Here is a 55,586-nt window from a genome sequence, read left to right on the forward strand (position 1 = left end):
GTGACCGAGGCGCCCGAGCCCGAGCAGCAGCCGCAGACCGAGACGCCGGACTAGCCGGTTTCGGCGGCGGCCTTGATGCGCGCCAGCGAGGCGTTCATGCCCTCGACCAATTCGCGCTCGAAATTGGTGGTCCCGCCGAACAGCGCGTTCACCGACAGGTTCGAAAACGCGGTGACGCCGTTTTCGGCGTGACGGCTCTCGGTCAGCCGGGTGCCCTCGCCGCTGGGCTCGAGCTCGTAGCACCAGATGGTGTTGTTGGTGTCGACGCGGAAGGCCAGCTTGCGGTCGGGGACGATCTCGACCACCGTGCAGGTGGTCGGCCAGAACATGCGCTTGCGGCGGTTGAGGTTGAGCGTCCGGGTGCCCTGACGCACCGGGCCGAAGGGCTTCATCCAACGACACTGCGGACTCCACTGCGGCATTCGGCGCAGATCGGAGATCAATCCCCACACGGTGGCCACCGGTGCGTCGATGTCAATGTGCGCTTGCAACAGCGGGGCTACCATCGCTCCTCCAGGGTGGCGAATCAGTTGTGGTCGAGATAGTTTTCGAGTCCGGCCTGCGCGCCGCGGGCACCGCGACGGGCGGCGGCGAGCTGCAGCAGGAAGATGCTCGTGCCGAGCACCCCCACGCCCAGGCCGGCCAGGGCCACCGGACGCCAGCCCTGCAGGGCGGGCACCAGGAAGGCGACGGCCACCGCGGTGAGCCAGCCCAACGCGCCGAGCGCGATGAACGGCCACACGTGCAGCAGCGCGGCCGGCAACGGCGGTGCGGTGCGGTTGGGTTCGGCAGCCATCGGGATCAACATAGCCCGCCGTCGACGGCGGGCGACGGCGCACCCACTCGCCGAGACGGATGATCTTCGCACCGACGAGCAAAGCGGGATACGCGGGCGGATAAGCGTTTCGATGAAAAGCCCCGCAGCTTAGCGAAGACGCTCAGCAGCCGTCGTTCACCGGTTCGTGTCCCGGTTTCTCGGGCTTCCGTGTAACCTCGCGCCATGCCTGACAGCGATGCGCGGCTGGCCAGCGACCTGTCACTGGCAGTGATGCGGCTGGCCCGCCAACTGCGGTTTCGCAACCCGTCGTCGCCGGTGTCGCTGTCCCAGCTGTCGGCGCTGGCCATGCTGACCAACGAAGGCCCGATGACCCCCGGTGCCCTGGCAATCCGCGAACGGGTCCGCCCGCCCTCGATGACCCGGGTGATTGCCTCGCTGGCCGAGATGGGGCTGGTGGACCGCGCGCCGCACCCGGTCGACGGCCGGCAGGTGCTCGTCTCGGTTTCGGAGTCAGGCGCCGAGTTGGTCAAAGCCAACCGCCGCGCCCGCCAGGAGTGGCTGGCCAAGCGGCTGGCGACGCTGGACAGCGAACAACGAGACACCCTGCGCAACGCGGCCGATCTGATGTTGGCCCTCGTCGACGAAGGCCCGTGAGTCACGGGACCGCAGCCGGCGAATGTTCATCGACGTTGACGATCCCGACGATCCGAGGCTCGACGATTTCCGCGACCTGAACAGCGTCGATCGTCGTCCCGATCTGCCGTCGGGCAAGGGGCTGGTAATCGCCGAGGGCGTGCTGGTGGTGCAGCGCATGCTCGCGTCACGGTTTCACCCGCACGCCCTGCTGGGCACCGACCGGCGGTTCGCCGAGCTCGAAGACGACCTGGCCGGCACGGTCGTGCCGTGCTACCGAACGTCCGCCGACGTCATGGCCCGGGTGGTCGGCTTTCACCTCAACCGCGGCGTGCTCGCGGCCGCCCGGCGGGTGCCCGAACCCGGCGTCGCCGAGGTGATCTCGAGCGCCCGCACCGTCGCGGTGCTCGAAGGGGTCAACGATCACGAGAACCTGGGCTCGATCTTCCGCAACGCGGCCGGGCTGGGCGTCGACGCGGTGGTGTTCGGCAGCGGCTGTGCCGACCCGCTGTACCGTCGTGCGGTCCGGGTGTCCATGGGTCACGCGCTGCTGGTGCCCTATGCGCGCGCGAACTGTTGGCCGGCCGAGCTTACGACGTTGCGGGAGAACGGGTTTCGGCTTCTGGCCATGACTCCGCAGGGTGGCGCGTGCGCCTTGCCGGAGGCGATGACGGCCGCGCGTGACGAACGCGTCGCGGTGTTGGTCGGCGCTGAGGGGCCGGGCCTGACGCCGGCCACCTTGCGGTTGAGTGATGTGCGGGTGCGCATCCCGATGTCGCGCGGCACCGATTCGCTCAACGTCGCGACGGCCGCGGCGTTGGCCTTCTACGAGCGGGCCCGCTCGGCGACGAGAGGCGGCGATGGACAGTCAGACTAGGCTCCGGCTGATGAGAGACGAGTCCGTGCCCTGGGCAACGGGTTTGACGGTCAGCGCGTTCGTCGCGGCGGTCATCGCCGCGGCGATCGTGGTGCTCAGTCTGGGGCTGCTTCGCGTGCACGCGCTGCTGGCCGTGGGGCTCAACGTCGTGGCGGCCGGGGGACTGGCGCCGACCCTGTGGGGGTGGCGGCGGACGCCCGTCCTGCGCTGGTTCGTGCTCGGCGCCGCGGTGGGCGTGGCGGGGGCGTGGGTCGCGCTGCTGGCCCTGGCGGCCGCTTAGCGCTGCCCGCCCGAGCGCACGCCGAGCAGCACGTCCTCCCACGCCGGGATGACGGGCTTGCCCCGGCGGGTGTGCACTGGCTTCTCGTCCGGTTCCGCGGCGGGCGCCTCGTCGGCCACCGGCGGCTTGGCGGGCTCTTCGAAGTCGACGTGGGCGACCCGGGCCACCGGCCGCAACGGGCGTTCGAAGTTAGGGTCGATCAGCGCGCTGGCCGCGTCGTCGATGGCGGTCACCGTTCCGCCGTGCGCACCGGGCGAGAAACAGAAGTGGGCGAGGTTGTCGGAACGGCCGACCTTCCAGGCCAGCTGCACCGTCCAGCGGTTGTCTTCGTTGCGCCACGCGTCCCAGCTGAGTTTGTCGTGGCTCAGCCCGCGGGTCACCAGTGCGGCGCTGACCGTCTCCAGCAGGGTCAGCACCGCGGGACCGTCGGGCAGCATCGGGTGGGCGGCGGTTGCCAGCTCGGCGGCCCGGAACCGCTCCAGCAAAACCGGGTGAGCAAAGCGGCGGATCCGCGACACCTCCGAGCCTGACGCCGCGGCGACCTGTTCGACGGAGGCACCCGCCCGGATCTTGGCCTGAATTTCTTTGGGACTCAGCATGTTGGTGACTTCAATCTCGAGCTGCGGTTGCTCAGAGGACAGGGCCGCGTCGCGCAGCAGGGCTCGCAGGCGGTCGTCGGCCGCCAGCTTGAACTGCTCCGCGGGATCGTCACCCTCGCAGATGACATGTTTGCTGTCGGCATCCAGGCCAACCACTTTGAGTTCCCGCATGGTTATCTCCTCGCAGGCTCCGTGCAGGTCAGCGACGGACCCGTCACGTGCGCACTTTAGTCCAGCAACCGCCCATCACCTGTGCTGACACGCTGTGCGGTGGCGCGCTGATTGCCGGTTCGACGGTGCTCAATTGTCCGGCTCGCCCCCTCGCCGCGGCGCGGCTGGGGTGCCCCCGCAGCTGCGCGTGCCGCGGCAGCATCGTCGCCGGACTAAAGCCGCTCGACGACCCAGTCGATGCACTGGGTGAGGGCGCTGACGTCGTCGGGGTCCACCGCCGGGAACATGCCCACCCGCAGCTGGTTGCGGCCGAGTTTGCGGTACGGCTCGGTGTCGACGACGCCGTTGGCCCGGAGGACCTTCGCCACGGCCGCGGCATCGACCTCGTCGGCGAAATCGATGGTGCCCACCACCTGCGAGCGCAGCGTCGGGTCGCTGACGAAGGGGGTGGTGTAGGGCCGCTCCTCGGCCCAGGAGTAGAGCCGGCCCGAGGAGTCCGCGGTGCGCTTGACGGCCCAGTCCAGCCCGCCGTTACTCAGCAACCAGTCGACCTGCTCGGCCATCAGCGCCAGGGTGCCGACCGCCGGGGTGTTGTAGGTCTGGTCCTTCACGCTGTTCTCCACCGCGATGGGCAGCGACAGGAAATCGGGGACCCAGCGGCCGGAGGCGGCCACGGACTCGACGCGGGCCAGCGCCGCGGGGCTCATGACGGCCAGCCACAGGCCGCCGTCGCTGGCGAAATTCTTCTGCGGCGAGAAGTAATAGGCGTCGGTCTCGGCGATATCGACCGGCAGCCCCCCGGCGCCCGAGGTCGCGTCGATGACGATCAGCGCGTCGCCCGAATCGGCGGGCCGTCGAATGGGCACCGCGACGCCGGTCGACGTTTCGTTGTGCGCCCAGGCGATCACGTCCACCGACGGGTCGCTCTGCGGCTCGGGGGCGCTGCCCGCGTCCGCCTTGATGACGACGGGATCGCCGACGAAGGGGTTCTTGGCGACCGCCGAGGCGAACTTGGAGCTGAATTCACCGAAGGACAGGTGCAGCGAGCGCTTGTCGATCAAGCCGAAGGCCGCGGCATCCCAGAACGCCGTCGCCCCGCCGTTGCCCAAGATGACCTCATAACCGTCGGGCAGCGAAAACAGATCCGCGAGCCCGGAGCGCAGCCGGCCCACCAGGTTCTTGACCGGCGCCTGCCGGTGCGAGGTGCCGAACAACGGGGCGGCGGTCGTGGTCAGCGCCTGCAGTTGTTCGGGCCGGACCTTCGACGGGCCACACCCGAAGCGGCCGTCACGGGGTTTGATGTCAGCGGGGATCTCGAGCTGGTCAGCCATGCTCATCAGGGTAGTGAGCCGAGCTGACCGGTCGGTGCGGAGGCCGCCGGCTAACCCCCGCCGCCAGGGCAAAAGCCCTGGTCGGCCGGGCCCGGGCGTTTGATCGCCTGTGATCTGGGGCATAAAAATCTCATGACCACCGGTCAGGTCACAGTGCCCGGACGGGGTCTAGGAATTATCCGGTACCTGCGGTACTGTCTGGACACAGCACGTCCAAATGTAAACCTCGTTGGGGAGGCCTGGATATGGCTAGGACGCGATTAGTCCGGCGTTGGCAAAACAACATGGAAGTGCGCGACGACGCCGAATACGTCAACATGCTTGCCACACTGTCCGAGGGGTCGGTGCGGCGCAACTTCAATCCTTACACCGATATCGATTGGGATTCACCGGAATTCGCGGTCACGGAGAACGATCCGCGATGGATCTTGCCGGACACCGACCCGCTGGGTCGCCATCCCTGGTACCTGGCGCAGTCCGACGAGCGCAAGATCAAGATCGGGATGTGGCGCCAGGCGAACGTGGCCAAGGTGGGTCTGCACTTCGAATCCATCTTGATCCGCGGCCTGATGAACTACACGTTCTGGGTGCCCAACGGGTCGCCGGAGTACCGGTACTGCCTGCACGAATCGGTCGAAGAGTGCAACCACACCATGATGTTCCAGGAGATGGTCAACCGCATCGGCGCCGACGTGCCGGGCATGCCACGGGTCCTGAAGTGGCTCTCGCCGCTGGTGCCGCTGGTGGCCGGCCCGCTGCCGGTGGCGTTCTTCATCGGTGTGCTTGCCGGTGAGGAGCCGATCGACCACACGCAGAAAAACGTTCTGCGCGAAGGCAAGTCGCTGCACCCCATCATGGAGCGGGTGATGGCGATCCACGTGGCCGAGGAGGCCCGCCACATCTCGTTCGCCCACGAGTTCCTGCGCAAGCGGGTGCCCGAATTGACCAAGAGGCAGCGATTCTGGACCGCGCTGTACCTGCCGCTCACCATGAAGGTGCTCTGCCGCGCAATTGTGGTGCCGCCCAAGGCGTTCTGGCGCGAGTTCGACATCCCGCGGGACGTCAAGAAGGAACTGTTCTTCCGCTCGCCGGAATCGCGTAAGTGGCTCAGCGACATGTTCGGTGACGTGCGGATGCTGGCCTACGACACCGGCCTGATGGAGACGCGCTCGGCGCGGTTGATGTGGCGGTTGTGCAAGATCAACGGCAAGCCGTCGCGCTATCGCAGCGAGCCGCAGCGCCAGCACCTGACCGCGGTCCCGGCTGCGTAGTCACTGCGAGTTCGTTTATGCCGCACGTTATTACCCAGTCGTGCTGTAACGACGGGTCCTGTGTTTTCGCATGCCCGGTGAATTGCATTCACCCGACACCGGACGAGCCCGGCTTCGCCACCTCGGAGATGCTTTACATCGATCCGGTGGCGTGCGTGGACTGCGGTGCCTGTGTGAGCGCGTGCCCCGTCGGTGCGATCGCGCCCGACACCCGGTTGGACTCCAAGCAGCTGCCGTTCATCGAGATCAACGCGTCCTTCTACCCGGACCGGCCAAAGGACGAGAAGCTGCCGCCGACGTCGAAGCTGGCGCCGGTGATACCGGCCGCCGAGGTGCGCCCCCGCCGCAGGCCCCTGACGGTGGCCATCGTCGGATCGGGCCCCGCGGCGATGTACGCCGCCGACGAACTGCTGACCCAGCAGGGCGTGTGCGTCAACGTCTTCGAAAAGCTGCCCACCCCATACGGTTTGGTGCGGGCCGGGGTGGCGCCCGATCACCAGAACACCAAGAGGGTCACCCGGCTGTTCGACAGGGTCGCCGGTGACCGCCGGTTCCGGTTCTACCTCAACGTCGAGGTCGGCACGCGGCTGAGCCACGCGGACCTACTGGCGCACCACCACGCCGTGCTGTATGCGGTCGGCGCGCCCGATGATCGCAGGCTGGACATCGAGGGCATGGGCCTGCCGGGGACCGGGACGGCAACCGAACTGGTCGCGTGGATCAACGGGCACCCCGACTTCGCCGATCTGCCAGTCGATCTCAGCCACGAGCGGGCGGTGATCGTCGGCAACGGCAACGTCGCCCTCGACGTCGCCCGGTTGCTCACGTCGGATCCCGACGAGCTGGCCCGCACCGACATCGCCGATCACGCGTTGGCGGCGTTCCGCGCCTCGGCGGTGCGCGAGGTGGTGATCGCGGCCCGGCGCGGCCCGGCGCAGTCGGCCTTCACGCTGCCCGAGCTCATCGGGCTCACCGGCGGATCCGAGGTGGTGCTCAGCGCGGCCGACCACGAGCTGGTGGAGGCCGACCTCGCGACCGCGCCGGATGCCCTGACCAAGCGCAAGCTGGAAATCTTGAGCACGCTCGGCGACGATTCGGCGCCGCCGTCGCGCCCGAGGATCAGGCTGGCGTATCGGCTCACCCCGACCCGGGTGCTGGGGGACCAGCGCGTCACCGGTATGGAGTTCTCGGTCACCGGCACCGACGAGACCCGAACGATGGAAACCGGTCTGGTGCTGACGTCGATTGGCTACCGCGGCAAGCCGATTCGCGACCTGCCCTATGACGAGGCGGCGGCTGTGGTGCCCAACGACGCGGGTCGCGTCGTCGACCCGGTTTCGGGTGACCCGGTGCCCGGCGCCTACGTCGCCGGCTGGATCAAGCGGGGGCCCAGCGGATTCATCGGCACCAACAAGTCGTGCTCGTTCGAGACCGTCCAGTCCCTGGTCGCCGATTTCAACGCCGGCAAGCTGACCGATCCGATCGCCAAGCCCGACGCGCTGGCCGAGCTGGTGCACGCCCGCCAGCCCGACGCGATCGACGCGGCGGGATGGCGCGCCATCGACGCCGCCGAAATCGCGCGCGGCAGCGAGGAAGGCCGGCCCCGCAACAAGTTCACCGACGTCTCCGCGATGCTCGCGACCGCGGCGGTCGCGGAGCCGGCGCCGCCACCGCGACGCCGGCTGCTGGACCGGCTGCTCGGTTAGTCCCGACGGAGGCGACCCGTTCCCGCAAGCGGGAGGTGCCCCCGTCGCCCGGCTACGCCGCGCTTGCGCTCGCGATCGCCACTAACCGGCCCCCTGCCCGGACATCGCCGCCGAGATCTCTTCCATGCTGACCTCGCGGACCGGCTGTCCCAGCGACCAGTGGTGGCCGAACGGGTCGGCGACCATGCCATAGCGGTCGCCCCAGAACTGGTCGTCGAGCGGGGTCACCACGGTGGCACCGGCGTCCAGCGCCCGCTGGAAGCTGGCGTCGACGTCGGTGACCGTCAGGTGGATCGTCACCGGGGTGCCGCCCAGCGACGTCGGCGTCATCGACTTGCCGCCGCACACTTCGGGGAAGTCATCGTTGAGCATCACCGTGAAGCCGTTGATGCGCACCGCGGCGTGCACCAGTTTGCCGTCGGGACGCGGCACGCGCCCGATCTCCTGGGCGCCAAAAGCCTTGACGTAGAAGTCGATTGCCGCGGCGGCGTCGTCGACCACCAGGTGCGGGGACAGTGCGGGTTCGACGTTGATCGCCATGCTGATTCTCCTTGCTGTCGGTTTCCTGTCCCGCCCATGACGGGCAGGTTCACGATGTATGACTGCGTCGGCGACGAAAACTCATCGCGACGGCAACCATTAGATCGCCGGGTACCGACAACCCGGGGACGTCAGGCGTTGGTGAGACTGCGGTCCCAGCCCTCGACGGACTCCGGGCTGCGCGGGCCCGGGCCGACGTAGATGGCCGACGGCCGGACCAGCTTGCCGAGCCGCTTCTGCTCGAGGATGTGCGCGCACCAGCCGGCGGTCCGCCCGCAGGTGAACATCGCCGGCATCATGCTGGCCGGTACCCGGGCGAAGTCCAGCATCACCGCGGCCCAGAACTCGACGTTGGTCTCGATGGCCCGGTCCGGGCGGCGTTCGCGCAGCTCGGCCAGGGCCGCCTGCTCCAGCGCGACGGCGACCTCGTGGCGCGGCGCGCCCAGCCGCTCGGCGGTAGCGCGCAGCACCCGCGCCCGGGGGTCCTCCGCGCGGTAGACCCGGTGCCCGAAGCCCATCAGCTTGTCGCCGCTGTCCAGGATCTTCTTCACCAGGCCACGCGCGTCGCCGGTGCGCTCGACCTCCTCGATCATCGGCAGCACCCGCGCCGGCGCCCCGCCGTGCAGCGGGCCGCTCATCGCCCCGATCGCCCCGGACAGCGCCGCCGCCACGTCGGCGCCGGTCGAGGCGATCACCCGGGCGGTGAACGTCGAGGCGTTCATGCCGTGCTCGGCGGCCGAGACCCAGTAGGCGTCAATCGCTTCGACGTGCCGCGGGTCCGGCTCGCCCTGCCATCGCGTCATGAACCGGGCGGTGACCGTGTCGCATTCGTCGATGATCCGTTGGGGGACGGCGGGCTGGTAGATGCCGCGCGCGGACTGCGCGACGTAGGACAGTGCCATCACCGAGGCCCGGGCCAGCTGGTCGCGGGCGGTGTCGTCGTCGGTGTCCAGCAGTGGCTTGTAGCCCCAGATCGGGGCCAGCATCGCCAGGCCCGCCTGCACGTCGACGCGCACGTCGCCGGTGTGAATGGGCAGCGGGAAGGGCTCGGCGGGCGGCAGGCCGCGGCCGAACTTGCCGTCGACCAGCAGCGCCCACACGTCGCCGAACGTGACCTGCTGCGTCACCAGGTCTTCGATGTCGACGCCGCGATAGCGCAGCGCACCGCCGTCTTTATCCGGCTCGGCGATTTCGGTGGTGAAGGCGACCACGCCTTCCAAGCCGGGGACAAAGTCTTCGGGGACCACAGTCATGCCGAAAATTCTCGCACCCCCTGATCGGGCCGACGCTACCGGCCGGTAGCAAGCGCCGGTAGCGTGGACGCGATGGCAGGACCAGACCCCGCGCCAGGAAAAGAGCACCTGCAACTAATGCGTGTGGAATACGGATCAGCGGAAAAAGACGGCAGCCCGGATCTCGACGTGGATTGGCTGCGCGACGGCTGGGTTTCGTTGTTGCGCAAATGGATCGACGACGCCGAGCGGGCGGGTGTGGCCGAACCCAACGCGTTGGTGCTGGCCACCGTGACCGTCGACGGCAGGCCGGCCAGCCGGTCGGTGCTGTGCAAGGGTGTCGACGAGACCGGGATCACTTTTTTCACCAACTATGACTCTGCCAAGGGCGACGATCTGGCCGCGACGCCGTACGCCTCGGCGACGTTTCCCTGGTACCAGCTCGGCCGTCAGGTCCACGTCCGCGGCCCGGTGCGCAAGGTCGCCGCGGAGCTCACCGAGGAGTACTGGTCCAAGCGGCCGCGCGGGTCACAACTGGGGGCGTGGGCGTCGCAGCAATCCCGACCGATCGCCTCGCGGGCGGCGCTGCTCGAGCAACTGGAGGAGGTGACCGCCCGCTTCGCCGATCGCGAGCGGGTCCCGGTCCCGCCCGGCTGGGGTGGCTACCTGATCGCCCCCGAGGTGGTGGAGTTCTGGCAGGGCCGGGAAAACCGATTGCACAACCGCATCCGCATGACCGGGGGCCGGGTGGAACGCCTGCAGCCCTAACCCGCTGATGATGCACGTTGCGCCGCGGCGTGGCGGGGTCGATCGCTGGCGTGACCAGCGGACTCGACCCCGGGCAGGCGCCCCATCGTCATAACGACTACCTTTTGCAGTAAGCACCTAGTCAGCAGCCATATCAGCCAGAGCGCAAAGGGGTTCTCGTGGCAGACACCGACGACACCGCCACTTTGAAGTACCCGGGCGGTGAGACCGACCTGGAGATCGTCAAGGCCACCGACGGCGCTGACGGCATCGCGCTGGGCTCGCTGTTGTCCAAGACCGGCTACACCACGTTCGACAACGGCTTCGTCAACACCGCTTCGTGCAAGAGCTCCATCACCTACATCGACGGCGAAGCGGGCATCCTGCGCTACCGCGGCATCCCGATCGAGCAGCTCGCCGAGAAGTCGACCTTCATCGAGGTGAGCTACCTCCTGATCTACGGCGAACTGCCGAGCAAGGAGCAATTGGCCGACTTCACCAAGCGGATCCAGCTGCACACCATGCTGCACGAGGACCTCAAGCGATTCTTCGACGGCTTCCCGCGCAACGCCCACCCGATGCCGGTGTTGTCCAGTGCCGTCAACGCCCTGTCGGCTTACTACCCCGACTCGCTCGACCCGATGGACACCGAAGACGTCGAGCTCTCGACGATCCGGTTGCTGGCCAAGCTGCCGACCATCGCGGCCTACGCCTACAAGAAGTCCGTCGGCCAGCCGTTCCTCTACCCGGACAACTCACTGTCACTGGTGGAGAACTTCCTGCGCATGACGTTCGGGCTGCCCGCGGAACCCTACGAGGCGGACCCCGAAATCGTTCGGGCGCTGGACATGCTGCTCATCCTGCACGCCGACCACGAACAGAACTGTTCGACGTCGACGGTCCGGTTGGTGGGGTCCTCGCAGGCCAACCTGTTCACCTCGATCTCCGGTGGGATCAACGCGCTGTGGGGACCGCTGCACGGCGGCGCCAACCAGGCGGTGCTCGAGATGCTCGAGAAGATCCGCCAAAGCGACGACGACGTCAGCGAATTCGTGCGCAAGGTCAAGAATCGCGAAGAAGGCGTGAAGCTGATGGGCTTCGGTCACCGCGTCTACAAGAACTACGACCCGCGCGCCCGCATCGTCAAGGAGCAGGCCGACAAGATCCTGGCCAAGCTCGGCGGCGACGACGACCTGCTGGACATCGCCAAGCAGCTCGAAGAGGCCGCGCTCACCGACGACTACTTCATCGAGCGCAAGCTCTACCCCAACGTCGACTTCTACACCGGCCTGATCTACCGGGCGCTGGGCTTCCCGACCCGGATGTTCACCGTCCTGTTCGCGCTGGGGCGGCTGCCCGGGTGGATTGCGCACTGGCGCGAGATGCACGACGAGGGCGACAGCAAGATCGGCCGGCCGCGCCAGATCTACACCGGTTACACCGAGCGCGACTACGTCACCATCGACGCGCGGTAGCTGTGCCGAGCGCCGGCATCGGCGCACGGTTCAGTTCGCCTCCTTCAGCCAGCCGGCATACGCCGGGTAGCACCGCACACCGCGAGCCGAGGCGCACGCGGTGACGGGCGTGCGCATGGCTAGTGCTCCTTTCCGTTGACGGCGCGGGGTTCCCTGCGCCCGTGAGGCGACGGCCCCATGAACCAGACCACTGTTGTCACGCGCGGCAGCAGTCGTTCGTCTTATGGTCGTCCGCTCAACAAGAAAGGAAGACAATGAACGCCGCGCTATGGTCAGCACAGATCATCCTGGCCGCGATATTCGCCCTGTCCGGAACAGCCAAGCTCACATTCAGCCGCGAACGACTACTGGCGACGGGCCAGACCGGCATCGCCATGTTTCCGATGCCCGTCGTCCGCCTCACCGCCGCATCGGAAATACTCGCCGCGGCAGGACTTATCGCGCCCGGACTGACGGGTATTGCGGTGGTCTTGACGCCGCTGGCGGCCGCGGGCCTGTGCGCGGTCATGGTCGGCGCGGCGTGGGCGCACACACGGCTGCACGAACGCCGCGCTGTCGCGGTCAACATGGTGCTACTCGCATTGGCGGCCTTCGTGTTGCTCTGCCGGGCCGCGATGTTGCACTGATCAGTCGCGATCACGACGGGGATCGAGCGCCGCCAGCACCGCCATCGCGGCGTTGTGGCCGCCGATACCCGATACCGCTCCGCCGCGGCGAGTTCCGGAGCCGCACAGCATGATTCGTTCGTTGGCAGTCGAAACGCCCCATCGCCGTGCCGGCGTGTCCAGCGGGTCGTCCTCCTCGGCGAACGGCCAGGACAGGCCGCCGTGGAAGATGTTGCCGCCGCTCATGTGCAGCGTCCGCTCAAGGTCCAGCGTCGTCGTCGTCTCCAGGCACGCCCGGCCCTGCGCATCGGTCAGCAGCACATCCTGAATCGGTTCGGCCAGAACGGAATTCAGTGACGACAACACGTCGTCGGTCAGTCGATCGCGCAGCGCGTCGGGGTCGGCGCCGTCGAACAGCGAATGCGGGGTGTGCAGGCCGAACACCGTCATCGTCTGCGCCCCCGCGTCGCGCAGGTCCGCCGACAGGATGCTGGGGTCGGTCAGCGAGTGGCAATAGGCCTCGCACGGCAGGGGATTCGGCGGTTGGCCCGCGGCGGCCTGCGCATACGCGGCATCGAGCTGCGTCCAGGTCTCGTTGACGTGGAACGTCCCGGCGAATGCCTGCTCGGGTGTGACCGCGTGGTCGCGCAGCCGGGGCAGCCGCGCGAGCACCATGTTGACCTTGACCTGCGCGCCGCCCGGCGCGGGGGTGGGTTCCTCACCGAGTAGCTCGGCCAGGACGGTGGGTGTGACACCGGCCAGGACGAACCGGGCCGTGAGGCGGTGGTCTTCCCCGCCGGCGCGATAGCGCACCTCACCGGCCGGGTCGATGGCGTAAACCTCTGCGCCGGTGGATATGTCGGCGCCGTGCCGGACCGCCGCCGCGGCCAGGGCCGCCGTCACCGCGCCCATGCCGCCGATCGGGACGTCCCAGTCCCCGGTGCCCCCGCCGAGCACGTGATACAGGAAGCAGACATTCTGCGGCAGCGACGGGTCATCGAGGCGGGCGAACGTGCCGATCAGGGCGTCGGTTGCGATCACGCCGCGAACGACGTCGTTGCCCACGGCGCCGGCGATGGTGTGCCCGATCGGCTCCTCGATCACGGCCTGCCAGGCGGCCGCGGCGCGGCGATCGCCGCCCGCCACCACGCGCCGGCGGGCGCCCGCGCGGGTGGGCAGCGGCTCGAGCAGGGTCGGCCACAGGCGTTCGGTCACCAGCCCGCAGCGTCGGTAGAAGTCGGCGAAGCCCTGCGCGTCCGCGGCGGCCCCGATGGCGGCGAAGGTGTCGGCGGGCGACCCGATCAGCAATCCGGTGCGGCCGCCGGTCGCCGGGTCGGGCGTATAGGACGAAAAGGGCCGCCGCGCCAGCCGCACGGCGGCGCCCAGATCCCCGACGATGCGCGGCGGCAGCAGGCTGACCAGGTAGGAATAACGCGATACCCGAACGTCGACCCCGTCGAAAGCTCGGGCCGAGACGGCGGCACCACCGATGTGCTCCAGCCGTTCCAGCAGACGCACCCGCAGACCCGCGCGGGCCAGATACGCGGCCGCGACGAGACCGTTGTGGCCGCCGCCGACGACTACGGCGTCGACGTCGGTCGGCTGGTCGCTCAGCTCAGGTAGCCCTCGACCTCGTCGGGTGGCCGCACCTCCGCCTCGCGGGGGTCCCCGCCGCTCTCGCGCAGCGCCCGGCGCTGCCGCAGCAGGTCCCAGCACTGGTCGAGTTCGACCTCCACCCGCCGGAGGCGGTCATGTTCTTCGGACGTGTCGATGTCCCCGTGCTGCAGCTGGGCCCGCAGCGCCTTCTCCTCGGCGACCAGGTCGCGGATGACTGCGAGGGTGTCGTTGTCGGTCGGTTTACTGCCGTTGGCCATCGCTCCAGTGTGCCCGACCCGAAAGGGGCTGAATCGGTAGGCTGCATATCGCCTGGCGCCTCGGCCGGCGAGGGCGAGGGACACGAGGGAGGGCCGTCGTGAGCGTCAAACGGCTCGGCCTGCCCTGGCTGATCGCCCTGGTGGTCATCCCGCTTCTGCTAGCCACGATCGGCTACGCGCTTCCGACGCGATCCCCGTCCGGTCGCGGGGCGCCGGCGCCCTCGACCAGCGCTGGCGCGCCGACGATTTCGTTGGCCGCGTTCTCCATGGCGCGGGCCGGCAACAGCGTCACCCTCACCGGAGAGTTCCCGGACGAGTCCGCCAAAGCCGCGCTGCTGAAGGTGCTCACCGGCGCGCTGCCGGCCGGCGTCGGCATCGTCGACCAGATCCGCATCAACCCCGCCGTCGATGCCCTCGATTTCGCCAAGGCCAGGCCCGTCTTCGCCGACAGCGCGTCGATCGCCGATTTCACGCTCACGGTCGGCGCGGACACCGTCACGCTGGCCGGCACCGCGGCGTCGCCCGAGCAGAAGGACACCATCGACGCCGACGCCAAGCGCATCTGGTCTCACCTGAATGTCGTTGACAACCTTGCCATTAACTCACCGCCCGCGTCTGGGCCGCCCGGTGCCGCCCCCTCGTGCACCAATCTGCAGTCGGCCATCAACACCCTGACCGACGGCGCGCTGACCTTCGAGTCGAACCTCGGTAGTTTGACCGCGTCCGACGAGCAGGTCCTGACCCGTGTCGCCGACAAACTCCAGGCATGCCCGACCGCTCACGTGGCGATCAACGGCTATGCCGACGCCACAGGCAACACCAGCCTGAACGTCCCGTTGAGCGAAGAGCGCGCCCAAGCCGTCGCGGGGTTTCTGGAAGCCCACGGCGTGCCCGGCGATCGTTTGACCACCACTGGTTTCGGCTCGGCCAACCCGATCGCCCCCAACGGCACGGACGACGGTCGCGCACAGAACCGCCGGGTCGAAATCGTAGTGAGCTGAGGAGCATTCGGCATGGACTTCATCATCGAGTGGTTGTGGTATCTGCTCGCTTTCCTGGCGGGCTCGGCCGCCGCCTGGGTGATCGCCACGATCCTGCACCGTGCGCGCAAGGGGGCGCGGCGATGAGCCAGGTGAACTGGTGGCTTTTCGGCCTGTCCTTCGCGCTGGGGTTGCTGCTGACGCTCACGCTGATCATGATCCCCGCCAAAAGCCCGGCGCCGGTGGACGACTCGCGGGATGAGCGGGCGGCGCGAGAGCCCGATACCACCCACATCCCGGTCACCGAAAAGCGGACCACGACGATCCCGATCACCGAACGGCGCACCACCAAGATCCCGGTCGCCAGGGAATCGCCGACCACCAAGATCGCGGTGTCGCCGGGCGCCCCGTACGGTCCGGGATCGGCCGACGCCGGCCCCGGCGGCGGCGGGCCGGCCGGATTTCTGATCAAGGCACAGATGGCGGGCAAGCTGTACCTGACGCCCGACGATCCGTCCTACGACTCGACCACGGCCCAGGTCTGGTTCCGGGACGAAAAGTCCGCGCAGCAAGCCGGTTTCACGCCGCGCCGCGATGGCTCGGACAAACCGGTAGAGCGCTAGCTGGGGGCCGGAATCCGCACCACCAGGCGCGCGCCGCCCAGCGGGCTGTTCTCCAGTGCGGCGGTCCCGCCGTGCAGCTGGGCCTGCTGCGCGACCAGCGCCAGCCCCAGGCCCGACCCGGAATGGGAGGCCGTCGATCCGCGAGAAAACCGATGGAAGACCACCTGTCGCTCATCTTCGGGCACGCCGCCGCCGTTGTCGTCGATGGCGATCTCCACCCCCGCGCGCGAGCTGACCGCCGACAGCTGGACCCGGGTGGCGCCGCCATGCTTGACGGCGTTGGCGATCGCGTTGTCGACGGTCAGGCGCAACCCGGCCGGCAATCCGACGATGATGCAGGTGGGGGAGGGCACCAGCGACACGTCGACACCCGGGTAGATCCGGGCGGCGTCGTGCGCGGCGCGGTCCAGCAGTTCGGTGATGTCGACGGGCACGTGGTCGTCGGCCGTCGACAGTTCGCCCTGGGCCAGCCGCTCGAGTGCGGTCAGCGTGGCCTCGATCCGCGACTGCGTGCGGATGACGTCGCCCAGCACCTCCTTGCGCTGGTCGTCGGGCATGTCCAGGGTGGACAGCACTTCGAGGTTGGTGCGCATCGCGGTCAGCGGGGTGCGCAGTTCGTGCGAGGACACGGCGGCGAAGTCACGCGCCGAGGCCAGCGCGTCCTTGGTCCGGTCCTGTTCGGTCCAGATGCGCTGCAGCATCCCGCGCATGGCTTCGGCGATCTCGACGGCCTCGCTGGCGCCGCGCACCGCGACCTGGGGGCGTTCGTCGGCGTCGATCGAACGGGCTTGCTGGGCCAGGCGTTTGAACGGCCGCACCGCGAAAGCGGCCAGGAGCCAAGCGAATACCGCCGCCGCACCGATCGAGAGCGCGCAGATCAGGATCACCCGGCGATGCAGGTTGTTGGTCTGGGCGATCGTGTCGTCGTAGGTCGCGCCCACCGCCACCGTCGCCGGTTGCGGCGTGCGGACCTCCAGGGTGCGCACGCGATAGCGCACCCCGTTGATGTAGGTGTCGGCATAGCCCACGTCCAACGGGGGCAGCGTGACGTCCGAGTTGGACTTGACCTGGCCGTCGCGCCGCACGGTGATCACGGTGTCCTGATCGTTGGGGGTGCGCGGGATGTCGTCGAGGCCACGGGGCAGGAAGGGGATGGCGAAGCCGGCCGCCTCGTCCAGACGGCGATCCAGGCGTTCCTTCCAGGCGCTGGTGATGCCGAACCACACCACCGCGCCCGCGATCACCACCACGATCGCGGTGCCGATGGCCGTCGCGACCGCAACCCGCGCCCGCAGCGAGGGCGTCCGGGTCAGGATCCGCGACAGGAACTTCATGGCCGGCCGACCTGGCTACTGCATGCGCAGTACGAATCCCACTCCGCGCACGGTGTGCAGCAGCCGGGGGCCGCCGTTCGCCTCCAGCTTGCGGCGCAGGTATCCGATGAACACATCGACGACGTTGGTGTCGGCGGCGAAGTCATACCCCCAGACCAGCTCGAGCAGCTGCGCGCGGGACAGCACCGCGGTCTTGTGCTCGGCCAGCACCGCCAGCAGGTCGAATTCCCGCTTGGTCAGGTCGACGTCGACGCCGTTGACCCGGGCGCGTCGGCCCGGGATGTCGACCTCGAGCGGCCCCACCGTGATGGTTTCCGACGACGACGTGGCGGTGGCGCCGCGGCGGCGCAGCAGCGCCTTGACCCGCGCGACGAGTTCGGCCAGCACGAAGGGTTTGACCAGGTAGTCGTCGGCGCCGGCCTCCAGGCCCGCCACCCGATCGTCGACCGAACTACGGGCCGACAGCACGCAGACCGGGACGTCGTTGTCCATGGCGCGCAGCGCCGTGACGACGCTGACGCCGTCGAGCACCGGCATGTTGATATCGAGCACGATCGCGTCCGGGCGCGTCTCGGTGGCGCTGCGCAACGCCTCGGCGCCGTCGACCGCCGTCGACACCTCGAATCCGGACAGCCGCAGACCGCGTTCGAGCGACGCGAGCACATCTGAATCGTCGTCGACGACCAAGACCCGCGGTGAGCTAGCTCCAGTGTCCATGCGGCCCATTTTGCCTGATTGTCGACTATGGCTGTGGGAGGCCGCACCGCTGAATCACCCGTCACCCGTTCGCCGGCACCCCGTGCGTGCTTCGTGTCGCGCCGAAGCTAGGGCAAACCGATGTTGCGGTAGCGCCGCAACCGGGCGGCCAGCCGCTCGTCAGCGGGAAGCTCGCGCAGCGCCCGCACCTCGGCGGCGATGGCCCGCGCCACCCGCTGCGCGAACTCGACCGGCTCGTCGGCGGCGTCGGGGTGCTCCGGGACGACGACGTCGACGATTCCGGATCGCAGCAAATCGACCGACCGAATGCCCTGTGCCGCAGCGAGTTCGGGCGCGTGGTCGGTGTCGCGGAAGACGATCGCGCTGGCCCCCTCCGGCGGTAGCGGCGCCAGCCAGCCGTGCAGGGCCGCCAGTACCCGGTCGGCGGGCACCATCGCCAGCGCCGGGCCGCCGCTGCCCTGGCCCAGCAGCACCGACACCGTCGGGGTGTCCAGCGTCACCAGCTCGGCCAGGCATTGCGCGATCTGGCCGGCCAGGCCGCCCTGTTCGGCCTCGGCCGACAGGGCCGGGCCCGCCGTGTCGATCACCAGCACCAGCGGCAGCCGCAGCTCGGCGGCCAGCGCCATGCCGCGCCGGGCCTCGCGCAGCGAGGCGGGCCCCACCAGGCCGCCCGTCAGCCGCTGCTGTCCCAGCACCACCACCGGCTGGCCGGCGAAGCGGGCCAGGGCCAGCAGCGTGGTGGCCGCCTCTCCCTGGCCGGTCCCCGACAGCAGCACCCGGTCGGTGGCGCCGTGCCGCAGCAACACCCCGACCCCGGGCCGGTCCGGCCGGCGCGACGCCACCACCGAATCCCAGGCGGGCACGTCGGGTGTCGGTTCGGGCGGCGCCGGGGCGGGCAGCGGGTCGGGAGCGTCGGCGATGACCGTCATGGCGCGGTGCAGCGTGCGGCGCAGCTCATCGAGCGGTACCACGCCGTCGATCACGCCGTGGCGCTGCAGGTTCTCCGCGGTCTGGACGCCCTCGGGAAACGGTTCGCCGTACAGCAGCTGGTACACCCGCGGGCCCAGGAAGCCGATCAACGCGCCCGGCTCGGCTACCGTGACATGGCCCAGCGAACCCCACGAGGCGAACACCCCGCCGGTCGTCGGATTGCGCAGGTACACCAGGTAGGGCAGGTGCGCCTGCTTGTGCAGCCGTACGGCCGCGGCGATCTTCACCATCTGCAGAAACGCGACCGTGCCCTCCTGCATGCGGGTGCCACCAGAGCTCGGCGAGGCCAGCAGCGGCAGCCCCTCGGCCGTGGCCCGCTGCACCGCGGCGGTGATCCGCTCGGCCGCGGCCACCCCGATCGAACCGCCCAGGAAGCCGAATTCGCACACCACCACCGCGACCCGGCGCCCGAAGACGCGCCCCTCGCCGGTCAGCACCGATTCGTCCAGGCCCGTCGCGGCGCGGGCTTCGGCCAGCTCCTGGGCGTAGGACGCGCTGACCGGCACCGCCAGCGGCTCGGTGTCCCAGCGCAGGAAGGAATTTTCGTCCAGCACCGCATCGCGCAGTTGACCAGCCGTGATACGACTCACCAGACGAGGCTATATAGGGTGGCTGCCATGATCGGTGTTACCCAGGCCGAGGCCGTGATGACCATCGAGCTGCAGCGCCCCGAGCGCCGCAACGCCTTGAACTCCGAGCTGGTCGAGGAGCTGCGCGAGGCCGTGCTCAAGGCGGGCGACGGCACCACCCGCGCGATCGTGCTGACCGGTCAGGGCACGGTGTTCTGCGCCGGCGCGGACCTGTCCGGGGACGCCTTCGCCGCCGACTACCCCGACCGGCTCGTGGAGCTGCACAGGGTGCTCGACGCGACGCTGATCCCGGTCATCGGGGCCATCAACGGCCCGGCGATCGGCGCCGGCCTGCAACTGGCCATGCAGTGCGACCTGCGGGTGGTGGCGCCCGACGCGTTCTTCCAGTTCCCGACCTCGAAATATGGCCTGGCCCTGGACAACTGGAGCATCCGGCGGTTGTCCTCCCTCGTCGGCCACGGCCGTGCCCGGGCGATGCTGCTGACCGCGGAGAAGCTGCCCGCCGACGTCGCGCTGCAGACCGGGATGGCCAACCGGATCGGCACACTCGCCGACGCGCAGGCCTGGGCGGCCGAGATCGCCGGGCTGGCGCCGCTGGCGATCCAGCACGCCAAGCGGGTGCTCAACGACGACGGCGCCATCGAAGAGGCCGGGCCGGTGCACAAGGAACTCTTCGACAAGGCCTGGAGCAGCCAAGACGTCATCGAAGCCCAGGTGGCCCGGATCGAGAAGCGGCCGCCGAAGTTCCAGGGGGCCTGACGAACATGCGGGGGACGCTACGGCTGGTCGCCGGTACGGCGTCGCTGGCGGCCGGAAGTTGGCTGGTGCGGGCGCTGCACGGGGCGCCCGACGCCCTCGGCGCCCACCCCGCCTCGATCGCGGCTGTCACGGCCGGGTCGCCGAACTACCGCGACGGCGCCTTCGTCAACCTCGAACCCCCGTCGGAAGCCAGGATGGACCGCGAACAACTGCGGCTGGTCGCCTGGGAGCTGGTCGGGAACCGGAGCGGGAGCCGGCCGAAGGGGCCGATCCCGCTGGCGTCGCCGGGAATCCTCGACGCCGACCCGAGCCGGCTGGCCGTCAGCTGGTTCGGCCATTCCACGGCGCTGCTGGAGATCGACGGCTACCGGGTGCTCACCGATCCGGTGTGGAGCGACCGGTGTTCGCCGTCCGACGTCGTCGGCCCGCAGCGGCTGCATCCGCCGCCGATTCAACTCGAGGCGCTGCCCGCCGTCGACGCGGTGGTGATCAGTCACGACCATTACGACCACCTCGACATCGACACGGTCCTGGCGCTGGCCCGCACCCAGCGGGCCCCGTTTTTCGTGCCGCTCGGCATCGGGGCCCACCTGCGCAGGTGGGGGATACCCGAGCACCGCATCGTCGAGCTCGACTGGCACCAGAGCGCCAAGGTCGACGAGCTCACGTTGGTTTGCGTACCGGCGCGGCACTTCTCGGGGCGCTTTCTGGACCGCAACACGACGCTGTGGGCCTCGTGGGCGTTCGTCGGCCCCACCCATCGGGCGTACTTCGGCGGCGACACCGGCTACACCAAGAGCTTCGCGCAGATCGGCGCCGATCACGGACCGTTTGACGTGACCCTGCTGCCCATCGGGGCCTACAACACGGCGTGGCCCGACGTGCACATGAACCCCGAAGAGGCGGTGCGCGCACACCTGGACGTCACCGACGGCGGGTTGCTGGTGCCGATCCATTGGGGCACTTTCCGATTGGCCCCGCACCCATGGGCGGAACCGGTCGAGCGGCTGCTGGCCGCCGCCGGGCCCGAGGGGGTGAACGTGGCGGTGCCGCTGCCCGGTCAACGCATCGATCCCGGGGTGCCGGAGGAATCCGATCCCTGGTGGCGGCTGTAGGTTCACGCGGCGCGCATCGTCACCGCGTTAGGGTTCGCGGATGACCACACGCGCGGCCACGGCCGCCATCGCCGCGGCGCTGCTCGGGTTGACGGGTTGCGGCTCCGCCCAGCCCACCGCCGGGTCGGCGTCCACGCCGTCTGACCTCCCGCCCAACCAGGTCTCCGGCGTGACCATCCCCGCCGGCCGCATCGACGAGGCCGTCGCCAAGGTCGACGGGCTGGTCGGTGACCTGATGAAAAGCAGCGGCATCCCGGGAATGGCCGTGGCCATCGTGCACGGCGGGAAGGTGATGTACGCCAAAGGTTTCGGCGTCAAGGACGTCGGCAAGGGGCGCGGCCAAGACAACACGGTGAACGCCGACACCGTCTTCCAGTTGGCGTCGGTGTCCAAATCCGTCGGCGCGACCGTGATCGCGCACGAAGTCAGCGACAACGTCGTCGCGTGGGACACGCGTGTCGCGTCCAAGCTGCCGTGGTTCACGCTGAGCGATCCCTATGTCACCGGCCATGTGACCGTCGGCGACCTGTATTCGCATCGCTCCGGGCTACCCGACCACGCCGGCGACAAGCTCGAAGACCTGGGATATGACCGTCGGCAGACGCTCGAGAGACTCAAGTACCTTCCGCTGGACCCGTTCCGAATCAGCTACGCCTACACCAACTATGGGATCACCGCGGGGGCGGAGGCGGTCGCGGCCGCGGCGGGCAGGCCATGGGAGGACCTGTGCGACGACGTGCTCTACGGCCCGCTGGGAATGACGTCGACCAGTTCGCGGTTCGCCGACTTCCTCGCCCGGCCCAATCATGCGGTCAACCACATCAAGATCGACGGCAAGTGGCAGGCCCGCTTCCAGCGTGACCCCGATCCCCAGTCGCCCGCGGGCGGCGTCGGCTCGTCGGTGAACGACATGGCCCGCTGGCTGATGATGTTGCTGGGCAACGGAACCCACGACGGCCGGCGGATCACCTCGCCGGAAGCGCTGCTGCCCGCCACCAGCCCGCAGATCGTGTCCGCGCCCGCCAAGGCTCCGCAGGCGCGCACCGGATTCTACGGATACGGCTTCAACTCCTCGGTGGATTCCTCGGGACGCACCCAGTACAGCCATTCGGGCGCATTCGATCTGGGCGCGGCGACCAACTTCGTCGTGCTGCCCGCCGAGGATGTGGGCATCATTGCGCTGACCAACGCCGCGCCCTACGGCATCCCGGAAACATTGACCGCCGAATTCATCGACCTGGTCGAGTACGGCCACATCCGCGAGAACTGGGGACCCTTGTACGACAAGGCGATCGGCTGGCTGAACAACCCGCTGGGCTCACTGGTCGGCAAACAGCCCCCGGCCAACCCCGCCCCGGCCAGACCGCTGCGCGACTACGCCGGCGTCTACGCCAGCGACTATTGGGGGCCGGCCCTCGTCACCGAACGCGACGGCGCGCTGCAACTGGCGATGGGCCCGAAACATCGGACCAGCACGCTGACCCACTGGGACGGCGACACCTTCACCTTCCCGCTGACCGACGAAAACGCCCCACCCGGAACGGTTTCCAAGGCCGTATTCACGGGCGCCTCGCTGAACTTGGAGTACTACGACTCGAACAAGCTGGGGACGTTCACCCGATGACTCTCGCCGCGACGACTGGGCTCACCGACGCCGAAGTGGCGCAGCGGGTGGCCGACGGCAAGAGCAATGCGGTGCGGGAACGGGCCACGCGCAGCATCACCGACATCGTGCGGGCCAACGTCTTCACCCGGATCAACGCGATCCTGGGGGTGCTGCTGCTGATCGTGCTGGCGACGGGCTCGCTGATCAACGGCATGTTCGGGCTGTTGATCATCGCCAACAGCGTCGTCGGCATGGTCCAGGAGATCCGGGCCAAGCAGACCCTGGACAAGCTGGCGATCGTGGGGCAGGCGAAACCGTTGGTGCGCAGGCAATCCGGCACCCGGGCGGTGCCGCCCGATGAGGTGGTGCTGGACGACATCATCGAGCTGGGCCCCGGGGATCAGGTGGTCGTCGACGGCGAAATCGTCGAAGAGGCGAACCTGGAAGTCGACGAGTCGCTGCTGACCGGTGAGGCCGACCCCATCGCCAAGGCCGTCGGCGACGAGGTGCTATCGGGCAGCTTCGTCGTCGCGGGCAGCGGCGCCTACCGGGCCACCAAGGTCGGACCGGACGCCTACGCGACCAGGCTCGCCGAGGAGGCCAGCAAGTTCACCCTGGTGAAATCCGAACTGCGCAACGGCATCAACCGCATCCTGCAGTTCATCACCTACCTCTTGGTACCCGCCGGTCTGCTCACCATCTACACCCAGCTGTTCACCACGACCCACCCGGGCTGGCGGCAGGCCGTGCTGCGCACCGTCGGCGCGCTGGTCCCGATGGTCCCCGAAGGGCTGGTGCTGCTGACGTCGGTCGCCTTCGCGGTCGGCGTCGTCAGGCTCGGTCAGCGCCGCTGCCTGGTGCAGGAACTGCCCGCCATCGAGGGACTCGCCCGGGTCGACGTGGTCTGCGCGGACAAGACCGGCACCCTGACCGAAAGCGGCATGCGGGTCGCGCGCGTCGACGAACTCGGCGCACCGGGCGAGCGCGAATCCATCGCCGACGTGCTGGCGTCGTTGGCCGCCCAGGATCCGCGACCCAACGCCAGCATGCGGGCGATCGCCGAGACCTGCGGCGAGCCGCCGGGCTGGACCGCCACGGCGACGGCACCTTTCAAGTCGGCCACCAAGTGGAGCGGTGTGTCCTTCGCCGACCACGGCAACTGGGTGATGGGGGCGCCGGACGTGCTGCTGGAGCCGGGATCGGCGGCCGCCGACCAGGCCGAGCGGATCGGGGCCCAGGGGTTGCGGGTCCTGCTGGTCGCCGCCGCCGACGTGGCCGTCGACCACCCGAACGCGCCGGGCCGCGTCACCCCGGTCGCGCTGGTGGTCCTCGAACAGAAGGTGCGTCCGGACGCCCGCGAGACGCTGGATTACTTTGCCGGTCAAGGCGTTTCGGTGAAGGTATTGTCCGGCGACAACGCCGTCTCGGTCGAGGCCGTCGCCGGCAAGCTCGGGCTGCACGGCGAGACGATGGACGCGCGCCGATTGCCCTCCGAGCCGGCGCAATTGGCCGACGCGCTGGACACCCACACCACCTTCGGCCGGGTCCGGCCGGACCAGAAGCGCGCCATTGTGCATGCCCTGCAATCCCACGGCCACGCCGTGGCGATGACCGGGGACGGCGTCAACGACGTGCTGGCCCTCAAGGACGCCGACATCGGCGTCGCGATGGGCGCCGGCAGCCCGGCGTCTCGCGCGGTCGCGCAGATCGTCTTGCTGGACAACAGGTTCGCCACGCTGCCGTACGTCGTCGCCGAGGGTCGCCGGGTGATCGGCAACATCGAGCGGGTCGCCAACCTGTTCTTGACCAAGACGGTGTACTCGGTGCTGCTGGCCTTGCTGGTGGGCATCGAATGCCTGCTCGCCAAGCCCCTCAAGGCCGACCCGCTGCTGTATCCCTTCCAGCCCATCCACGTCACCATCGCCGCCTGGTTCACCATCGGCATACCGTCGTTCATCCTGTCGCTGGCGCCCAACAACGAACGGGCCCACGCGGGTTTCGTGCGCCGCGTGCTGACCTCGGCGCTGCCGTGCGGGCTGATCGTCGGCACCGCGACGTTCGCCTCCTACCTGCTGGCCTACCGCGGCCGGCACGCCACCTTCGCCCAACAGGATCAGGCGTCGACCGCGGCGCTGATCACGCTGCTGATGACGGCGCTGTGGGTGCTGGCGGTGGTGGCCCGGCCGTACCAGTGGTGGCGGGTGGCGCTGGTAATCGCTTCGGGCCTGGCCTATGTGGTGATTTTCAGCCTCCCGCTGGCGCGCAAGGCGTTCCTGCTCGACCCGTCCAATGTGGCGGTGACCTCCACGGCGCTGGGCGTCGGGCTGCTGGGCGCGGCCGCGATCGAGGCCACCTGGTGGATCCGCGCCAAAGTGCTGGGCGTGCAGCCGCGGTTGTGGCGCTGAGCGCGCCGAACTCACCGCAGGGCCTTGTCACCGGCCAAGTACGATGCCGGGAAAAGGGAGGGCGCATGGGATTCCTGGACAAGGCGAAGGACCTGTTGTCGCAGAACGCCGACAAGGTCGAGACGGCGATCGAGAAGGCCGGCGAGTTCGTCGACGACAAGACGCAGGGCAAGTACACCGACACCATCCACCAGGTGCAGGAGCAGGCCAAGAAGGCCACCGGCGCCGCGGGCACCGGCGACCAGCAGAACTGAGCCATGGCCAAGCTTTCCGGATCCATCGATGTCCCGCTGCCACCCGAGGTGGCCTGGCAGCACGCCTCCGACCTGTCCCGGTACAAGGACTGGCTGACCATCCACCGGGTGTGGCGCAGCACCCTGCCCGACGAGATCGAAAAGGGCTCGGTCGTCGAGTCGATCGTCGAGGTCAAGGGCATGTACAACCGGATCAAATGGACGGTGGTGCGCTACAAGCCGCCCGAGGGCATGACGCTCAACGGTGACGGCGTCGGCGGGGTCAAGGTGAAGCTGATGGCCAAGATCGCGCCCAAGGACGAGGGCTCCGTCGTCAGCTTCGACGTGCACCTGGGCGGCCCGGCGCTGTTCGGGCCCATCGGCATGATCGTCGCCGCCGCCCTGCGCGGCGACATCGACCGGTCGCTGGAGAATTTCGTGGCGGTGTTCACCCGATCCGACCCGAGCACGAACGGCGACGGCAAAGCCCATCGCTGAGCGCCGATGAGTTTTCCGCCCGGCGGCGGTCGATAGGGTGAAGCCCCTTCTCCCGGGGCCAGGACACCTCAAGGAGGTCACCGTGCCCGTCCGCGACTGCGCCCCGCTGGGCGCCCCGTGCTGGATCGATCTGACCACGTCCGACGTCGCCGGAGCCCAGCAGTTCTACGGCACGGTCTTCGGCTGGACCTTCGAGTCCGCCGGACCCGAATACCACGGCTACGTCAACGCCGCCAAGGACGGCCACCCGGTGGCCGGCATCATGGCCAACCGGCCCGAAGCCGGGTCGCCCGACCACTGGGCCACCTACTTCCACACGGCCGACATCGACACCACCGTCGCCGCGGTAAGCACTGCCGGCGGTTCGGTGTGCATGGCGATGGAGGTGCCCGCCAAGGGCCACATGGCCGTGGCGACCGACCCCAACGGCGCCGTGTTCGGGTTGTGGCAGCCGCTGGAGCATCGCGGTTTCGAGATCATCGGGGCGGCGGGCAGCCCGGTCTGGCACCAGCTGACCACGCGCGGCTACGGCGCGGCCCTCGACTTCTACCGCGACGTGCTCGGATGGCAAACCGAGCCGGTTTCCGATACCGACGAATTCCGGTACAGCACAGCACGGTTCGGCGACGAGGAGTTGCTCGGCGTGATGGACGGCGCCGCTGTCCTGCCGCAGGAGATTTTGTCGCAGTGGGTGATCTTCTTCGGCGCCGAGGACGTCGACACGACGCTACGGGTGATCGCCGATAACGGTGGCACGGTGGTGCGTGCCGCCGAGGACACGCCGTACGGGCGGCTGGCCGCCGCGAGCGATCCGACGGGTGTGGTCTTCAACCTGTCCTCGCTGCGGACCTAGCGGTTCCCGTACGGCGAGCCTCACGCTCGCTCACGCGGGCCGGCGCCGGAGTCCGTTAACCTCGCTACCATGACTCGCCGCCTGCGCCCCGGTTGGCTGGTGGCGTTTTTCGCCGTGGTGGTGTCGGCTAGCGCATGGCTGCCGTGGCTGAGGACGACCGTGAACGGCGGCGGCTGGGCCAACGCCATCGGCGGCGCCCACGGCAACTTGGAACTGCCACGGGGGTTCGGCGCGGGCCAGCTCATCGTGCTGTTGGCCTCGACGCTGCTGGTGGTCGGCGCGATGATCGGTCGCGGTCTGTCGGTGAAACTCGCTTCGGTTGCCGCACTGTTGATTTCGTCGTTGCTGGTGGCGCTGACGGCGTGGTACTACAAGCTCAACGTCAACCCCCCGGTGTCGGCCGAATACGGCCTCTACGTCGGGGCGAGTGCTGCCGTGTGCGCGGTGGCGTGCTCGCTGGTGGCCGTCGTCGCCGCGCTGGCCTCCGGCCGGCCCGGCCGCTGAACCGTCAGGCCGACGGGAATTCGTGGGTGCCCGACGTGGCGCTGCTGTCGGGCTCGTTGACGCCGAATACGAAGGGCGCGAACGCGATTTCACGCCCGTCCGGGTCGCGGAAGGTGACCGCACCGGTGGCCGCCCAATAGGGGTGCTGCTCGACGGGTTCGACGCCCGCCTCGCGCAGGCGGGCGAGGGCGGCTTGTTGCGCCTGCTGGTCGGGAAAGTACAGGCACAGCTGCTCGTGGTGGTCCACCGCGACGGTGTCGTCGGCCTCCACGATTTCCATGGTGAGGTTCCAGCTGGGCAACCCGAAGATCGCGCCGTTGCTCCCGTAGCTGCCCGCGAACGTTTCATAGAGCGGTAACCCCACCAGATCGCGATAGAACTGCACGGTTTCCGCGAAATGCGAGGAGCGGCGGGCGAATCGGATGGCCCCGATGGGCGCCAGGCGCAGCGGCCAGTGCGTTGTGTGGTGGCGCTTGTCGGCGCTCATCACAGTCCGATCGCCCGAGCGGCCGAGTCGGCCGTGTCCCAGCGGCGCAGTTCCGCGCCGGGCGCCCAGGTCGAGTGGGTGCCGCTGGAGATCCGCTCGGGCAGTTGGAGTTTGCACACCGGGCCGTCGCCGAGCCGCGCGGCGTCGAACACCAGGCAATAGGAGGCGTCGGCGTTCATGTCGGTGGTGAGGGTGACCAGGTAACCGTCGTCTTCACCGGCGGCGCCCACGCGCGGCGCCATCGCGGTCTCGCTGCCGTAGACACCGGCGCCGAAGGTGAACCCCTCCTCGCGCCCGGTGCGCAGGTCGTGTTTGACCAGACCGTCGAACAAGAACCAGCCGGGCTTGCCGGTGGCGGCGTAGGTGTAGCGGTAGTCGCGCGCGGCGTGGTCGGGATTGATGGTGCCGAACTCGGTGACCGATTCCGAGAGCTGCTCTTCTCGCACCGCGCCGGTGACCAGGTTGAAGCGCCACCGGTGCAGCCGCGCCTGCAGGCGATCCAGGGCGAGGAAGCGAAACAGCTTCTCCCACTTGGTACCTCCGGTATCCAGGGGGGAGGGGTCACCTTCGAAGAATCCGTCGACCACGATCTCGTCGCCCTCCTCGTAGGCGTTGGTGAAGTGCAGCACGAAGGTGGGATCGGCCTCGAACCAGCGAATGTCGGCGGTGCTGCCGCGGCGCGGGATCACCGCGAATCGCGACGGCATGTCGGGATAGAAGCGCGGTAGGTGCACGTCGTGCTCGAGCAGCTGGGGGTCCCAGAACAGCGGGAAATCGTTGAGAATGGCGTAGTTTTCGGTGAACGCCATGTCGTGGGGCAGCCGCGGCCCGGGCAGCGGGATGTCGACGTAGTGCGCCAGTTCGTTGCGCTCGTCGACCACGCCGTAATGCATGTACGGCTCTTGCTTGCTGTAGTTGAAGAACAGCAGCTCGCCGGTCCTGTTGTCCACCTTGGGATGTGCGGACACGCCCCATTCGGCCGGGAAGCCGCCGTTCCAGGATTCCTTGCCCAGCGTGCCGGCGGAGTACGGGTCGATCCTGTACAGGTCGCCGCACTGGTAGAAGCTGGTCAGGGCGACCCCGCGGTGGACGATCACATCCGTGCTCGACGCGTCCTTCATCCGGGTGCGCGCGCCCCATCCCTGCTCGCGGCGGGTCAGTTGGACGGGCTCGGCCAGCCCCGGCCACAGCGGTCCGCCGGCCTCGTTCTCGGCCAGAAAACCGTCGGTGCGGATGAATCGGTTGCGGTAGAAGGCCTTTCCGTCCCGGAAGCCGACCACGTGCACCATGCCGTCGCCGTCGAACGGGTGGTAGGTCTTCAATGCCGGGTGCAGCGGGTTCTCGGTGTTGCGCAGGTAGACGCCGTCCAGGTCGCGGGGGATCTCGCCCTCGACGGCGACGAGGTCGTCGGCATCCCACTCGGTGGTCTGGGGGCGCCATGGCCCGGTCCGGTAGGGATGGTCGTCGTCTTCGGGCAGGGTCGAGAGGAATTTGCCGACGATTTCGATGTCCATGGTCACGCGACTTCGGTGCCGCTGACGACGAAACTGACTGTGGTAGCGGTGCTTCCGCCGAAGTTGAGGGTGCCGAAGCTCCGCGCGCCCTCGACCTGATAGTCACCGGCGGCGCCGCTGACCTGCTTGGCCGCGTCGAGCAACATCCGCACGCCGGACGCGCCGACCGGGTGTCCGCCGCCGATCAGCCCGCCGCTGGGGTTGATCGGCAGCCGGCCGCCGATCTCGATCTCGCCGTTCTCGATCGCCTTCCACGATTCACCCGGGCCGGTCAGCCCGAGGTGGTCGATGGCCAGGTACTCGCTGGGGGTGAAGCAGTCGTGCACCTCGAATCCGTCGATGTCGTCGAGGCCGCGCCGCGCGCGACGCAGCGCGTCGGCTACCGCGGCCCGCACATGGGGGAGGACGTACGGGTCGCCGTCGGCGCGGTCCAGTTTCTGCCGCAGTCCCAGCCCGACGGTGCGGTGGCCCCAGCCGTCGATGCGCCCGATCGGGCGTGCCTCGGGGTGCTCGCGCAGGTAGGCGTCGCTGGCGAGCACCAATCCCGCGCCGCCGTCGGTCATTTGGCTGCAGTCGAACCGCCGCAGTCGCCCTTCGGTGATCGGGTTGGTCGCGTCGTCGTCGCCGATCGGATCCGGGACGGTCCACTCGCGGGTCTGGGCGTTGGGGTTACGCCGGGCGTTGGCGAAGTTGAGCTGGGCGATCGCGCGCAGGTGCGCGTCGTCCAGGCCGTACCGTCGGTCGTATTCGTCGGCCACTTGGGCGAACATGGACGGCCACAGGTAGCGGGCGTCGGCGCCCTCGTGTCCGGTCCACGCGGCGGCGCCCAGGTGCTGGGCGGCGGTGTCGCCGGGGGCGGTCTTCTCCAGTTCGATGCCCACCACCAATGCGGTGTCGTATGCGCCCGATCGCAGATCGGCCATCGCCGCCAGCGCCGCCACGCTGCCGGAGGCGCACGCCGCTTCGTGCCGCGAGGCCGGGGTGTCCCACAGGCCATCGCACACCGTCGCCGGCATCGCCCCGAGGTGGCCCTGCCGGGCGAACATCTCGCCGAGCGCGTTGCCGACGTGCACCACCCCGACGGCGGCCGCATCAAGCTTGGCGGCGGTCAGTGTGGCGTCAACGACTTCGGCGGTCAGCGCGGCGAAGTCGCGGCCTTCCTTGGTGAGGTTGCGCGCGAAATCGCTTTGGTAACCACCGAGAATCCACACACCGGGCGACCCATCCATACGCCGACGGTACTCCCGCAGGGCGGGGTTGTTGAGACCTATCGGCGAGCCGTGCCGACCGGTATCGGGGCGGTGAAAGGCCGGGAAAAAGGGCGGCCCCGTCGGCTCTCGGGCTGAACCGACGGGACCTAGGCGGACACGAAGGCCGGCCGACGTGCTCGCCTCTGTTGGATCATTGCCGCCCATGGGGGTCGACAAACATGCTGACCCAATCTGTTTCAGTGTGGCACGCCGATCGCACGGTGCCAGGCGAATGGCAAATCTCGTTTTGCGTGTGTGCAACAGCGTCGGTTGACGTTCCAAGGCGGCGAGGCTGAGCTGCGCATGTGGTGCGCTTGTACCGGTGGTGGGTCGGCCAGCAACGTGGCGCGGTCACCCGCCGCGGCGCCCCGGAAATCAACCGCGCCGGCCGCCGCGATCATGCCCGCCTCGTAGCGACAAGAGTGCCCGCCGGCGGACGGCCGCCCCGGCCCGGTCCGACCGGCCTTTGCCCCATCCTGGCAGCGCTTGGCAGGCCGAGTGATCGAGTTCAGCGGCAGACGTGGCAAAGTCGCCGACGCTTCCCAGCTCTGCGGATCGTCGGGGAGCTAATCGTCGAACGGGTGCGACGGGGGCCGGACTCGCTGCGTTGCGACACGGTCACGGATGCATACCTATCGATTCATCAGTGGTCACATGTGCCCCGTTGATCACTATCGTCACATGAGCCAACTAAGGACGATGTCCTACCCCTCGAAAGGTGTTCCATGTCGGCGTTTCTGCGAAGTGTGTCGCTCACGATGGCGTCGGCGGCCGCTGTCGGATTCGTCCTCGTGGTCGGGCCCGCGCCGCCGGCACACGCCACACCGTGTGGGGCGCCCGAGGCGAATGTGGACCCTCCCGCTCCGCCGGTGGCGATGCCCGCGCCGCAGCCGGTCGTCCAGCCACCGACCGGGCGCAGGCCCACGCACACGAATGATCAGGCGCCGCTGCCGCGGCTGGGTCCGCTGATCTCGTCCCTGCTCAAGCCGGCCGCGCCGGGCCGGCAGTACTCCGCGCCGGTGCACCCGCGAGCCGAAGGGCCGGGAGCCGATCCGGCCGCGCCGATGTACCCGCAAGCCGAGGTGTTGCCGCCCGGCCCCAATCCGCCCCCACCCGGGGTCCCCGCGCTGCCGCCGAATGCCAACCAGCTGCGTCCCAACGCCGCGCCGATTCCGCAGCCGCAGCCCGAACCGGGACCGCCGCCTCCTTCGATCGCCGGAGCGCCGACGTCCCTCGTCGACTGGGTGACCGGACCTAACGGTCCGAACAAAACCCTGCAACGTTTCAGCATCTCCGGTACCGACCTCGGGATCGCCTGGGACAACGGCGATCCCGCCAACCGTCAGGTTCTGATGGCCTTCGGTGACACCTTCGGCTATTGCAAGGTGCACGGCCAGCAGTGGCGTTACAACACCCTGTTCCGCAGCAACGACCACGACCTGTCCAAGGGGATTCACATCGCCGACGGTTCCCCCAACGACAAGTACTCCGGGTCGCCGGTGTGGGCGCCCGGGCTGTCCAAGCAGGTCGTCAACACCATCCACAAGGCGGCCCACGAGACGGGCATCATTCCGACCGCGGCGATGTCGATGGGCCGGACCCAGTACATGAGCTACATGTCGATCCGCCAGTGGGGCCGCGACGGTGAGTGGTCGACCAACTACTCGGCGATCGCCAGATCCAACGACAACGGCCAGAACTGGGGGATCTTCCCGACCACCATTCGGACGGCATCACCGGATGCCATACCTGGAGCCGGGTTCACGCCGGGAAACGAAAACTTCCAGATGGGCGCGTTCCTGAAGGGGAACGACGGCTACCTCTACCAGTTCGGCACCCCGTCGGGACGTGGCGGCGCGGCATTCCTGTCTCGCGTCCCACCGAACCAATTGCCCGACCTGACCAAGTACCAGTACTGGAACGGCGACAACGGCGGCCATTGGGTCGCGAACAATCCGGGCGCGGCGACGCCGATCTTCCCGGGACCCGTCGGCGAAATGTCGGCTCAGTACAACAGTTATCTCAAGCAGTACCTGGTGCTCTACACCGACGGCGGCAGCAACGACGTGGTGGCACGGACAGCACCGACGCCGCAAGGGCCGTGGAGTCCCGAGCAACCGCTGGTGTCGTCCTTCCAGATGCCCGGTGGCATCTATGCGCCGATGATCCATCCCTGGTCGTCGGGACGAGACCTGTACTTCAACCTGTCGTTGTGGTCGGCATACGACGTGATGCTGATGCACACCGTGCTGCCGTAAAGCGTTGCCACCGAACAACGATGGCCGAGTGAGAGGAGGGCGATGATGATCGCCTTGGAGTATCACGACAACTGTTGCGGCCTCGCCGACCCGCTCACTCCTCTCGCGGCGGCGGCGTTACCCGACGGTGTGCCCAGTTCGTCGGCGGGCGCGGCCAGCCGGGGCGAAGACCTCGACGGCGCGCAGGCCCACACGGTGTTCGACGGTCATCGTCCGGACTTCTGGACGGTGGGCAGGCCGGGCCTGCGAGACATCGAGGTGTGCATCGAAGGGACCCGCGCGGACGGCGCGATCAGCCTGGGCCTGGTGGTCAACGGCCTGGACTGCAGTGGTGTTCCGATTGACCAGGCGCTTTCGCTCGCAGACGCCCGGGGGGATGCGGGCGTCTGCGGCGTTAGCTGCCGGGGAGGCGGACACCTCAAAGCCAGTTAGCCGATGGCTCAGCGCTTTTCGAGGCCCGCCGGCACCGATCTGCGTCATGGGGTGTCGGTCACGGCGGCGGCGGGAACCACCGCTTGCCATCCGTGGTCCACCCGCACGGCAGGTAGTTCCAGTGTGCCGGCGGGGTGGGGTCGAAGCTCAGGCACTTCGGTGCATATAACGACGGCGCGGGAGGGGGCGGCGGTGCCGGTTGGTCCTCGGCGCTCGCGGTAGCCCCGCTGAGCGTCACGGCCCCAGCGGCCATCAGTGTCGCGACTAGCTTCCGCATCGCAGGCTCGGCAGGTCTTATGCCCCAACGAAGCGACGGGCGCTACGTTTCTTCCCTCACATGCACGGTGTCGATGCTAGTCCTCTTTTCCGGCTTTCGCGTGGAACTCGAACGGCTGCCGCCGGGCAAAGGGGCGGGCGCACGGCGGGACGGCCACATGCGCCGTGGCGGCCGGTTCCGCTGCCCGCTGTCCTGGCGAGGGCGCGGAGCGCGGGACACTAGACGAAGTCGATGAACACAAGCTGGACACGGCGTCACAACGAAAAGTACGATCGTGGTCTGATCATCTACTTGTAGAGCGGGGATTTTCTTGCGGCACAAAGCCGTGCAAGCAGGAGCATTGCAATGAGGTCTCTCGAGGGGAGCTCACCGCCGGTGTTTGCGGTGAGCGCCTGTGGAACCGCTCTGCGCCGCCCGAGGCACGCGCTGGTTGCGGGCGGCCACTTCAGACACGGTCGGTCCTTGCTCGCCGCGCTCATCGCCGAGCAGACCCGTCAAGACAGCTGGCGCGCAATCGAAGTCATTGCGGATACGCATAATCGCCGCGTCGAGTCATACCTGCAGCGTCGACGGCATCGTCCGTGGCGCAACCGGGGATCCTAACCTTTCGAGATTGACCCTTTCATGTCGTGACCGGCGTTGCGCTACAACGCCGGCGGGGTCGGCTATCGCAACGGCCGAAAACTGCCATAGCCACTTCGCGGGGTTCTCGGAGCCGCCGCCCAAGATCCGGTCACGGGTCGCGATTCGTCGAATCACGTTGTGAATCAACAACTAACGCCTTAACACGCGGCCGCTCGCGACACATGCGGAGCCGGTCGGTATTGCGGCCCCTGGGCACCGAAAGCGAATCGGGCTGCGCAATGCCCAGGGCGCAAATGTTTTCGGATCAGTGGACGGGTGCTGCGGCCGTGCAAGTTGCACAGGTACGGCCGTCACACCGCTAATCAGGGTGGATAACAATGGATTTCGGATGTTTACCGCCAGAGGTCAACTCCGGCCGGATGTACGCCGGCCCCGGGGCCGGCCCGATGCTGGCCGCCGCAGCGGCGTGGGATGGGTTGGCCGTCCAACTGCACTCCGCGGCGGCGTCGTACGAGTCGGTGATCGCGAGCCTGACAGGTGACTGGCGAGGCACCTCGTCGGGCATGATGGCGGCGGCCGCAGCGCCGTATGCCGCGTGGATGAGCGCGACCGCCGTGCAAGCCGAACAGGCCGCGGATCAGGCGCGAGTGGCGGTATCCGCCTATGAAGCCGCGTTCGCCGCGACCGTGCCGCCCCCGGTCGTCGCCGCCAACCGTGCCCGGTTGATGGCGCTGATCGCGACGAACTTCCTCGGTCAAAACACTTCGGCGATCATGGCCACCGAGGCCGAGTACGCCGAGATGTGGGCCCAGGATGCCGCGGCGATGTACGGCTATGCCGGTTCCTCGGCGGCCGCCGCGCAAATGACCCTGTTCGATCCGGCGCCGCGGACAACCAACCCGGCCGGGACGGCGGCACAGGCCGCCGCCGTCACCAACGCCGTCGGCGGGTCGGTCGCGACCAACACGCAATCGGCTCTGCCGCAACTGATGTCCGTCGTGCCGCAATCGCTGCAGAGCCTGACCACGCCTGCTGCTGCTGCCGACCCCCCGTCGCTGCTGTCGGCGCTCGACTCGGCGCTCACGGGTCCGCTGGGTCCCGTGTCGCTCTTCGGCATCGGGGGCAGCCCTTATCTGCTGGGCGTCGAAAACTATCTGGTGCCACAAAACGTGGCCAATGTGAACAGTGCCAGGCAGCGGCTGGACCGCGACCGACTCAAGCTGGCCCAGCTCGGCGGCGGGGCCGAGCCGGGCAACGGCGTGGTCGGCTCACCGAGGCCCGGTGGTGCCGAAGTTCCAACGGGAATGGGCCGAGCGGCCGTGGTCGGGCGCCTGTCGGTGCCGCAGGGATGGGCCGCCGCCGCCCCGGAAGTTCGGCCGGTCGCCATGGTGTTGCCACAAACCACAGTCGCCGGTGCGCCGGCCGCACTGGCGGCAGAGGGGCAGGGGTCGCTGTTCGGCAACATGGCCGCTTCGGGTCTGGCCGGGCGTGCCGTGGCCGCCGCCGGTGGTGGTTCTTCTCGCGGAATGAGCCTCGGGGGCAGCGCATTCGGGCGGGCGGCAACTACCGCCACCATCATCGTCATCAACGCCGACGACGCGCGGGACTAGCTGCCGTCACCAATATCGAGGAGCAGCAATGGATTTTGGAGCCTTACCCCCGGAGATCAACTCCGCTCGGATGTATGCCGGTCCCGGTTCGGGGCCGATGTTGGCCGCCGCGTCGGCGTGGGATGGCTTGGCCGCTCAGCTGCACTCTGCGGCGGCATCGTACGACGCGGTGATTTCCAACCTGGCCAGCGGTTGGCAGGGGCCGTCGTCGGCGGCCATGGCGGCCGCGGTTGCACCCTACGTGGAGTGGATGAGCGTCACCGCCGCGCAGGCCGAGCAGGCCGCCTCGCGGGCCAGGGCGGCGGTGGCCGCCTACGAGACCGCGTTCACGGCGACGGTGCCCCCGGTGGCGATCGCGGAGAACCGCAGCCGGCTGGCGGCACTGGTGGCGACCAATGTGCTGGGCCACAACGCTGCCGCGATCGCGGCCACGGAGGCGGAGTACGGGCGGATGTGGGCGCAAGACGCCGCGGTGATGTACGGCTACGCCGGATCCTCGGCGACCGCCGCGCAGATGACGCCGTTCGATTCGGCGCCCCAAACCACCAATCCCGCGGGAGCGGTCGGTCAATCGGGCGCCGTCGCCCAGGCCGCCGGCGTCGCTCCCGCCAACGCGCAATCCGCCCTGTCGCAGCTGATGTCCTCGACGCCGCGAACCTTGCAAAGCCTGGCAGCGCCGGCTGCATCCCCCGCAGCGGATCCGTCGTCGTTGGCGACATGGCTGAACAACCTGAACTCCACACCGCTGGCGCGGATCGCCGCGAACGTCGAGTTCGTCACCAAAGCCATTCGTCCGGTGAACGACACGCTGCTCAGCCTGAGCTTGGGCCTGGTGGTGACGGCACGGACCTGGAGCGACACGGCCGTCGACCTGGAGGGACCGCTGTTCGCCGCGCTCGGTTCGAGCACGCAGGCGGGCGCGGCGGCCGGCGCGTCCGCCGTGTCCGCAAGTGTCGGCAGCGCGGGGCTGGCAGGAGCGTTATCCGTACCGCCGAGCTGGGCGGTGGCCAGCCCGGGGATCAAGCTGGCCGCCACCGTGCTGGAGTGCACCAGCGCGGCGGCAGCGCCGACGGTCGTGGCGAGCACGAGTGGTCTCGCTGGCGAAATTGCCCTGGCGGCCATGGCCGGAAGCGCCCTGGGCGGTGCGGTGCCCCGCGGGATCACCGGAACCGCCGTGCGGGGGGTGGGACGCCGCCCCTCGGACGAGGGCGCCGACACGCCGGACAAGCTGAAGACCGTCCTGGCGGAACTGCAACAGGCGCCCGAGGCGGTTCAGCACTGGCACACCGACAAGGCGCACCTGGAAAGCCTTTTAGACCAGCTGGCCAAGAAACCGGGCGTCCATGCCGTGCACGTGTCCTCTGCCGAGAAGTCCAAAGCCACACCGCCCCGGGCCACGTGGGGGTAGCCGCACGTGGGCTAGACCTATGGCACCGTCAGGCGGCGCTGTGGCGATGCCACAGCGCGTGGGTCGGCGGCGTCGTCGGGCCGCGAGGGTCGGCCGACAGGTGGGACACCGACGCCACGGTCACGTCGCCGCGTGGCGCGGGACGCACGGTGTTGCGACGGATCCACCAGGCGGCCGTCATGGCCACGCCGGCGAGCGCCAGCGCCGCGACGATCACCACGTCTCCCAAGGCGAGCAACACGATGAAGCCCGCGGTGAGCCACAGTGTCTCGGCAATCGGGTAACGGACACCGGAGCGTTCGCTGGAAAGAATCTGCCGCATGTCGGCCTCGCTGGATAGACGGGCCACCGCTCAATCAGTGACTATCTGCCACAACGCCTGAACGGCCGCAAGGCTGCCCGATCCGGCGGCGCGGTGACCCAACTCACCATTGGCTGCTCGCGCCGGCGCGACGCTGGTTTGCCAACGCGGCAAGGCCTAAGCCGAGGAACAGCGCTGCGCCGCCGCCGGTGATGGCGGCTCCGGCCCGCGGCAGCGTATGGCGTTGGACGCCGCGTAGCGCCGCGACGACGTCCAGGGCGTCGGTGAGCAGCCCAAGTTGTAGCGCGCGGGTGCGCAATCGAGGAGAGGCATCCGTGACGGCGAGGGCCAGCGTCAGTTCGCGAGACCCGAACAGCTGGGTGGTGAAGGGCTGCCGCTCGGCGCCGGCCAGTCCGAACAGGCGTGCGGCCTTGGCTGGAGCCGCCCATGCGGTCACGCCGGTGGCGAATCGCAGCGCGGCGAATGTCGGGATGAGGACGCGGTTCGGTGCGGTGGTCATCAGACCATCCTGTTCCACTGTGCGGCCGATGCACACCCCGAAATGCCCCGACGGCCGTCCGAGGACGAATGCCGTTGCCGGACAGTGAGTTAGCGCGAACTCGTGGTGATCGGGCAGGACGAGTGGCATGCGCTGCACCGTCACACACCGGCTACGGTGCCCCCGGCAGGATTCGAACCTGCGACACCGGCTTTAGGAGAGCCGTGCTCTATCCCCTGAGCTACGAGGGCGGACGGGCCTGAGCTTACCGGCAGGGCGGCCGCGAAATCACCGCGGCGGTCAGCGCAGTTCGGCGATCACCTTCGAGAAGTTTTCGATGTTGTTGTCCTGCACGGTGAAGGACGACACGCCGTACTTCTCCCGGTACGCGGACAAGGTGTCGGCGATCTCGCGCGGCGAACCGCTGAGCACCGAGGGCTGCGACAGGATCTCCTCGTCGGACAGATCCGGCGAGTAACTGCGGGTCAACTTGAGGTCCGGCTCCGTCTCCCCGGTCCGCGGCATCGCCGTGATGGCCAGGTTCAGCTCCAGCGAGTCGAACCGATCTCCGGCCGCCTTGCGGACGAAGTCGACCCGCTCGGCGAACGGATCCTCGACGTCGCGCACCCGGGATCCGGTCAGCCCGATGATGTCGGCGTTGCGGGCGGCGATGGTCAACACCCGGTCGCCGTTGCCGGCGATGATCAGCGGCGTCGACGGGTGATGTTCCTTCAGATAGCCGGTCATGTGTTCGAGGTAGTCGACCCGCTCGCGGGCGCTGGGATACGGGATCTCCGCGGCTTCGAACTCCTCGCGGACGTAACCGGTGCCAAGGCCGATCTCCAGGCGGCCGTCGCTGAGCAGATCCAGCGCTTGCATGTCCCGGCTGAGCAGGGCCGGCTTGTAGAACGCGGAATTGAGCACATACATGCTCAGCCGCAGCGTCGTGGTGACCATCGCGACGGCGGTCAGTGTCGGGAAGGGCGCGGCGGCGCCCAAATGGTCGGGCACACAAAGAATGTCGAAGCCGGCGTCTTCGGCACGCTTGGCCTTATCCAGCAGGGCCTCGCGCGACTTGAAGAACCGCATGCTAATTCCGAAGCGAAAATCCTTGGCCACCAACATTCTCCGTTCAACGATGCGATATCGACCAACTGCGGGCGGCGTCGGCCAGCCCTTGGATCAGGGCGCTGGTGACCGACGACAAACCGTCGTCGCCCGGCAGCGGGCTGCGCGGGCTGATCCCGCGGACCCGCGCCGAGAGCTCCAGCTGGGTTCCGCCCCCGCGGACCCGGTTCACCGGGTTGCGCGGGTGCAGGCCCCGCAATTCCGGCGGGATGTCGTCGAGGTCGGTGATCAGCTGGTAGCCGGCCAGCCGGATGTGCTGGGTCAGATGGGCGGCCAACGCCCGGTTACGGCCCCCGGCCAGTAGCTGGGTGCTGCGTCCGTCACGGCCGTACCCGTGCAGTGAGACCGCGACGTCGACATGGTCGAGGAACTCGGCGAGCAACGGTGACTCGGCCGGATCGAACAGCGCCGACGCCAGGTGGTGCGGGTAGTGATCGGGGTGGCGCACCACGTAGACCGACGCACCGGCCGCCTCGGCGGCGCGCTCGGCGATCACGTCGGTCATCTCTTCCAGACCGCCGCCATGGATCGCCAAAAAGCCGAAACGCGAACGCAATTGGCTGCTCTCGGTCACGCCGGGCGCGCTCAGCAACGCCGAAAGTGATTGCGGCCCAGGCCGGGACGTCGACGCTTTCGGGCGGGGCCAGCCGGCCGGGTCCCAGCGGCGCAGGAAGTCGACCCAGCGTTGCGGCAACCCGTGCTGGGTGGCGCCGTCGATGATCTTGGGCAGGTAGCCCGGCCGGGGCGGGCCCGGCGTCACCCGGTGGTCGATGTACACCCAGGCCGGCGCCGGTCCGTCGTCGGTGTGCACGGTCATTTCGTCGCGCCGGTAGCGCACCGGCACACCCTCGGCGCTGTCCAACGTCGCCAAGTCACCGTCGGAGATCTGCCAGACCACCCCGTACACCCGGTTACCCGCCAGCGGTTCGACGGTGGCCACGCCGCGCTGATTGATCAGCCAGTCGTGATCGGCCAGCACCGCCGGCCGCGGATGCGCGGCGTCGGGGCAGCGTTGCGCCATCTGCCGGACGCATAGGTTCGACCCGTATGCGAAGTAAAGATGCCGGCGGGCCGGCATTCAGCCGGTCACCGTCAGCCAGATGAGCACCACGTTAAGCAGACTAATCAATACGCCGACCGCCCAGCCGAGAATGGTGGTGATGCGGTGATTGACGTCGCCGCCCATCAGGGCGCGGTCGCTGGTGAGCTTGATCAAGGGCAGCACCGCAAAAGGTATTCCGAACGACAACACCACCTGGGACAGCACCAGCGCGCGGGTGGGATCGAACCCCACCGCCAGGATCACCAGGGCGGGCACCAGCGTGACCACCCGGCGCAGCACCATCGGAACCGACCGGTGCAACAACCCCTGCATGATCATGGCGCCGGCGTAGGCGCCCACCGACGACGACGCCAGACCCGAGGCGAGCAGCCCGATCGCGAACAGCACGGCGATGGTCGCGCCCAGCGTGTTGTGGATCGCGGAGTAGGCGCCCTCGATGGAGGCACTCACGTCGCGGTGCTGCAGGTTGATCGCGGCGATGATCAGCATCACGGCGTTCACCGTGCCCGCCACCGTCATCGCCAGCACTACATCCCAGCGGGTGACGCGCAGCAGCAGGCGCCGATGCGATCCCTCGTCGGGATGCCCGTGCCGGTCCAACACCAGGCCCGAATGCATGTAGACCGCGTGCGGCATGACGGTGGCGCCCAGGATGGCGGCCGCCAACAGCACGCTTTCCGTGCCGCGGAACCGGGGCACCAGGCCGCCGAGCATCTCCTCCGGCGGGGCGGTCTTGACGAAGAAGCTCGCCGCGAACCCGATCGCGATCACCAGCAGCAGGCCGGTGATGACGCGCTCGAAGATGATTTGTCCGCGCCGGTCCTGAATCCCCAACAGCAGCAAGGCCACCAGGCCGGTGATCACCCCGCCGGCCAGCAGCGGCAAGCTGAACAGGATGTGCAAGGCGATGGCCCCGCCGACGACCTCGGCCGCGTCGGTGGCGATGGCCACGAGTTCGGCCTGAGCCCAGTAGACGAGCCGCGCCGGGCGGCCCATCCGCTTGCCGATCGTCGCGGGCAGGGAGCGCCCGGTGACCAGCCCCAGCTTCGCCGACAGGTACTGCACCAGCCCCGCCAGCACGTTGGCCGCCACGATGACCCACAACAGCAGATAGCCGTACTGCGAACCGGCGCTGACGTTGGCCGCGACGTTGCCGGGGTCGACGTAGGCGATCGCGGCGACGAACGCCGGCCCCAGCAAGTACCAGTTGCCCTTGAGCGAGCCCTGGGTGCGCTGCCCCAACCTGCCGACCTCGATTCACTTCACCGAATAAGAAAGTGAGGGTAGTCGAACATCTGGGCGCGACCCGCAGCGGCTAGGGCGTTTTCCGCTCTCGGGGCGTCACTGCGGAAGGTAGAGCCCCTTCCCGGTGACCAGCGGCAGGTCGAGGGTCGTCACGATGCCGGGCTGGGCGGCGACGACCCCCGGGATCGCGTTGACGACGCGCATCGCGGTGGCCACCAGGCCGGCGTGGTTGTGATCGCCCTTGCGGCTGCTCAGGCAGACGTCCATGGCGTAGGACGGTTCGCCGGTGATCTCGATGCGGTAGGAGCCGCCCTCCTGGGCCGGCTGCGGCCAGTCGGGGCACAGGTCCTCGCGCAGCCGGGTGACGTGTTCGAGGACGACGACGGGGTGGCCGTCAACCTTGCCGAACACCTCGAAGCGCAGCGCCGCGGCGGTGCCCTTGGCGATATGACCGGAGGCGATGTCGAAGTCCTCGGGGGCAGGGATGCGAACGTAGTCCTGGGTGACCTCGTCGAGCGAAACGCCCAAACCCGCCGCGATCTGGCGGATCACCGATCCCCACGCCAGGCTGAGCACACCGGGTTGCAGCAGCATGGGGATGTCGTCCATCGGTTTGCCGAAGCCCATGACGTCGAACATGACCGCGGCGCTGTCGTAGGTGGCGTAGTCCACGATCTCCATGCACCGGATCTGCTGGACGCTCTGGCAGGTGCCGGCCAGCGCCAGCGGCAGCAGGTCGTTGGCGAAACCGGGATCGATGCCGTTGACGAAGAGGCTCGAATTGCCTTGTTGCGCCGCATCTTCCAGTGGCTTGATGAGCTCCTCGGGGATCACCTGCCACGGGTACTGCAAGAAGACCGGGCCGCTGCCGACGATGTTGATTCCGGCGGCCAGGACGCGCCGGTAGTCCTCGAGCGCCTCGGGCAGCCGGTTGTCGGCCAGCGCGTTGTACACCGCGCACTGCGGCCCGGTGGCGAGCACGGCATCGAGGTCCGTGCTCGCCAGCACGCCGGTCGACTCCGTAAGTCCCGCAAGCTCCGCCGCGTCCTTACCGGCCTTGGCGTCGGACGACACCCAGACGCCTCTGAGTTCGAACTCCGGGTTGGTGATGAGCGCCCGCAGCGCGTGGATACCGACGTTGCCGGTGCCCAATTGGACGACGGGGATGGGCATGACGTGCTCCTCAGTGGTCGGGGGTCACAGATCCGGGACGGGGATGTCGAGGTTGGGGAAGGTCAGGCCGCCGTCGACCTCGAGCGTCTTGCCGGTCAGGAACTCACCGGCCGGCGACGCCAAATACACTGCGGCGGCAGCGATGTCGACGGGATCGCCGAGGCGGCGCATCGGTGTGGCCTTCTCCATCGGTGCCCGCAGCTCCTCGTTGGAGGCCACCACGTCGAGCGCGGAGGTCAGGATCGAGCCCGGGGCGATCGCGTTGACCCGGATGCGCGGGCACAGGTCCAGCGCCGCCGACCGGGTGTAGTGCGCCAGCGCGGCCTTGGCGGTGGCGTAGGCGGCGAAGCCGCGCCCGGCGAGCCGGCCCATCGTCGAGGTGATGTTGATGATGTTGCCGCCACCGGAGTGCTCCAGCATCAGCGGGACTGCCGCCAGCGTCAGCGCGTGGGCCGTGGCGACGTTGAAGGTGAACGCGTCCTTGAGGTCTTTGGTCGAGGTGGTCAGCAGCGTGTTCGGCATGGTCCCGCCGACGTTGTTGACGACGATGTCTAGTTTCCCGAAGGCCTCGACGGCGGCACCGGCGAGTTCCGCGGTGGCCTCTGGATGGGCCAGGTCGGCGGCCACCACGTGGGCCCGCCGCCCGACAGCACGGACCTGTTCGGCGACGGCTTCTAGTTGCGATTCCGTGCGCGAGGCGATGAGAACATCGGCGCCCGCCTCGGCGAAGGCCAGCGCGATGGCCGCGCCGAGGCCGCGGCCTGCACCGGTGATGACGGCGACTTTGTCGTCGAGACGGAACCTGTCAAGGATCATGGCGGCCTCTCTTTGTTGCGGTGTCAGCCGACACGGTAGCAAGCCGCGCGGTCTCGGATCGGGCATTTCTGGAACAGGTTCTAGTTTTGCATACCGGCCCGTCGGCGGGGCGCGAACAAGGGGTTTGGGTCGGTCCGGCGCAACGCGGCCGGCTCCGGGGGCCGCCGCGAAGCCATTCGCCCGCCGTTAACCTTGGTGCGGTTAGCTCCACGGTGACGATCATGGTTGGTGTCCACCGTGAGGAAGTAACTTGAGGCGCAACCGATTTGGTGCCGCATTGACTGTCCTGACGGCCGGTGCGCTGGTGTTGTCGGGCTGCGGGGACGGTGGCATCCGAGCCTGGGGGAGCGGGTCAACCCCGTCGGGCCAGGTCAGTTGCGGCGGAAAGCGGACCGTGAAGGCCAGCGGGTCGACCGCTCAGGCCAACGCGATGACCCGCTTCGTCGACGCGTTCGAGCGTGCCTGCCCGGGCCAGACGCTCAATTACACCCCGAACGGTTCGGGTGCGGGGATCGGTGAATTCACCGGCGGTCACACCGATTTCGGTGGTTCGGATTCACCCCTGTCGCCCATCGAATACTTTGCGGCCCAGACGCGATGCGGTTCGCCGGCGTGGAACCTCCCGGTGGTGTTCGGACCGATCGCCATCACCTACCACGTCCAGGGCGTCGACTCGCTGATCCTCGACGCCCCCACCCTCGCCAAGATCTTCAAGGGCGCGATCGCCGCCTGGAACGACCCCGCGATCCACGCGCTGAACCCCGGCGTCACGCTGCCCGCCGAGCCCATCCACGTCGTGTTCCGCAGCGACCAGTCCGGCACCACGGACAACTTCCAGAAGTACCTGGACTCCGCGTCGGGCGGGGTGTGGGACCGGGGCATCGGCAAACCCTTCAACGGTGGCGTCGGGGAGGGCGCCGACGGCAACGGCGGCGCATCGGCGGCGGTGCAGGCGACCGAGGGCGCGATCGGCTACAACGAATGGTCGTTCGCGTCCGCGCGGCGATTGAGCATGGCCAGGATCATCACGTCGGCCGGGCCGGACCCGGTGTCGATCAGCGCGGACTCGGTCGGCAAGACGATCTCCGGTGCCACCATGGCCGGCCGGGGCAACGACTTGGTGGTGGACACCTTCTCGTTCTACAAGCCGACCCGGCCCGGTTCCTATCCCATCGTGTTGGCCACCTACGAGATCGTGTGTTCGAAGTACCCCGACCCCCAGGCCGGTGCGGCGGTGAAGGCGTTTCTGCAGAGCACCATCGGGGGCGGGCAGAACGGCTTGGCGGAGAACGGATACGTCCCGGTGCCGGCGTCGTTCAGGTCCCGGCTGGCGGGTGCCATCGACGCCATCGGGTGATGGGGCAACGGGGCGTTCGTCGGGCCCGCCCAGAGCCACCATTTCCTTTGCTGTCGCGCGCTTTCCAGGTGGCATCGAGGTCGGCTCCCGCCCAGCCGACGCCGGTCACCGTCGCGTTAAACGCCGGTCGTCGAACAGTTTGCTCACAGTTAACCTTGTTACTGTTAGCTTCGTGGCTGCGAGACGGGCCGGCCGGGGCGCAACGTCACGGACCGGCGGCGATGCTGTTTCATCCCTACCGTAAGGAAGCGAATTGAAACTCAACCGATTTGGCGCCGTACTGAGTGTCCTGAGCGCCGCAGCGCTGGCGCTGTCCGGATGCGGAAGCGACAACAACGGGACCGGCGCGAGTGCGACCAGTGGATCCGCGTCGGGCAAGGTGAGCTGCGGCGGGGCGAAAACCCTCAAGGCCAGCGGTTCGACGGCTCAGGCCAACGCGATGACCCGCTTCGTCAACGCGTTCGAGCAGGCCTGCCCCGGACAGACGCTGAATTACACGGCCAACGGATCGGGTGCGGGAATCAGCGAATTCAACGGAAAGCAAACGGATTTCGGTGGTTCGGATTCGCCGTTGGCGCCGAATGAATACGCCGCGGCGCAACAACGTTGCGGTTCGCCGGCGCTGAATCTGCCCGTGGTCTTCGGTCCGATCGCCATCACCTACAACGTCGCGGGCGTGACCTCGCTGAGCCTGAACGGCGCGACGGCGGCCAAGATCTTCAACGGCGCGATCACCACGTGGAACGACCCCGCGATCCAGGCGCTCAACCCCGGCGTCACGCTGCCCGCCGAGCCGATCCACGTGGTATTCCGCAACGACGAATCCGGCACCACGGACAACTTCCAGAAGTACCTCGACGCCGCCGCCGACGGTGCGTGGGGCAAGGGCGCCGGTAAGACCTTCAAGGGCGGTGTCGGCGAGGGCGCCAAGGGCAACGACGGCACCTCGGCGGCGATCAAGGCCACCGAAGGGTCCATCACCTACAACGAGTGGTCGTTCGCCCAGGCGCAGAAACTGAACATGGCCAAGATCATCACCTCGGCCGGTCCGGACGCGGTGTCGATCAGCGCCGACTCGGTGGGCAAGACGATCGCCGGCGCCAAGATCGCGGGCCAGGGTAACGACCTGGTGCTCGACACGCTCTCGTTCTACAAGCCGACCCAGGCCGGTTCCTACCCGATCGTGCTGGCCACCTACGAGATCGTGTGCTCGAAGTATCCCGACGCCCAGATCGGCACCGCGGTCAAGGCGTTCCTGCAGAGCACCATCGGCGCCGGACAGAACGGCCTGGCCGACAACGGCTACATCCCGATCCCTGACGCGTTCAAAGCGAGGTTGTCTGCTTCGATCAACGCGATCACATAACCTGAGGTGGTCGTGACACGAGGAACAGCAATCGACCCGTCGATTACGGAGAAGCCGGCACTCACAGCGCTGAGTGAGCACGTGGGACGGCGGGCCGATCGGCTGTTCAAGTTGGCCGCCGCCGCCGCCGGTTCGACGATCGTGGTCGCGATCCTGTTGATCGCGGTGTTCCTGTTGTTGCGTGCCGTCCCGTCGCTGCGCGTCAACCACGCGAACTTCTTCACCAGTGCCAAATTCAGCACCAGCGACCCGCACCACCTCGCGTTCGGCATCCGCGACCTGCTGATGGTCACGGTGCTCAGTTCGCTGAGCGCGCTGGCGCTGGCCGTGCCCGTCGCGGTGGGCATCGCCGTGTTCCTCACCCAGTACGCACCCAAGCGGCTGGCGCGTCCCTTCGGGGCGGTGGTGGATCTGCTCGCCGCCGTGCCGTCGATCGTCTTCGGGCTGTGGGGCATTTTCGTGCTCGCGCCGCGTATCGAGCCGGTGGCGGCGTACCTCAATCGCCACCTCGGATGGTTTTTTCTGTTCAAGCAGGGCAACGTCTCGTTGGCCGGCGGTGGCACCATCTTCACCGCCGCCGTGGTGCTCTCGGTGATGATCCTGCCGATCGTCACGTCCGTCTCGCGCGAGGTTTTTCGGCAGACCCCGCACATCCAGATGGAAGCGGCCCAGGCACTGGGCGCCACCAAATGGGAAGTGGTCCGGATGACCGTGCTGCCGTTCGGCCGCAGCGGTGTGATCGCTGCCTCGATGCTCGGGTTGGGCCGGGCGCTGGGCGAGACCGTGGCGGTGCTGATCATCCTGCGTTCGGCCGCCCGCCCGGGTAACTGGTCCCTGTTCGACGGCGGCTACACGTTCGCCTCGAAGATCGCCTCGGCGGCCGCGGAATTCAGCGAGCCGTTACCCACCGGAGCGTATATCTCGGCGGGTTTCGCGCTGTTCGTCTTGACGTTCGTCGTCAACGCGCTCGCACGGGCGATCGCCGGCGGCAAGGTCAACGGATGACGCGCGCGGGAGAGCGGCGCGCATGAGCGTTGAAGCGCTCGACCGCCCGGTCAAGGTCGAGGTGTTCAGGCCGCTGAGCTTTCGGCGCCGGATCACCAACAACGCCGCGACCCTCTTCTTCCTCGGCTCGTTCGGCGTCGCGCTCGTGCCGCTGATCTGGGTGTTGTGGATCGTCATCGAGCGCGGCTGGTACGCCGTGACGCGGTCCGGGTGGTGGACCCACTCGCTGCGCGGCGTGCTGCCGGAACAGTTCGCCGGCGGCGTCTATCACGCGCTGTACGGCACGCTGGTGCAGGCCGGGGTGGCCGCCGTGCTGGCCGTGCCGCTGGGCCTGATGACCGCGGTGTTTTTGGTCGAATACGGATCCGGGCGCCTGGTGCGGCTGACGACGTTCATGGTCGACGTGCTCGCCGGGGTGCCCTCGATCGTGGCGGCGCTGTTCATCTTCAGCCTCTGGATCGCCACCCTGGGTTTCCAGCAGAGTTCGTTCGCGGTGTCGCTGGCGCTGGTCTTGCTGATGCTGCCGGTGGTGGTGCGCTCCGCCGAGGAGATGCTGCGGCTGGTGCCCGACGACCTGCGTGAGGCCAGCTACGCGCTCGGTGTGTCCAAATGGAAGACGATCGTGCGGATCGTCTTCCCGATCGCGATGCCGGGCATCGTGTCCGGGATCCTGCTGTCCATCGCGCGGGTGATCGGCGAAACGGCGCCGGTGCTGGTGCTGGTCGGCTACAGCCGGTCGATCAACGTCGACATCTTCCACGGCAACATGGCTTCGCTGCCGTTGCTGATCTACACCGAACTCACCAACCCCGAGCACGCGGGCTTCCTGCGGATCTGGGGTGCGGCGCTGACGCTGATCATCATGGTCGCCGTAATCAACATCGTCGCCGCGCTGACCCGCTTCCTGGCCACGCGCAGGCGCTGACCGGGCTTACTTCGACGACGCTTTCGAGGCCGCCTTCTTGGCTGGAGCCTTCTTGGCGGCCGTCTTCTTCGCCGGGGCCTTCTTCGCCGCGGACTTCTTGGCTGGAGCCTTCTTCGCCGGTGCCTTGCCGTTGCCCGAGCGCGCCTTGACGCTGGCCTCCAGCTTGGCGAGCAGGTCGGAGACGTCCTCGGTCTCGTCCAGCTCCTTCGGCTGCTCCTCGGTGGTAAACGCCTCTCCGCCTTCGAGTTTGGCTTGGACGAGCTCGTGCAGCTGCTCCTGGTAGTCGTCGTGGTAGCGGTCGGGGTTGAACTCTTCGGCCATCGACTCAACCACCTGCCCCGCCATCTTGAGCTCGGCGGGCTTGACCTCGACCTTCTTGTCCAGGATCGGAAAGTCCGGGTCACGAATCTCGTCGGGCCACAACAGCGTGTGGATCACCATCACGTCGCGCTTGCCGAAGTCCTTGACCCGCAAGGCCGCCAGCCGGGTCTTGTTGCGCAGCGTGAAATGCACGATCGCCATCCGCTCGGTCTCCGCCAGCGTCTTGGCCAGCAGCACATAGGATTTCGACGACTTGGAGTCGGGCTCCAGGAAATAGCTGCGGTCGAACAACATCGGGTCCACGTCGCTGGCCGGCACGAACTCCAGCACCTCGATCTCGCGGCTGCGTTCCTCGGGCAGGGTGGCGATGTCGTCGTCGGTGATGATGACCATCTGGCCGTCGTCGGATTCGTAGGCGCGGGCGATGTCACGGAATTCGACGACTTCGCCGTCCACCTCGCACACGCGCTGGTATCGGATACGGCCGTTGTCCTTGGCGTGCACCTGATGGAATTTGATGTCATGGTCCTGGGTGGCGCTGTACACCTTGACCGGGACGTTCACCAGCCCGAACGCGATGGAACCCTTCCAGATGGAGCGCATGCAAATCAGTATGCCCGGAGGGCCCAGGGCAAAACAGCACGACGGGGCTACGACCTTGGGCGGTTCGACGGGTTTGCGCGCCCTCGGGTTGCGCCCTAGCGGCGCGAAGCCGCATCCAGCGCAGCCCGATCCGGCAGGTCGGCTCCCGCGCGGCCGACGGTGAGCGCCGCGCACGTGCTCGCCACCTCGAGTGCCGCCGTCAGCGCGACGACGTCGATCCCCTGCAGCGCGGCGCGCCGGTCGCCGCCCAACGATCCCGATTCCCACAGCGCGTCGAGCAGGCCGGCCATGAAGGAGTCGCCGGCGCCGACCGTGTCGACCACGCGCGCCGCGCGCGTCGGCACCCGGGCGACCCCTGCCGCGCAGAAGGCCACCGCGCCGCGGTCGGCCATCGTCACCGCCACGACGGCGGGACCCAACCGCAGCCAGGTCTGGGCGATCTGCTCGGGCGGGTGCGCGGGATCGATCCAGCGCAGGTCCTCCTCGCTGACCTTGACGATGTCGCTGCGTTCGATGAGGTGCTCGATGCGCGCGACGGCCTGCTCCCGCTCGGCGATCAGCGACGGCCGCACGTTGGGATCGAACGTGACCGTGGCCGAGACGCGGTAGGCATCGATCAGCGCCGCCACCGCCAGGCAGCCCGGATCCTGCACGGCGGCAATCGATCCGGTATGGACGAACAGCGGCGGCGTGACGGGCGGCGTTCCGGAGAGCCGCCAGTCCAGATCGAACACGTAGTCGGCCGAGCCGTCTTCGGCGATCGTCGACCGCGCGGTCGCCGTGCGCTGCGCCGCCGCGCTATCCGAAAGCAGTTGCACGCCAGACGATTCCACGTAGTCGGCGATGCGTCGGCCGTATGCGTCGTCGGCGATGGAGGTCAGGAAGTCGACCTCGCGGCCCAGCCGGGCGAGCCCGACGGCGACGTTGAGCGGGCTGCCGCCGACGTGCTCGGCGCTGTCAACGATGTCGATCAGCGACTCGCCGATGACCAACGCGCGGGTCATCGCACCAAGGCCTCCAGCGTCGCGCGGGCGCCCTTGTGGTGCAGCGAGTCCAACGCCCAGTTATACGCCTGGACGAAGCGCGGATGGTGCGCCAAATCGCCGAACACGGCGGCGATTTCGATGAACGCCGTGGGGTTCTCGTACTGCGAGCGCGCGATCGGGATCAACGAATCCGCCAGCTGATCCACCACCTCGTAGGGTTTGCCCCATTCGTCGGTGCCCTCGGCGTAACGAGCCCAGCTCGCCACCACCGCGGCCGCCACCCGGACCGGGCCGTCGCTGGCCAGGTTGTCGCAGATCACCGGGATCAGCCATTTCGGAATGCGATCCGACGAGTAGGCGCACAGCCGCGCCACGGTGTCGCGCACGCCCGGGTTGGAGAACCGCTCGACCAGCGTGCGGGTGTAGTCGTGCAGGTCGATTCCGGGCACCGGGGGCAGCGTCGGGATGGCCTCGGATTCGAAATAGGCGAGCAGGAATTCGGCGAACAACGGATCGCTCGCGGCCTCGTGGACGAAGGTGAAGCCGCACAGATGGGCGAAGTAGGCCAGGCACTGATGCCCGGCGTTGAGCAGTCGCAGCTTCATCAACTCGTACGGGGCGACATCGTCGACCAGCAGCACGCCCGCCTTTTCCAGCGGTGGCCTGCCGTCGGCGAAATCATCCTCGAGCACCCAGGCGGTGAACGGCTCGGCCACCACCGGCCACCGGTCGTTGATGCCGAAGTCGCGGCGCACCTCCGCCGCCATCTGCAGGGTCGTGGCCGGGGTGATCCGGTCGACCATCGAACTCGGGAACCGGGCCCGCTCGTCGATCCACTGTGCCAGCGCGGGGTCCCGGCTTTCGGCGTTCGCCAGGACGGCCCGCCGCGCGATCTCACCGTTGTTCTCGATGTTGTCGCACGACACGATCGTCGGCGCGGCCAGCCCGCGCCGCCGCCGCCGGTCCAGCGCCTCCACGATCAACGCGAAGGCGGGCCCGTCCGGGTCACGATAGCCGCCCTCGGTGATGGTCAGCGAAATGATCCGGGTGGCCGGTGCCGCAAGCACTTCGGCCGCCGGCTCCGGATCGTCGGGGGCGTAGTGGTAGTCGATGATCGAGCCGATCACGTGGGCGTCCCGGCTGCCGTCGGGCTTTTCCAGGATCAGGGTGTAGAGCCCGTCCTGATCGGTGAGCACATCCCGCATCGTCCAATCGGCCGGCATCACCCCCACCCCGCAGATGCCCCACTCGCGCGCCAGGCCCTGCTGCAACAGCAGATTGAGGTACGCGGCCTGATGCGCGCGGTGAAAATGGCCGGCGCCGATATGCGCGATGCCGACCGTCACGGCGCGGCGGTCATAGGTCGGCGCCTCGACCGGCAGCGTCGGGAGCGTCGCATTGTTCAGATCGATTCCGCCAGCCTCCATTGGCCAACTCCTCCCCGGGTCGGCGCCCGGATCGTCACCGGGCTACCGAACCTCCACTCGGCGCGGCCGATAACAGCACGGCATCGGCGACAGCGCGCCACGAATCGGTTATCGCGACCGCACCGGCCTCGATCAATTCCTCACGGCGGCAATCCCGTTCGTCGGGCGGCACGAACATCAGGTTGCCGATGGTGGCGTAACCGGCCGCGACCGCCGACGTCACGCCGGCCACGGAGTCCTCGATGGCCAGCCCTTGCTCGGGCGCGACGCCCAGTACCTGGCCGCAATGCAGGTATACCGCCGGATCGGGCTTGCTCGTCGGCACCGGAAGTGAGTCCTCCGCGCTGAACGTCACCGCTTCCGGGAGGAGCGCGTCGAGCCCGGTGGCGGTGAAGCAAGCACGCAGCCGCTTGGTGGCGCTGGAGCTCACGGCCGCCAGCGCGTAGCGCGTTGCGAGTTCTCGCAACGGCTCCAGCACCTGCGGATCGGGAGTCAGCGTGACGGCCAGATGCGCGGTGACCCGTTCGCGTTCCTCGCCCACCCACTGTTCGAGTTCGGCGGCGGACAACGCGTGGCCGCCCGCGAGGTCGCCGGCCGTGGCGATCACCGCCGCGGGACGGCCCTGGGCCAGCGTCTGCTCGAGCGGCACTTCGCACTGCACCGCCAGGTCCAGCGCCGTGGTGCGGAAGTTTTTCCCGACGGCTCGCTTGCGCAGCTCCTCGGAGCTGAGCGGCGCGGTCACGCCGAACCTGGCCAGGAAACGGTTGGTCACCTCAGTAGAGGCGTCGAACGCCGGCCTCTCCGATCCGAACAGGTTGTCGTCGGCGTCGCACAGCAACGTGGTGATGGGCGCCGGGTCGAAGGCGCGCACAAAGGTCAACCCGCCGTTCATCGCGACACCAACTCCCGCTCGTCATTGCGCATCGCGTCGCGCAGCGTGGGCACCACGCCGCGCACGTCGATATCGGCGATCATCGCGCCCAGGCGCTGGGAAAACCCGGGAACCGCGCGCACCTCGGCGAACATCTCGTGCCCCAGGAGCGGATCCGGGTTGCTGCGTGCCATGTTGGCCAACCTAGCGACCGGAATGGCCTGCGAGTCTTCCAGGCGCAGCTTGCGCCCGTTGAGGTCGTGGCCGCGCATGTACCGGGCCCATCCGGCGACCGCCAACGTCAGCAGCGTGTGCGGCCTGCCCTGCGCGATGGCCTCCTGCAGCGAGGGCAGCACGAACGTCGCGATCTTGCTGGTTCCCCGCCGGGCCAGGCGCGCGAGTTGGTCACTCATGCGGGGGTTGCTGAGCCGAGTCAACAAGGTGCCCCGGTACTCGGGGTGTTCATGCCGGGCACTGCGGGCAGCAGCGGCTGAATCTCGTCGCGCAGGAGCTTCTCGACGTAGTCGAAGATGATGCGGTCGCGCATCGCCTCGTCGGTGCGCTGATAGCCGGCCAGGATGGCCAGGCATGCGAGCGCGATATGGGTTCCGTTGAGAAGACGGGTCTTGATCAGCTTGTGGTCGCGGACGTCGGCGACGAATTCGGCGCCGACCTCGTCGAGCGGCGGCCGCCCATTGCTGAAGGAATCCTCGATCACCCACTGGCGATGCGGCTCGGTCACCACCGGCCATTTGTCGGCCACGCCGAACGTCTGCTCGACGAATGTGCGCTCCGACTTGGTGGTCTGCGGGGTGATGCGATCGACCATGGTCGACGGGAACGCGACGTGCGTGTCGATCCAGCGGGCGAGCCCGGGGTCCTTCAACGCGGCGAACGACACCAGCGCGGTCCTGGCCGGCTGGGTATCACCGGGAACGTTGTCGCAGCACAGCACGGTGAACGGGGCGACGCCGGCGCGGCGGCGCCGGTCGAGGGCTTCGGCCAGATATCCCCACGCGGTCGCGAAACTGTCGGGCGAGACGAGGTCGGCGCGCACGTCGGGGTGGTCGGCGTCGAACTCGTCGGTGACCGGATTGAGGAAGTAGCCGTTGTCGGTGATGGTCAGGCTGACGACGCGGGTTTGGGGGTCTGCCAGCGCGGCGCGGACGGCCGCCCCGTCATTCGGTGCGTAATGCACGGAGCCGATCGAGCCGACGACGCGGGCGGTCTGGCGGTCGTGGCCGCGCTGTACCACCGTGTACAGCCCGTCCTGGGCCGACAGCAGGTGCTTGACGTCGGGGGAGTGCAGGCTGACGCTGGTCACGCCCCAGCGTCCCGAAATGCCCGAGCGGGCAAGGTCGTCGAAGTAGACGGCCTGGTGTGCGCGGTGAAAATTGCCCGCGCCGATGTGGACGACCCCTCGTCCGAGGGCCGACCGGTCGTAGGTGGGGATGTCGACACGTTGTGAATGCAGTTGAAGTGTCGCATCGCTGAGGGGGACGCCGCTGTTTCGACGCCAGGGGGAGGGGATTACGTCAAACATTGTGTGTCTGTGCCCCCGCGGGCTCGACGATCTAACCCGTTCGTTAGTCATGTCACAAAAAAAATCGGCTGTGACACGATTAGTCGTGGTCAAAACGGTTAACACGCGCGAAACGCGTAGGTTGACAACATGGCACCGCGGCTGAAACTGACCAACGCCGAGAAGGTGCTCTATCCGGTCACCGGCACCACCAAGGGCGAAATCTTCGACTACTACACGCGCATCGCCGAGGTGATGATCCCGCATATCGCCGGCCGTCCGGCCACGCGCAAACGCTGGCCCAACGGGGTCGACGAAGAGTCCTTCTTCGAAAAGCAATTGGCCGCATCGGCACCCGACTGGCTGCCGCGGGCCAGCGTGACCCATCGATCCGGAACGACGACGTATCCGATCATCGACAGCCCCACCGGTCTGGCCTGGATCGCCCAACAGGCCGCGCTGGAGGTCCACGTTCCGCAGTGGCGCTTCGTCGCCGAGTGGACCCGCAGCCGGGCCGAAGAATTGAAGCCCGGACCGGCGACCCGCCTGGTGTTCGACCTCGATCCCGGTGAAGGCGTCACGATGGCCCAGCTGGCCGAGGTGGCGCACGCCGTCCGCGAACTGATCACCGCGATCGGACTGACCACCTACCCGCTCACCAGCGGCAGCAAGGGCCTGCATCTGTACACCCCGCTTGCCGAGCCGGTGAGCAGCAAGGGCGCCACGGTATTGGCCAAACGCGTTGCGCAACAACTGGAAAAGACGATGCCGAACCTGGTGACGTCGACCATGACCAAGAGCCTGCGGGCCGGAAAGATCTTTCTGGACTGGAGTCAGAACAACGGCTCCAAGACGACCATCGCGCCCTACTCGCTGCGCGGACGCGAACACCCCACCGTCGCGGCGCCGCGCACCTGGGAGGAACTCGACGACCCGTCGCTGCGCCAGCTGCGCTATGACGAGGTGCTGGAGCGGGTGGCCCGCGACGGCGACCTGCTTGCAGAGCTGGACGAGGATGCGCCCATCCCGGATCGGTTGACGAAATACCGCAGCATGCGCGACGCGTCGAAAACGCCCGAGCCGGTTCCGGTATCGAAACCCACTGTCGGACAAGGAAATAGCTTCGTCATTCAAGAGCATCACGCCCGGCGGCTGCACTACGACTTCCGGTTGGAACGAGACGGCGTCCTGGTGTCCTGGGCCGTCCCGAAGAACCTGCCCGACACCACCGCGGTGAATCACCTGGCCGTCCAGACCGAGGATCATCCGTTGGAATACGGCGGGTTCGAAGGCATCATCCCCAAGGGGGAGTACGGCGCGGGGAAGGTGATCATCTGGGACTCGGGAACCTACGAGGCCGAAAAGTTCGATGACACCGCCGAAAAGGGCGAGGTGATCGTCAACCTGCACGGCAGCAAGATTTCCGGTCGCTACGCCCTGATCCAAACCAGCGGTAACCAGTGGCTGGCGCACCGGATGAAGGACCAGAAGGTTTTCGAGTTCGACACGATCGCCCCCATGCTGGCCACGCATGGCTCGGTGACGGCGCTCAAGGCGAGTCAGTGGGCGTTCGAAGGCAAATGGGACGGCTACCGGCTGTTGGTCGAGGCCGACCACGGCGCTTTGCGGGTGCGCTCGCGCCGCGGCCGCGACGTTACCCGGGAATACCCCGAATTGGAGTCGCTGGCAACCGATCTCGCCGAGCACCACGTGGTCCTCGATGGCGAGGCCGTGGTCTTGGACGGTTCGGGCGTGCCGAACTTCCACGAGATGCAAAACCGCGGCCGGGGCTCGCGCGTCGAGTTCTGGGCGTTCGACGTGCTCTACCTCG

53 protein-coding genes, 1 tRNA gene and 2 pseudogenes (1 of these 56 running past the window's edge) are annotated in these 55,586 nt (G+C 68.4%); 28 read left to right on the forward strand and 28 right to left on the reverse strand.

Annotated features, from left to right (window positions below):
* Positions 1-50: 50 nt before the first annotated feature.
* Both AC5Y5B_RS04080 and AC5Y5B_RS04085 read right to left on the reverse strand, forming a co-directional pair.
* A complete protein-coding gene (locus AC5Y5B_RS04080) occupies positions 51-506 on the reverse strand; it encodes an SRPBCC family protein (protein ID WP_112634946.1) in 456 nt (151 codons plus the stop codon).
* Between the two features lie 20 nt (positions 507-526).
* Positions 527-796: a DUF2530 domain-containing protein gene (locus tag AC5Y5B_RS04085; protein WP_112634957.1), complete on the reverse strand. Its 270-nt coding sequence runs from the start codon at positions 794-796 to the stop codon at positions 527-529.
* Positions 797-1,000: 204 nt separating this feature from the next.
* Between AC5Y5B_RS04085 and AC5Y5B_RS04090 the strand changes: the two genes are divergently transcribed.
* The 3 genes from AC5Y5B_RS04090 to AC5Y5B_RS04100 are packed head-to-tail and all read left to right on the forward strand — an operon-like array spanning position 1,001 to position 2,568.
* Positions 1,001-1,432, forward strand: coding sequence for an Rv0880 family HTH-type transcriptional regulator (locus AC5Y5B_RS04090; protein WP_064954373.1), 432 nt, complete (start codon positions 1,001-1,003; stop codon positions 1,430-1,432).
* Positions 1,433-1,454: 22 nt separating this feature from the next.
* Positions 1,455-2,288, forward strand: a complete 834-nt coding sequence (locus AC5Y5B_RS04095; protein WP_112634947.1) for a TrmH family RNA methyltransferase — start codon at positions 1,455-1,457, stop codon at positions 2,286-2,288.
* A 10-nt stretch (positions 2,289-2,298) separates the two neighbouring features.
* Complete coding sequence (locus AC5Y5B_RS04100; RefSeq protein ID WP_112634948.1) at positions 2,299-2,568, forward strand: DUF2537 domain-containing protein; 270 nt, start codon at positions 2,299-2,301, stop codon at positions 2,566-2,568.
* Here AC5Y5B_RS04100 and sepH read toward each other — a convergent pair.
* Both sepH and serC read right to left on the reverse strand, forming a co-directional pair.
* Positions 2,565-3,338: a septation protein SepH gene (sepH, locus tag AC5Y5B_RS04105; RefSeq protein WP_500003894.1), complete on the reverse strand. Its 774-nt coding sequence runs from the start codon at positions 3,336-3,338 to the stop codon at positions 2,565-2,567. The two genes, AC5Y5B_RS04100 and sepH, sit on opposite strands and share 4 nt — an antisense overlap.
* A gap of 212 nt (positions 3,339-3,550) precedes the next feature.
* Positions 3,551-4,669 carry a phosphoserine transaminase gene (gene serC / locus AC5Y5B_RS04110; RefSeq protein WP_112634958.1) on the reverse strand — a complete coding sequence of 373 codons (1,119 nt, stop codon included), beginning with the start codon at positions 4,667-4,669 and terminating at the stop codon, positions 3,551-3,553.
* 245 nt (positions 4,670-4,914) lie between these two features.
* Here serC and AC5Y5B_RS04115 point away from each other — a divergent pair, with 245 nt between their 5' ends.
* Both AC5Y5B_RS04115 and AC5Y5B_RS04120 read left to right on the forward strand, forming a co-directional pair.
* A complete protein-coding gene (locus tag AC5Y5B_RS04115) occupies positions 4,915-5,940 on the forward strand; it encodes an AurF N-oxygenase family protein (RefSeq protein ID WP_112634950.1) in 1,026 nt (341 codons plus the stop codon).
* A gap of 17 nt (positions 5,941-5,957) precedes the next feature.
* A complete protein-coding gene (locus tag AC5Y5B_RS04120) occupies positions 5,958-7,646 on the forward strand; it encodes a 4Fe-4S binding protein (protein ID WP_500003897.1) in 1,689 nt (562 codons plus the stop codon).
* An 81-nt stretch (positions 7,647-7,727) separates the two neighbouring features.
* Here the strand turns inward: AC5Y5B_RS04120 and AC5Y5B_RS04125 are convergent, their stop codons facing one another.
* Positions 7,728-8,186: a VOC family protein gene (locus AC5Y5B_RS04125; protein WP_112634952.1), complete on the reverse strand. Its 459-nt coding sequence runs from the start codon at positions 8,184-8,186 to the stop codon at positions 7,728-7,730.
* Positions 8,187-8,317: 131 nt separating this feature from the next.
* The gene (locus AC5Y5B_RS04130) at positions 8,318-9,439 is read right to left on the reverse strand and encodes a citrate synthase 2 (RefSeq protein WP_112634953.1); all 1,122 of its coding nucleotides are present in this window, start codon (positions 9,437-9,439) and stop codon (positions 8,318-8,320) included.
* A 117-nt stretch (positions 9,440-9,556) separates the two neighbouring features.
* Between AC5Y5B_RS04130 and pdxH the strand changes: the two genes are divergently transcribed.
* The 3 genes from pdxH to AC5Y5B_RS04145 all read left to right on the forward strand — a co-directional run bounded on the left by pdxH (position 9,557) and on the right by AC5Y5B_RS04145 (position 12,266).
* Positions 9,557-10,186 (forward strand): pyridoxamine 5'-phosphate oxidase, encoded by a 630-nt coding sequence (gene pdxH, locus AC5Y5B_RS04135; RefSeq protein ID WP_500004727.1) that lies wholly within the window; start codon positions 9,557-9,559, stop codon positions 10,184-10,186.
* A 158-nt stretch (positions 10,187-10,344) separates the two neighbouring features.
* Entirely contained in the window at positions 10,345-11,640 is a 1,296-nt protein-coding gene (locus tag AC5Y5B_RS04140; RefSeq protein WP_112634955.1) for a citrate synthase, read from the forward strand.
* A gap of 254 nt (positions 11,641-11,894) precedes the next feature.
* Positions 11,895-12,266 (forward strand): DoxX family protein, encoded by a 372-nt coding sequence (locus tag AC5Y5B_RS04145; RefSeq protein WP_112634956.1) that lies wholly within the window; start codon positions 11,895-11,897, stop codon positions 12,264-12,266.
* On the opposite strand, the gene AC5Y5B_RS04150 is transcribed toward AC5Y5B_RS04145, so the two are convergent.
* Both AC5Y5B_RS04150 and AC5Y5B_RS04155 read right to left on the reverse strand, forming a co-directional pair.
* Positions 12,267-13,859, reverse strand: coding sequence for a phytoene desaturase family protein (locus AC5Y5B_RS04150; protein WP_289176564.1), 1,593 nt, complete (start codon positions 13,857-13,859; stop codon positions 12,267-12,269). It abuts the gene before it with no gap.
* Positions 13,856-14,119 carry a DUF2630 family protein gene (locus tag AC5Y5B_RS04155; RefSeq protein ID WP_112632786.1) on the reverse strand — a complete coding sequence of 88 codons (264 nt, stop codon included), beginning with the start codon at positions 14,117-14,119 and terminating at the stop codon, positions 13,856-13,858. Before AC5Y5B_RS04155 ends, AC5Y5B_RS04150 begins: the two co-directional genes overlap by 4 nt.
* A 98-nt stretch (positions 14,120-14,217) precedes the next feature.
* Between AC5Y5B_RS04155 and arfA the strand changes: the two genes are divergently transcribed.
* The 3 genes and pseudogenes from arfA to arfC all read left to right on the forward strand — a co-directional run bounded on the left by arfA (position 14,218) and on the right by arfC (position 15,722).
* Positions 14,218-15,120 carry a channel-forming protein ArfA/OmpATb gene (gene arfA, locus AC5Y5B_RS04160; RefSeq protein ID WP_500003900.1) on the forward strand — a complete coding sequence of 301 codons (903 nt, stop codon included), beginning with the start codon at positions 14,218-14,220 and terminating at the stop codon, positions 15,118-15,120.
* A gap of 12 nt (positions 15,121-15,132) precedes the next feature.
* Positions 15,133-15,222 (forward strand): annotated as a pseudogene (arfB, locus tag AC5Y5B_RS04165) (channel accessory protein ArfB); the annotation flags it as partial.
* 20 nt (positions 15,223-15,242) lie between these two features.
* Complete coding sequence (gene arfC, locus AC5Y5B_RS04170; RefSeq protein WP_500003902.1) at positions 15,243-15,722, forward strand: channel accessory protein ArfC, sunset domain variant; 480 nt, start codon at positions 15,243-15,245, stop codon at positions 15,720-15,722.
* On the opposite strand, the gene AC5Y5B_RS04175 is transcribed toward arfC, so the two are convergent.
* The 3 genes from AC5Y5B_RS04175 to AC5Y5B_RS04185 form a co-directional block, all read right to left on the reverse strand.
* Positions 15,719-17,056, reverse strand: a complete 1,338-nt coding sequence (locus AC5Y5B_RS04175) for a sensor histidine kinase (RefSeq protein WP_112632789.1) — start codon at positions 17,054-17,056, stop codon at positions 15,719-15,721. The two genes, arfC and AC5Y5B_RS04175, sit on opposite strands and share 4 nt — an antisense overlap.
* 15 nt (positions 17,057-17,071) lie before the next feature.
* Positions 17,072-17,782 carry a two-component system response regulator PrrA gene (prrA, locus tag AC5Y5B_RS04180; protein WP_112632790.1) on the reverse strand — a complete coding sequence of 237 codons (711 nt, stop codon included), beginning with the start codon at positions 17,780-17,782 and terminating at the stop codon, positions 17,072-17,074.
* Between the two features lie 98 nt (positions 17,783-17,880).
* The gene (locus AC5Y5B_RS04185) at positions 17,881-19,353 is read right to left on the reverse strand and encodes a carboxyl transferase domain-containing protein (RefSeq protein ID WP_112632791.1); all 1,473 of its coding nucleotides are present in this window, start codon (positions 19,351-19,353) and stop codon (positions 17,881-17,883) included.
* A gap of 27 nt (positions 19,354-19,380) precedes the next feature.
* Between AC5Y5B_RS04185 and AC5Y5B_RS04190 the strand changes: the two genes are divergently transcribed.
* From AC5Y5B_RS04190 to AC5Y5B_RS04225, 8 genes are all read left to right on the forward strand, one after another.
* A complete protein-coding gene (locus tag AC5Y5B_RS04190) occupies positions 19,381-20,112 on the forward strand; it encodes an enoyl-CoA hydratase (protein ID WP_112632792.1) in 732 nt (243 codons plus the stop codon).
* Positions 20,113-20,117: 5 nt separating this feature from the next.
* The gene (locus AC5Y5B_RS04195) at positions 20,118-21,227 is read left to right on the forward strand and encodes an MBL fold metallo-hydrolase (RefSeq protein WP_500003907.1); all 1,110 of its coding nucleotides are present in this window, start codon (positions 20,118-20,120) and stop codon (positions 21,225-21,227) included.
* A 40-nt stretch (positions 21,228-21,267) separates the two neighbouring features.
* Complete coding sequence (locus AC5Y5B_RS04200) at positions 21,268-22,851, forward strand: serine hydrolase (RefSeq protein WP_500003910.1); 1,584 nt, start codon at positions 21,268-21,270, stop codon at positions 22,849-22,851.
* On the forward strand, positions 22,848-25,238 hold the full coding sequence (locus AC5Y5B_RS04205) for a cation-translocating P-type ATPase (RefSeq protein ID WP_500003913.1): 2,391 nt from the start codon (positions 22,848-22,850) through the stop codon (positions 25,236-25,238). Before AC5Y5B_RS04200 ends, AC5Y5B_RS04205 begins: the two co-directional genes overlap by 4 nt.
* A gap of 65 nt (positions 25,239-25,303) precedes the next feature.
* Positions 25,304-25,492: an antitoxin gene (locus AC5Y5B_RS04210; RefSeq protein ID WP_500003915.1), complete on the forward strand. Its 189-nt coding sequence runs from the start codon at positions 25,304-25,306 to the stop codon at positions 25,490-25,492.
* Between the two features lie 3 nt (positions 25,493-25,495).
* Positions 25,496-25,969, forward strand: coding sequence for a type II toxin-antitoxin system Rv0910 family toxin (locus AC5Y5B_RS04215; protein WP_500003918.1), 474 nt, complete (start codon positions 25,496-25,498; stop codon positions 25,967-25,969).
* Between the two features lie 82 nt (positions 25,970-26,051).
* Positions 26,052-26,822, forward strand: coding sequence for a VOC family protein (locus AC5Y5B_RS04220; RefSeq protein WP_500003920.1), 771 nt, complete (start codon positions 26,052-26,054; stop codon positions 26,820-26,822).
* Between the two features lie 69 nt (positions 26,823-26,891).
* A complete protein-coding gene (locus AC5Y5B_RS04225) occupies positions 26,892-27,326 on the forward strand; it encodes a hypothetical protein (RefSeq protein ID WP_500003922.1) in 435 nt (144 codons plus the stop codon).
* A gap of 4 nt (positions 27,327-27,330) precedes the next feature.
* Here AC5Y5B_RS04225 and AC5Y5B_RS04230 read toward each other — a convergent pair whose 3' ends face one another.
* Genes AC5Y5B_RS04230 through AC5Y5B_RS04240 form a run of 3 tightly spaced genes read right to left on the reverse strand, consistent with a single transcriptional unit; the run spans position 27,331 to position 30,556 of the window.
* On the reverse strand, positions 27,331-27,813 hold the full coding sequence (locus tag AC5Y5B_RS04230) for a VOC family protein (RefSeq protein ID WP_500003925.1): 483 nt from the start codon (positions 27,811-27,813) through the stop codon (positions 27,331-27,333).
* The gene (locus tag AC5Y5B_RS04235; protein WP_500004731.1) at positions 27,813-29,327 is read right to left on the reverse strand and encodes a carotenoid oxygenase family protein; all 1,515 of its coding nucleotides are present in this window, start codon (positions 29,325-29,327) and stop codon (positions 27,813-27,815) included. The genes AC5Y5B_RS04230 and AC5Y5B_RS04235 overlap by 1 nt, the downstream gene beginning before the upstream one ends.
* Positions 29,328-29,329: 2 nt before the next feature.
* Positions 29,330-30,556, reverse strand: coding sequence for an acetyl-CoA acetyltransferase (locus tag AC5Y5B_RS04240; protein ID WP_500003927.1), 1,227 nt, complete (start codon positions 30,554-30,556; stop codon positions 29,330-29,332).
* Between the two features lie 746 nt (positions 30,557-31,302).
* On the opposite strand from AC5Y5B_RS04240, the gene AC5Y5B_RS04245 reads away from it, so the two are divergent.
* The gene (locus AC5Y5B_RS04245) at positions 31,303-32,835 is read left to right on the forward strand and encodes a glycoside hydrolase family 183 protein (RefSeq protein ID WP_500003929.1); all 1,533 of its coding nucleotides are present in this window, start codon (positions 31,303-31,305) and stop codon (positions 32,833-32,835) included.
* A gap of 45 nt (positions 32,836-32,880) precedes the next feature.
* Positions 32,881-33,267 carry a hypothetical protein gene (locus AC5Y5B_RS04250; protein WP_112632855.1) on the forward strand — a complete coding sequence of 129 codons (387 nt, stop codon included), beginning with the start codon at positions 32,881-32,883 and terminating at the stop codon, positions 33,265-33,267.
* 58 nt (positions 33,268-33,325) lie between these two features.
* On the opposite strand, the gene AC5Y5B_RS04255 is transcribed toward AC5Y5B_RS04250, so the two are convergent.
* Positions 33,326-33,544 carry a hypothetical protein gene (locus AC5Y5B_RS04255; RefSeq protein ID WP_112632803.1) on the reverse strand — a complete coding sequence of 73 codons (219 nt, stop codon included), beginning with the start codon at positions 33,542-33,544 and terminating at the stop codon, positions 33,326-33,328.
* A gap of 962 nt (positions 33,545-34,506) precedes the next feature.
* Between AC5Y5B_RS04255 and AC5Y5B_RS04260 the strand changes: the two genes are divergently transcribed.
* Together AC5Y5B_RS04260 and AC5Y5B_RS04265 are read left to right on the forward strand one after the other, a co-directional pair.
* A complete protein-coding gene (locus tag AC5Y5B_RS04260) occupies positions 34,507-35,739 on the forward strand; it encodes a PPE family protein (protein WP_500003932.1) in 1,233 nt (410 codons plus the stop codon).
* A gap of 28 nt (positions 35,740-35,767) precedes the next feature.
* Positions 35,768-37,147 (forward strand): PPE family protein, encoded by a 1,380-nt coding sequence (locus AC5Y5B_RS04265; protein WP_500003937.1) that lies wholly within the window; start codon positions 35,768-35,770, stop codon positions 37,145-37,147.
* A gap of 28 nt (positions 37,148-37,175) precedes the next feature.
* Here AC5Y5B_RS04265 and AC5Y5B_RS04270 read toward each other — a convergent pair whose 3' ends face one another.
* From AC5Y5B_RS04270 to AC5Y5B_RS04305, 8 genes are all read right to left on the reverse strand, one after another.
* Positions 37,176-37,469 (reverse strand): hypothetical protein, encoded by a 294-nt coding sequence (locus AC5Y5B_RS04270; RefSeq protein ID WP_500003941.1) that lies wholly within the window; start codon positions 37,467-37,469, stop codon positions 37,176-37,178.
* 103 nt (positions 37,470-37,572) lie between these two features.
* Entirely contained in the window at positions 37,573-38,112 is a 540-nt protein-coding gene (locus AC5Y5B_RS04275) for a hypothetical protein (RefSeq protein WP_500003944.1), read from the reverse strand.
* A 13-nt stretch (positions 38,113-38,125) separates the two neighbouring features.
* A tRNA-Arg gene (locus AC5Y5B_RS04280) sits at positions 38,126-38,198 on the reverse strand.
* Positions 38,199-38,247: 49 nt separating this feature from the next.
* A complete protein-coding gene (locus AC5Y5B_RS04285) occupies positions 38,248-39,072 on the reverse strand; it encodes an LLM class F420-dependent oxidoreductase (protein WP_500003945.1) in 825 nt (274 codons plus the stop codon).
* A gap of 7 nt (positions 39,073-39,079) precedes the next feature.
* Complete coding sequence (locus tag AC5Y5B_RS04290) at positions 39,080-40,153, reverse strand: poly-gamma-glutamate hydrolase family protein (protein ID WP_500003949.1); 1,074 nt, start codon at positions 40,151-40,153, stop codon at positions 39,080-39,082.
* Positions 40,154-41,395, reverse strand: a complete 1,242-nt coding sequence (locus AC5Y5B_RS04295) for an Nramp family divalent metal transporter (protein ID WP_205869089.1) — start codon at positions 41,393-41,395, stop codon at positions 40,154-40,156. It abuts the gene before it with no gap.
* Positions 41,396-41,479: 84 nt separating this feature from the next.
* Positions 41,480-42,556, reverse strand: a complete 1,077-nt coding sequence (locus AC5Y5B_RS04300; RefSeq protein WP_500003954.1) for an NAD(P)H-dependent amine dehydrogenase family protein — start codon at positions 42,554-42,556, stop codon at positions 41,480-41,482.
* 24 nt (positions 42,557-42,580) lie between these two features.
* Complete coding sequence (locus AC5Y5B_RS04305; protein ID WP_112632812.1) at positions 42,581-43,372, reverse strand: SDR family oxidoreductase; 792 nt, start codon at positions 43,370-43,372, stop codon at positions 42,581-42,583.
* 250 nt (positions 43,373-43,622) lie between these two features.
* Between AC5Y5B_RS04305 and pstS (AC5Y5B_RS04310) the strand changes: the two genes are divergently transcribed.
* The 4 genes from pstS (AC5Y5B_RS04310) to pstA all read left to right on the forward strand — a co-directional run bounded on the left by pstS (AC5Y5B_RS04310) (position 43,623) and on the right by pstA (position 48,025).
* Positions 43,623-44,729: a phosphate ABC transporter substrate-binding protein PstS gene (gene pstS, locus AC5Y5B_RS04310; RefSeq protein ID WP_500003958.1), complete on the forward strand. Its 1,107-nt coding sequence runs from the start codon at positions 43,623-43,625 to the stop codon at positions 44,727-44,729.
* A gap of 253 nt (positions 44,730-44,982) precedes the next feature.
* Positions 44,983-46,095, forward strand: coding sequence for a phosphate ABC transporter substrate-binding protein PstS (gene pstS / locus AC5Y5B_RS04315; protein ID WP_112632814.1), 1,113 nt, complete (start codon positions 44,983-44,985; stop codon positions 46,093-46,095).
* Positions 46,096-46,125: 30 nt separating this feature from the next.
* Positions 46,126-47,100: a phosphate ABC transporter permease subunit PstC gene (pstC, locus tag AC5Y5B_RS04320; RefSeq protein ID WP_430918719.1), complete on the forward strand. Its 975-nt coding sequence runs from the start codon at positions 46,126-46,128 to the stop codon at positions 47,098-47,100.
* Between the two features lie 22 nt (positions 47,101-47,122).
* A complete protein-coding gene (pstA, locus tag AC5Y5B_RS04325) occupies positions 47,123-48,025 on the forward strand; it encodes a phosphate ABC transporter permease PstA (protein ID WP_112632815.1) in 903 nt (300 codons plus the stop codon).
* A gap of 6 nt (positions 48,026-48,031) precedes the next feature.
* On the opposite strand, the gene ku is transcribed toward pstA, so the two are convergent.
* The 5 genes and pseudogenes from ku to AC5Y5B_RS04350 form a co-directional block, all read right to left on the reverse strand.
* Entirely contained in the window at positions 48,032-48,949 is a 918-nt protein-coding gene (gene ku / locus AC5Y5B_RS04330; RefSeq protein ID WP_500003960.1) for a non-homologous end joining protein Ku, read from the reverse strand.
* Positions 48,950-49,044: 95 nt separating this feature from the next.
* Entirely contained in the window at positions 49,045-49,953 is a 909-nt protein-coding gene (locus AC5Y5B_RS04335; RefSeq protein ID WP_500003965.1) for a carbohydrate kinase family protein, read from the reverse strand.
* Complete coding sequence (locus tag AC5Y5B_RS04340) at positions 49,950-51,362, reverse strand: mannitol dehydrogenase family protein (protein WP_500003968.1); 1,413 nt, start codon at positions 51,360-51,362, stop codon at positions 49,950-49,952. The genes AC5Y5B_RS04335 and AC5Y5B_RS04340 overlap by 4 nt, the downstream gene beginning before the upstream one ends.
* Before the next feature lie 34 nt (positions 51,363-51,396).
* A complete protein-coding gene (locus tag AC5Y5B_RS04345) occupies positions 51,397-52,254 on the reverse strand; it encodes an HAD family hydrolase (RefSeq protein WP_500003970.1) in 858 nt (285 codons plus the stop codon).
* Positions 52,251-53,776 (reverse strand): annotated as a pseudogene (locus AC5Y5B_RS04350) (mannitol dehydrogenase family protein). The gene AC5Y5B_RS04345 and the pseudogene AC5Y5B_RS04350 overlap by 4 nt, the downstream one beginning before the upstream one ends.
* A 129-nt stretch (positions 53,777-53,905) precedes the next feature.
* On the opposite strand from AC5Y5B_RS04350, the gene AC5Y5B_RS04355 reads away from it, so the two are divergent.
* Positions 53,906-55,586, forward strand: partial view of an ATP-dependent DNA ligase gene (locus tag AC5Y5B_RS04355; RefSeq protein ID WP_500003973.1) — the 5' portion only. Its footprint extends 587 nt past the window's final position; the window shows 1,681 of its 2,268 coding nt (coding positions 1-1,681); it begins with the start codon at positions 53,906-53,908; its stop codon lies beyond the right edge, outside the window.

Source organism: Mycobacterium sp. NGS33 (assembly GCF_059812885.1).

Excerpts from the sequence above, each read along its gene's own strand:
- AC5Y5B_RS04175 (WP_112632789.1), bottom strand. The coding sequence starts at position 17,056 with ATGAAGTTCCTGTCGCGGATCCTGACCCGGACGCCCTCGCTGCGGGCG.
- AC5Y5B_RS04345 (WP_500003970.1), bottom strand. The coding sequence starts at position 52,254 with ATGAACGGCGGGTTGACCTTTGTGCGCGCCTTCGACCCGGCGCCCATC.
- pstA (WP_112632815.1), top strand. The coding sequence starts at position 47,123 with ATGAGCGTTGAAGCGCTCGACCGCCCGGTCAAGGTCGAGGTGTTCAGG.
- AC5Y5B_RS04340 (WP_500003968.1), bottom strand. The coding sequence starts at position 51,362 with ATGGAGGCTGGCGGAATCGATCTGAACAATGCGACGCTCCCGACGCTG.
- serC (WP_112634958.1), bottom strand. The coding sequence starts at position 4,669 with ATGGCTGACCAGCTCGAGATCCCCGCTGACATCAAACCCCGTGACGGC.
- ku (WP_500003960.1), bottom strand. The coding sequence starts at position 48,949 with ATGCGCTCCATCTGGAAGGGTTCCATCGCGTTCGGGCTGGTGAACGTC.
- AC5Y5B_RS04100 (WP_112634948.1), top strand. The coding sequence starts at position 2,299 with ATGAGAGACGAGTCCGTGCCCTGGGCAACGGGTTTGACGGTCAGCGCG.
- AC5Y5B_RS04230 (WP_500003925.1), bottom strand. The coding sequence starts at position 27,813 with ATGAGCGCCGACAAGCGCCACCACACAACGCACTGGCCGCTGCGCCTG.
- AC5Y5B_RS04080 (WP_112634946.1), bottom strand. The coding sequence starts at position 506 with ATGGTAGCCCCGCTGTTGCAAGCGCACATTGACATCGACGCACCGGTG.
- AC5Y5B_RS04305 (WP_112632812.1), bottom strand. The coding sequence starts at position 43,372 with ATGATCCTTGACAGGTTCCGTCTCGACGACAAAGTCGCCGTCATCACC.
- pdxH (WP_500004727.1), top strand. The coding sequence starts at position 9,557 with ATGCGTGTGGAATACGGATCAGCGGAAAAAGACGGCAGCCCGGATCTC.
- AC5Y5B_RS04095 (WP_112634947.1), top strand. The coding sequence starts at position 1,455 with ATGTTCATCGACGTTGACGATCCCGACGATCCGAGGCTCGACGATTTC.
- AC5Y5B_RS04085 (WP_112634957.1), bottom strand. The coding sequence starts at position 796 with ATGGCTGCCGAACCCAACCGCACCGCACCGCCGTTGCCGGCCGCGCTG.
- AC5Y5B_RS04270 (WP_500003941.1), bottom strand. The coding sequence starts at position 37,469 with ATGCGGCAGATTCTTTCCAGCGAACGCTCCGGTGTCCGTTACCCGATT.
- AC5Y5B_RS04125 (WP_112634952.1), bottom strand. The coding sequence starts at position 8,186 with ATGGCGATCAACGTCGAACCCGCACTGTCCCCGCACCTGGTGGTCGAC.
- AC5Y5B_RS04300 (WP_500003954.1), bottom strand. The coding sequence starts at position 42,556 with ATGCCCATCCCCGTCGTCCAATTGGGCACCGGCAACGTCGGTATCCAC.
- AC5Y5B_RS04285 (WP_500003945.1), bottom strand. The coding sequence starts at position 39,072 with ATGTTGGTGGCCAAGGATTTTCGCTTCGGAATTAGCATGCGGTTCTTC.
- AC5Y5B_RS04205 (WP_500003913.1), top strand. The coding sequence starts at position 22,848 with ATGACTCTCGCCGCGACGACTGGGCTCACCGACGCCGAAGTGGCGCAG.
- prrA (WP_112632790.1), bottom strand. The coding sequence starts at position 17,782 with ATGGGCCGCATGGACACTGGAGCTAGCTCACCGCGGGTCTTGGTCGTC.
- AC5Y5B_RS04235 (WP_500004731.1), bottom strand. The coding sequence starts at position 29,327 with ATGGACATCGAAATCGTCGGCAAATTCCTCTCGACCCTGCCCGAAGAC.
- arfC (WP_500003902.1), top strand. The coding sequence starts at position 15,243 with ATGAGCCAGGTGAACTGGTGGCTTTTCGGCCTGTCCTTCGCGCTGGGG.
- AC5Y5B_RS04195 (WP_500003907.1), top strand. The coding sequence starts at position 20,118 with ATGCGGGGGACGCTACGGCTGGTCGCCGGTACGGCGTCGCTGGCGGCC.
- sepH (WP_500003894.1), bottom strand. The coding sequence starts at position 3,338 with ATGCGGGAACTCAAAGTGGTTGGCCTGGATGCCGACAGCAAACATGTC.
- AC5Y5B_RS04250 (WP_112632855.1), top strand. The coding sequence starts at position 32,881 with ATGATCGCCTTGGAGTATCACGACAACTGTTGCGGCCTCGCCGACCCG.
- AC5Y5B_RS04290 (WP_500003949.1), bottom strand. The coding sequence starts at position 40,153 with ATGCCGGCCCGCCGGCATCTTTACTTCGCATACGGGTCGAACCTATGC.
- AC5Y5B_RS04240 (WP_500003927.1), bottom strand. The coding sequence starts at position 30,556 with ATGGATGGGTCGCCCGGTGTGTGGATTCTCGGTGGTTACCAAAGCGAT.
- AC5Y5B_RS04215 (WP_500003918.1), top strand. The coding sequence starts at position 25,496 with ATGGCCAAGCTTTCCGGATCCATCGATGTCCCGCTGCCACCCGAGGTG.
- AC5Y5B_RS04155 (WP_112632786.1), bottom strand. The coding sequence starts at position 14,119 with ATGGCCAACGGCAGTAAACCGACCGACAACGACACCCTCGCAGTCATC.
- AC5Y5B_RS04210 (WP_500003915.1), top strand. The coding sequence starts at position 25,304 with ATGGGATTCCTGGACAAGGCGAAGGACCTGTTGTCGCAGAACGCCGAC.
- AC5Y5B_RS04200 (WP_500003910.1), top strand. The coding sequence starts at position 21,268 with ATGACCACACGCGCGGCCACGGCCGCCATCGCCGCGGCGCTGCTCGGG.
- AC5Y5B_RS04145 (WP_112634956.1), top strand. The coding sequence starts at position 11,895 with ATGAACGCCGCGCTATGGTCAGCACAGATCATCCTGGCCGCGATATTC.
- AC5Y5B_RS04260 (WP_500003932.1), top strand. The coding sequence starts at position 34,507 with ATGGATTTCGGATGTTTACCGCCAGAGGTCAACTCCGGCCGGATGTAC.
- AC5Y5B_RS04090 (WP_064954373.1), top strand. The coding sequence starts at position 1,001 with ATGCCTGACAGCGATGCGCGGCTGGCCAGCGACCTGTCACTGGCAGTG.
- AC5Y5B_RS04130 (WP_112634953.1), bottom strand. The coding sequence starts at position 9,439 with ATGACTGTGGTCCCCGAAGACTTTGTCCCCGGCTTGGAAGGCGTGGTC.
- AC5Y5B_RS04265 (WP_500003937.1), top strand. The coding sequence starts at position 35,768 with ATGGATTTTGGAGCCTTACCCCCGGAGATCAACTCCGCTCGGATGTAT.
- AC5Y5B_RS04245 (WP_500003929.1), top strand. The coding sequence starts at position 31,303 with ATGTCGGCGTTTCTGCGAAGTGTGTCGCTCACGATGGCGTCGGCGGCC.
- AC5Y5B_RS04255 (WP_112632803.1), bottom strand. The coding sequence starts at position 33,544 with ATGCGGAAGCTAGTCGCGACACTGATGGCCGCTGGGGCCGTGACGCTC.
- AC5Y5B_RS04120 (WP_500003897.1), top strand. The coding sequence starts at position 5,958 with ATGCCGCACGTTATTACCCAGTCGTGCTGTAACGACGGGTCCTGTGTT.
- AC5Y5B_RS04190 (WP_112632792.1), top strand. The coding sequence starts at position 19,381 with ATGATCGGTGTTACCCAGGCCGAGGCCGTGATGACCATCGAGCTGCAG.
- AC5Y5B_RS04225 (WP_500003922.1), top strand. The coding sequence starts at position 26,892 with ATGACTCGCCGCCTGCGCCCCGGTTGGCTGGTGGCGTTTTTCGCCGTG.
- AC5Y5B_RS04115 (WP_112634950.1), top strand. The coding sequence starts at position 4,915 with ATGGCTAGGACGCGATTAGTCCGGCGTTGGCAAAACAACATGGAAGTG.
- AC5Y5B_RS04335 (WP_500003965.1), bottom strand. The coding sequence starts at position 49,953 with ATGACCCGCGCGTTGGTCATCGGCGAGTCGCTGATCGACATCGTTGAC.